The following is a 49903-nucleotide window of genomic DNA, read 5'->3' on the forward strand; positions in this document are numbered from 1 at the left end:
ATGACAGAAATGCCATCAGCACCGCCCACAACAAGGCACTGGGAATATCCAGGAACCAGAAGATCATTCCACCCAGGGCGCCCTGGGTCACCGCCACCAGCACATTGCCCTTGACCGTAGCCCTTACCACCCGATTGAACTTCAATTGCAGCCGGCGTTTCTGGTACTCGGCCAGGGGCACGGCGGTGCGGATCTTGCGCGCCAGTTCGGCGCCATCACGCAAAAAGAAGAACAGCAGGTAGAGCATGATGAAGAAGCTCACCACGAACTCGAAGGTGCCCTGACCGAAGCTGAACGCCTGGGTCGCCAGGTACTGACTGCCCTGCATCGCGCTCTTGACCGTCTTCTCCTGCAAGCCCTTGAGCTCGCCAAGGCCCAAGCGATCCAGCAGGTGCTGAAAGTAGGGTGGCAGGCTGTGCTTGAACTGGGTCAGGTAGCCGGCGATGTCCAACTGACCGCTTTCGATCTTCTTGTACAGCTCGGCCCCTTCCTGGACCAGCAACACACTGGTGATGATCACCGGCAAGATGGCGATCACCAGGCAGATCAGCAGGGTGCACAAGGCCGTGAGATTGCGCGGCCAGCCGAACTTCAATTGCAGACGGCGCTGCAAGGGAGCAAAGACGATGCCCAGGATCACCGCCCAGAACAGTGCTCCGTAGAACGGCAGCAAAATCCAGATGAACGCCACCGTCACCAGGACCAGTAACAGCAGCAGGCTTTTGTTTTGCAGGTTGTTTTGATTCATGTCCGATCCAGATCAGTCAACGCCCCATCACGGCGTCCAGAGGTTAGTCCGCAGCCGTGATGCCGAGTGCGTTTTTTCTGCATCAGACATAGATCCAGATCAATGAATGCCCGCCAGCACTGGCTTACCCTCGCGACCTTTTGCGACCGACAGCCCCATGACGCTCCTCGCCAAGCCCGAACTCCTGGCCCCCGCCGGCACCCTGAAAAACATGCGCTACGCCTTCGCCTACGGCGCCGATGCGGTGTACGCCGGCCAACCGCGCTACAGCCTGCGGGTGCGCAACAACGAATTCGACCACGCCAACCTGGCCCTCGGTATCCGCGAGGCCCAGGCCCAGGGCAAGCGTTTCTACGTGGTGGTCAACATCGCCCCGCACAACGCCAAGCTCAAGACCTTTCTCAAGGACCTGGAGCCTGTCATCGAGATGGCCCCGGATGCGCTGATCATGTCCGACCCGGGGCTGATCATGCTGGTGCGCCGGCACTTCCCGGCCATGCCGATCCACCTCTCGGTGCAGGCCAACACGGTGAACTGGGCCAGCGTCGAATTCTGGCAACTGCAAGGGCTGACCCGGATCATCCTGTCCCGGGAACTGTCCCTGGAAGAAATCGAGGAAATCCGCCAGAAAGTGCCGGCCATGGAGCTGGAAGTCTTCGTCCACGGCGCCCTGTGCATGGCCTATTCCGGACGCTGCCTGCTCTCGGGCTACATGAACAAGCGCGACGCCAACCAGGGTACCTGTACCAACGCCTGCCGCTGGAAATACAAGGCCGAAGCAGCCACCGAGAACAACCTCGGGGACATCGTCCAGACCTTCCAGCCGGAGCCGACCCTGGGCCTGGGGGCACCCACCGACCAGGTGTTCCTGCTCCAGGAAGCCAATCGCCCAGACGAGCTGATGCCGGCCTTCGAGGACGAGCACGGCACCTACATCATGAATGCCAAGGACCTGCGGGCGGTGCAGCACGTGGAGCGCCTGACCCGCATGGGCGTGCACTCGCTGAAGATCGAGGGCCGGACCAAATCCCACTTCTACTGCGCGCGCACCACCCAAGTGTACCGCCGGGCCATCGACGACGCGGCGGCCGGGCGCGAGTTCGACCGCAGCCTGATGAACGATCTGGAATCCCTGGCCCAGCGCGGCTACACCGAAGGCTTCCTGCGGCGCCATGTACATGACGAGTACCAGAACTACCAGAACGGCAGCTCGGTGTCGGAACGCCAGCAGTTCGTCGGCGAACTCACCGGCGAACGCCGTGACCGTCTGGCAGAAGTGAAGGTGAAGAACCGTTTCGCCCTGGGCGATCACATGGAACTGATGACCCCCAAGGGCAACTTCCATTTCGATCTGCACGAACTGCAGAACGCCAAGGGCCAAGCCATCGAAGTCGCCCCGGGGGATGGCCACACCGTGTACCTGCCGATCCCCGATCAGGTGGACCTGCGCTTTGGTCTGTTGATGCGCGACATCAGCGCCTGAAGCGCAGCGCTCTTGCCAGCCGCCCCGGGCGGCTGGCTGAGCACAACATCAGATCCGGAACTGCCCCACCAACCGACCCAGGCGCTGCCCCAGGTCCGCCAGGCTGCGTGACGTCTGGGCCCCGCGCTGGGTTTCATCGGCCACGCTGTCCACCGCCACGGCAATCTGATGCACGCTGCGGTTGATCTCCTCGGCCACTGCGGTCTGCTCTTCGGCGGCACTGGCAATCTGCGCGTTCATCGAATTGATGGTGCCAATCAGCTGAGCCATGGTGTCCAGCGAGGCACCGGCCTCGTTGGCTTTCACCGAGGTGCCATCGCCGGCGTCGCTGGAGCGGCGCATGGCGTCCACCGCCACCCGGGTGCCCTGCTGCAGGCGATCGATCATGCCCTGGATTTCCTGGGTGCTTTGCTGGGTACGGCTGGCCAGGGCCCGCACTTCATCGGCGACCACCGCGAAACCGCGCCCGGCCTCCCCGGCCCGGGCCGCCTCAATGGCCGCGTTCAGTGCCAGCAGGTTGGTCTGCTCGGCGATGGAGCGGATCACATCCAACACGCTGACGATCGACGTCACGTCCTGCTGCAAGCTGTCCAGGGAAGTGCCGCTGTTGCGAATATCGCTGACCAGGGCATGGATCTGCTGAATGCTGCCATCCACCACGCGCTTGGCCGCCTGGCCTTCCTCATCGGTCTGTTGCGCCGCCACCGCCGCCCCCTGGGCACTGCGCGCCACTTCCTGGGCAGCCGAAGACATTTCATTGATCGCCGTGGCCACCTGATCGGTCTCGTGACGCTGACGCTCCATGGCCTGTTCCGAACGCTGGGCCTGATCCGAAACCTGGGTCACCAGCTCGGTGAGCTGCCCGGTCATCTCGGTGATCTGGCGCACCAGACCGTGGATCTTGTCGACAAAACGGTTGAACGAACCGGCCAGTTCTCCCAGTTCGTCCTGGCTGGTGATCGCCAGACGCCGGGTCAGGTCGCCTTCGCCGGCGGCGATGTCATCCAGGTTGGCCTTCATCAGGTTCAGCGGCCGCAGCATGGTGTTGGCCACCAGCAGGCCCAGGGCCGCAATCACCAGCAGCACCACCGCGGCGATCCCGAGGATGCTCAGGACCATGCCTTCCATGCGTTGGTTGACGCTGTCCTGGACCGCCGCCACCTGGGCGTCGATGCCGTCGAGATTGACCGAGGTGCCCAGCACCATGTCCCACTTGGGCAGGTACTCGGTGTAACCCAGCTTGGGCACCAGCACGTCGCTGCCCGGCTGGGTCGAGCTGTATTGCACGTAATGGCTGCCGTCCTTGCCCACGCGCACCAGCTCGCGGTTGACATAAACGCCGTTGGGGTCGCGATTGTCCTTGAAGCTCTTGCCCACGCCGTCCGGGCTGTTGCCCTTGAACAGGCGCACGGTTTCGGAGTCGTAGCCGAAGAAGTAGCCGTCCTTGCCGTAAGTGATGTTGGACAGCAGCTTGACCACCTCGGCCCGGGCCGCCTGATCCCCGGGCGCCGCCGCGTCATACAGGGGCTTGATCGTGTTCAGGGCGACTTCGACATAGCTCTGCAGCGTGGTCTTGGCCTCGCCCAGCAAACGACTACGGGTTTCCTCAACCTCTTTCTGGGCCTGCTGGCGCAACATGAACACCGTGCTCAGGCTGATCACCAGCGCGAACAGCAGTACCGGGAGTACCGCCAGGGACAGGACTTTGGCCTTCAGGCTCAAGCGCATAGTGGGCTCACTCTTGGTTTTTTATTGGTGTGATAAGCCGTTAACGGCACACCAAAACAAAAGTTGAGCCCGACCTCACAGGAGCGGGCCTGCCGGTTAGAGGGCCGGCAGACCCTGCAGCGCCTTGAAGGACGTCTTCACCGGCAAGCCGGCTCCGGCATAGAGAGGGATGGAATCAGAGGACCATGGCCGCGACCCAGCCAAAGGCCAGCAGCGGCAGGTTGTAATGCAGGAAGGTCGGGACCACGGTGTCCCAGATGTGATGGTGCTGACCGTCGATGTTCAGCCCCGAGGTCGGGCCCAGGGTCGAATCCGAGGCCGGCGAGCCCGCGTCACCCAGCGCCCCGGCGGTGCCCACGATGCAAACGATCGCCAACGGGCTGAAACCCAGCTGCACGCACAAGGGCACGAAGATCGCGGCCAGGATCGGCACCGTGGAAAACGACGAACCGATGCCCATGGTCACCAACAGCCCCACCAGCAACATCAGCAAGGCCCCCACGCCCTTGCTGTGGCCGATCCACGCCGCCGAGGCTTGCACCAGGGAATTGACCTCGCCGGTGGCCTTCATCACTTCGGCGAACCCGGAGGCGGCGATCATGATGAAGCCGATCATGGCCATCATCTTCATGCCTTCGGTGAACAGGTCGTCAGTCTCGCGCCAGCGCACGATGCCCGACACCGAGAACATCAGGAAGCCGCACAAAGCCCCGATAATCATCGAGTCCAGCAGCAACTGGATCACGAACGCAGCGACGATCGCCGCCCCCGCCACCAGCAGGGTCCGCGGGTTGTACTGCACCGCCACCTGTTCGACTTTCTCGATCCGATCCAGGTTGTACACGCGCTTCTTGCGGTAGCTGAAGAACGCAAGCAGCAGGCCGCAGAGCATGCCCAGGGCGGGAATGCCCATGGCGTGAGTGACATTGATATGGCTGATATCCACCCCGCTGCGGGCCACGTTGGCCAGGAGGATCTCATTGAGGAAGATGTTGCCGAAGCCCACCGGCAAGAACATGTAGGGGGTGATCAGGCCGAAGGTGATGACGCAGGCGATCAACCGCCGGTCCAGTTGCAACTTGGTCAGTACATAGAGCAGCGGCGGCACCAGCAGTGGGATGAAGGCAATGTGGATCGGCAGAATGTTCTGCGAAGCAATCGCCACCACCCACAACAGGCCGATCAGCAGCCATTTGACCTGGCCGCCGCCGTGGGCGTCCTGGCGATCCACCAATATCAGGATCTTGTCCGCCAGGGCATGGGCCAGGCCGGACTTGGCGATGGCCACGGCGAAGGCGCCGAGCAAGGCGTAGGACAGGGCCACGGTGGCACCGCCACCCAAACCACTGTTGAACGCCTTGAGGGTAGCCTCGATCCCCAGGCCACCCGTCAAGCCGCCCACCAGGGCACCAATGATCAGGGCGATCACTACATGCACGCGGGACAGGCTGAGCACCAGCATCACGCCAACCGCGGCAATTACTGCGTTAATCATCGTTACCTCATTACTGCGCCGCTAAAAAAGGCGCAAAAGCCTGTGACCGACCGGAAGGCAGCGGGCTGCCGACATCGAGATGAAAGAGGTTCTTATTAGAGGGCGCGCACTTTGCAGCAGCGCAACCAGCTTGTCAAAACCCGCACCCCGCCGCCCGCAGGAGCAAGCTTGCGCGCGAAGCACCCAAGCCCCCCGTAGCCGTGGCGAGGGCGCGCGTTCCCGACGGGCTGCACCGCAGCCCCGGAGCCTCACGGCTTATTTCGAACAAGCGTTTAAAGAACGCCGTTCGTCGGCCGTTACAGTGCAAAGTCTCAGATATTTATCGAATAAAGGACGCCTCCATGTCGCTCAGACAACTTTCCATCCAATGGAAGATCACCCTGCTGGCCGGACTCTGCCTGTTGGGCATCGTGTCGCTGTTGGTGGGGCTTTCGCTGTATCGCATGGAGCACAGCTCCGAGCTGGTGAAAGCGTCGAGCATGGAGATGCTCAACGAAGCAGCCCAGGCGCGGATCGAAGCCCAGGGTGAAGTCCAGGCACTGGGCATTCGCCAACAGTTCATGGACGCCTATCAATACGGCCACGGCTTTTCCCGCCAGGTGCTGTTCCTGCGGGAACAGGCCGAGAAACGCTTCCTCGACGCCTTCGACCTGCGTGAAGACCTGACCCGCCAGGTCAAGTCGGCGCTGCAGGCCAACCCCGAGCTGCTGGGCCTGTCCCTGGTGTTCGAAGCCAACGCCCTGGATGGCAAGGACGAGTTGTTCAGCGGCCAGAGCGAATTGGGCAGCAACGAAAAAGGCCGCTTCGCCCTGTACTGGTCCCAACCCACCCCGGGCCAGCTGACCTCCATGGCGTTGCCGGAAAGCGACATGAGCGACACCCGCAGCGGACCCAGCGGCCAACCGGCCAATGCCTGGTTCACCTGCCCGCGCAGCACCCTCAAGCCCTGCGTGATCGAGCCCTACTTCTATGACATCGACGGCCAGAAGGTGCTGATGACCAGCATCGTCTTCCCGCTGCTGGTCAACGGCAAAGTCATCGCCTCGCTGTCGGTGGACATCAACCTCAACAGCCTGCAGGCCATCAGCCGCGATGCCAGCCAGAAGCTCTACGCCGGCCAGACCAGCGTCAGTATCATCAGCCCCGCAGGCCTGCTGGCCGGCTATAGCGCGGATGCCAGCAAGCTCAGCCAGCGCCTGGACAGTGTCGACAGCGTCAACGGCGCCGAACTGATCCGCCAACTGGCCGATAGCACCCAGACCCACAGCCTGCACAGCCAGCAGAAACTCAAGGTCCTGGCCCCCTTCACCCCGATCCCTGGCGGCAAGCCCTGGGGCGTGCTGCTGGATGTGCCGGAAAAGGTCCTGGTGGGTCCGGCCGAAGCCTTGAAAAGCGAACTGGACGCCAGCAACAACAGCGGCACCCTGATGGAGCTGGGCCTGGGCCTGCTGGCTGCCGTGGTGGGCCTGCTGCTGGTGTGGCTGATGGCGCGCAGCGTGACCCGGCCGATTCTCGGCGTGGCGCACATGCTCGAAGACATTGCCAGCGGTGAAGGCGACCTGACCCGGCGCCTGGCTTACAACAACAAGGACGAGCTGGGGCAACTGGCCGGCTGGTTCAACCGTTTCCTCGACAAGCTGCAGCCGATCATTGCCGAAGTGAAACGCTCGGTGCAGGACGCCCGCGGCACCGCCGACCAGTCATCGGCCATCGCCACCCAGACCAGCGCCGGCATGGAACAGCAGTATCGCCAGGTGGATCAGGTGGCCACCGCCTCCCACGAGATGAGCGCCACCGCCCAGGACGTGGCCCGCAGCGCGGCCCAGGCGGCCCAGGCGGCGCGGGATGCCGACCAGGCCACGCAACAGGGCCTGACCGTGATCGACCGCACCACCCGCAGCATCGATCAACTGGCCGCCGACATGAGCGCCGCCATGACCCAGGTCGAAGGCCTGGCCGCCAACAGCGAACAGATCGGCACGGTACTGGAAGTGATTCGTTCGATTGCCGAGCAGACCAACCTGCTGGCACTGAACGCTGCCATCGAAGCGGCCCGCGCCGGAGAGGCCGGGCGCGGTTTTGCGGTGGTCGCCGACGAGGTGCGCAACCTGGCCCAGCGCACCCAGGAATCGGTGGAAGAAACCCGCCAAGTGATCGAGCAACTGCAAACCGGCACCCGGGATGTAGTGGGGTCCATGAACAACAGCCATCGCCAGGCCCAGGGCAGCGTCGAACAAGTCGGTCAGGCGGTCACCGCCCTGCGCCAGATCGGCGATGCGGTGACGGTGATCAGCGACATGAACCTGCAGATCGCCAGCGCCGCCGAACAACAGAGCGCAGTGGCCGAAGAGATCAACAGCAACGTGGCGACCATTCGCGATGTCACCGAGTCGCTGTCGGAACAGGCCAATGAGTCGGCGCGGGTCAGCCAGTCGCTCAACAGCCTGGCCAACCAGCAACAGAGCCTGATGGACCAGTTCCGCGTCTGACCCTGTCCAAAGGCCCTTCGGGCCTTGTCGCAGCCTCGCCATGGCTCGGCAGCGGCTACACCGGCACCAAACCGGATGCTGTAGCCGCTGCCGCAGGCTGCGAACGGCACGCAGGGCCGCCAAGATCCAGAGGCCGCCAGGGTTCGGCGGTCGAGCGCCAGGCAAGTTCAGCGCTTGGGCAGCTCGACCTCCACCCGCAAGCCGCCCCACTCGCTATCCCCCAGGTTCAGGCGGCCGCCGCAGGCGTCGACTATGTCGCGCACGATGCCCAGGCCCAGTCCGTGGCCATCGGTTTGTTCATCCAGCCGTGCGCCGCGGCTGAACACCTCGTTACGCCGCGCTTCGGGAATGCCCGGGCCGTCGTCCTCCACCCGCAGGCAAAAGCCCTGCGGCCGCTCCTCGACGCTCAGGCGCACCTGGGCATCGGCCCATTTGCAGGCGTTGTCCAGCAGATTGCCCAACAGCTCCAGCAGGTCTTCCCGGTCCCAGGGCAAGCGCAGCCCCGGTGGCGCCTGGTAACTCAAGTCCAGGTGCTCGCCATGGATCATGTTCAAGGTCGCCAGCAAGCCCGGCAGTTCGGCATCGCATTCGAACAGCACCCCGGGCAGTGCATCCCCCGCCAGCCGCGCGCGGTTGAGTTCGCGATTGAGGCGTTGCTGTACTTGCTGCAATTGCTCCAGCAGCACCCTGCGCACCTCGGGGTGACCCTCGAGCTTGGGCCCCGAAGCCAGACTCAGGAGTACCGCCAGAGGGGTTTTCAAGGCGTGGCCAAGGTTGCCCAGGGCGTTGCGCGAGCGGTTCAGGCTGTCTTCGGTGTGGGCCAGCAAATGGTTGATCTGCGCCACCAGCGGCTCCAGTTCAACCGGCACCTGGGCGTCCAACTGCGAGCGCTGGCCCTGCTGCAACTGGGCGATCTGCTCCCGTGCGGTCTCCAGGGGACGCAAGGCCCGGCGCACGGTAATCCGCTGCAGCAGCAGAATCAGCAGCAACCCGGCCAGCCCCAGGCCAAGACCGACCTGACGCATGCGCTGGAAGCTCTCGCGCACCGGGGTGTAATCCTGGGCCACGCTGATGGAAATCGATTGCCCGAGGCGCTTGTAGTCGCTGCGCAGCACCAGTAGCTGCTGACCTTCCGGCCCCAGTTGCAGGTCGCTTTGCAGGCCGGCGCGCTCCAGCTGCGGCAGCTCCTGATCCCACAGGGAACGGGAACGCCAATGCACATCAGCGAAATCGATACGGAAGTAATGCCCGGAAAAGGGCCGTTGATAGGCAGGCGACAGGCGACGCTCGTCCAGTTGCAAACCTTGCGGGCCCCGGACCAGCGCCAGCAGCAGGCTTTCGCTGTCTTCCTGAAGTCCCGCCTCCAGGTAACGCTGCAGGCCCACCTCAAACAGCCAGAGGCTGGTCTGCGCCAATACCAGACCGACCACCAGCATCACCGTGATCAGGCCCAGACTCAGGCGCCGCTGGATCGACCTCACGAATCACTCCCGCCGAACAGGTAGCCCTGGCCGCGGCGGGTTTCGATCACGCTGCGCCCCAACTTGCGCCGCAGGTGATTGACGTGGACTTCAAGGACATTGGAATCGCGTTCGGTTTCACCGTCGTACAGGTGCTCGGCCAGATGGCTTTTGGACAGGATCTGCTGCGGGTGCAGCATGAAGTAGCGCAACAGACGAAATTCCGCGGCGGTCAGCAACACGTCCTGGCCATCACGGACCACGCATTGGCGGCCTTCATCCAGGTGCAGCCCGGCGGCCTGCAAGGTCTGCTGATTGGCCTGGCCGTGGGAGCGACGCAACAGCGCCTGCACCCGCAAGTGCAACTCCTCGGGGTGAAAAGGCTTGCTCAGGTAATCGTCGGCGCCAGCCTTCAGGCCCTCAATGCGCTCGGCCCAGGAGCCGCGGGCGGTGAGAATCAGCACCGGGGTCGCCAGACCACCGGCGCGCCATTGACGCAGCACCTCAAGCCCCGGGACCCCGGGCAGGCCAAGGTCGAGAATGATCAGGTCATAGGGCTCACTGGCACCCTGGTACAGGGCATCGCGGCCGTCGGCCAGCCAGTCCACCGCGTAGCCCTGGAGTTTCAAGCCCTCCAGCAGTTCATCGGCCAGGGATACGTGATCTTCCACCACAAGCAGGCGCATCAGTCGTCTTCCTCATCTTTCAACAGGCGCCCAGTGGCGGCATCCAGGTCCAGCTCACGGACCACGCCGTCCAGGGTCAACAGCTCAACCTCATAAATGTACACATCATGTTTTTCTTCCAGTTCGGCCTCCAGCAACTTGGCGCCAGGATAGCGGTCCATGGCTTGCTGCAGGAGTTGCTCCAGGGGCAGGATCACCCCCCGCTGGCGCAGGCGCAGGGCCTCGTCCTGGTCCAGGTCGCGGGCCACGGCCAGGGAGCAGAATAGCAACAGCGCCAGGGCCACCCGGCTGCCGGCGCGCATTGTCGAGTTCATTAAGTGTCCTGATGATCCTTGAGTACCTGGCCGGTCACGGCGTCCAGCTCCAGATCCCACTCCAGCCCTTGCGGGTCGCGCAGTTCAACCTGGTAGATGTACTTGCCGTACTCCTCTTCCAGCTCGGTTTCACTGATGCTCGCCCCAGGATGCCGGGACAGGGCCGTGGCATTGAGTTTTTCAAAGGACACAATGGTACCAGCGTCGCGCAGCCGCAGGGCTTCGTCCGGGCCCAAGTCGCGGGCATGGGCCAGGCTGGCGGCCAGGCTGGTGGTCAGAGCAATCAGGCTGGCGCTGAACAGCGCGGTCAGGGTTTTCATGGCAGGTCTCCAAGGTCAGTGGCCAAAGGCCGATGGCGCCGACGATACCCAAGGCAACTTAATTGAAACTGAATCGCCATCATGGGCCTGACAGAACTTTCACTCGGCCCCCGGCGCCGGGGTTCTCTATACTCGGCGGCTGATTCAAGAGTGAGCCCGGTATGACCGCCATCCATATCAAGTTTCCCGCCCTGACCCTCAAGGCCGGCCCTCGCGCCCTGGCCCGCATCCGCCGCCAAGGCCTGCACGCCGGTGAAGTCGGCACCTTGCCGGGCGCTGCCGGCGGGCCCAAGGCCTTGGGCATTCAGGGCCTGGACCTGGCGCTGTTCGGCGAATGGCTGCCCGCCGTGCCCCGCGAACGCTCGCTGATCGGTGCCTCGGTGGGTTCCTGGCGCTTCGCCAGCGCCTGCCTGCCGGACGCTGCCGAAGGCATCCGACGCCTGGGCCAGCTGTACAACGCCCAGAGTTTCGCCAAGGGCGTGACCATGGCGCAGATCAGCCACAGTTCGCAGCGCATGCTCGACGACCTGCTCGATGGCCGCGATGCGTCGATCCTCGACAACCCTCACTACCGACTGAACATCATGGTGGTCAAAAGCCACGGCCTGCTGGCAGACGATCACCGCGGGCGCCTCGGCCTGGGCCTGTCTTCGGTGATCGCCGACAACCTGCGCGGCCGCGCGCGCCTGTCCCGGCACTTCGAACGCCTGGTGCTGCATGACCCGCGCCTGGCACCGCCGCTGCACGCCCTGGAAGACTTCCCTTCGCGCTTCGTGCCCCTGGATCGCAGCAACCTGCGCCAGGCGCTGCTGGCCTCGGGCTCGATCCCCATGGTCATGCAGGGCGTGCGCGAACTGCCCGGCGCCGGGGCCGGCACCTTCCGCGACGGCGGCCTGCTGGACTACCACCTGGACCTGCCCTACAGCGGCAGCGACATCGTGCTCTACCCGCACTTCACTGACCGGGTGATTCCCGGCTGGTTCGACAAGACCCTGCCCTGGCGCCGGGCCAGCCCGCAGCGCCTGCGCGACGTCCTGCTGCTGGCGCCGTCGAAGGAATACCTGGCGCGCCTGCCCTACGGCAAGCTGCCGGACCGCAACGACTTCAAGCGCTTCATGGGCGATGACGCCGGCCGGCAGAAATACTGGCGCAGCGCCATGGACGAAAGCCGGCGCCTGGGCGACGAGTTCCTCGAACTGGCGGCGCAGAACCGCCTGGGCGAACGCCTGCAAAGCCTGTGAGGCTGCCCCAGGCCGCGCACTGACCCTTTAGTCAGGGTTTTTCCGCAGCCCGGGAGCCAAGCTGATAAACTCGCCGCCTGCCTCAACTCGCCCGCGGGCGACGCCACCTGACAGAGCTGACCGACACTGTGGAAATCTTCAAAGAATTTACCTTCGAATCCGCCCATCGCCTGCCTTTCGTGCCCGAGGGCCACAAGTGCGGCCGCCTGCATGGCCACTCGTTCAAGGTGGCAATCCACCTCAGCGGCGAGGTCGACGCGCACACCGGCTGGATTCGCGACTTCTCGGAAATCAAGGCCATCTTCAAGCCGCTCTACGAGCGCCTGGACCACAACTACCTGAACGACATCCCCGGCCTGGAAAACCCCACCAGCGAAGTCCTGGCCAAGTGGATCTGGAACGAACTCAAGCCGCTGCTGCCGGAGCTTTCGGCGATTCGCATCCACGAAACCTGCACCAGCGGCTGCATCTACCGCGGCGAGTAAGCCGAGCCATCTACAGGTCGCAAGGAAGCTGCCCATGAGCCCACGAATCTACCTCGCCGGTTTCGATGTGTTTCGCAGCGATGCCGTGGCCCATGGCCAATACCTCAAGCAACTGTGCAGCGCCCAGGGCCTGCACGGTCTGTTCCCCCTGGATAACCAGGCCCCGCAGAACCTCTCGCCAGAAGCCACCGCGCAGTGGATCTGCCAGCAGAACCTGGCCATGATCCGCGCCTGCGACGCCCTGCTGGCCAACCTCAACGACTTTCGCGGCCTGGAGCCGGATTCCGGCACCGCCTTCGAAGTGGGCGCGGCCATCGCCCTGGGCAAGCCGGTGTGGGCCTACTTCAGCGGCCCCGCGACCCTGCGCCAGCAAGTACCCCACGACGCCCAGGGCCGCGATGCCCAGGGCTTTGCGGTGGAAGATTTCAACCTGCCGCGCAACCTGATGCTGGCCTGCACCTGGAGCGGTCGTAGCACCTGTGTGGAAACAGCCATCCGTGACCTCGGGCACTGGTTGAACGCAGCCCCTGCGGCCCACTGAAGATAACCAGCAGCGTCACTTTCTGCCGAAAACGACCCCGTCGGACAAAAGCCTTGTTTTGTCGCGAAGGCCGATGTTATGTTTCTAACACGAATTACAAAAATGAAACTTCAATAACATTTCCCGCGAACGCCTTGCGAGATGGTCATGGACAAGAACAGTTTCCAAATCACCCTGGAACAGCAGTTTGCAAGCCTGACGCCCACCGGCAAGCGCATCGCCACCTACCTGTTGGCCAACCTCCAGCAGTTGCCTTTCGAAACCGCCGACAGCATCGCCCAGCAAGCCGGCACCACGGGGATTTCCGTGGGGCGCTTCCTGCGCTCGTTGGGCTACCGCAACCTCGATGACGTCAAGCAAGGCCTGCGCGGCGATGCCCCGGCCTCCTGGCTGATCACCGACCGGCTCGGCGCGTTTCGCAGCGAAGCCCATCAGGACGACGCCCTGGAGCGCTCGATGCATCGCGAGATCGAGGCCATCCAGCACGTCTACGGCCTGGCCCGCAGCCAGGTGTTCGCCGACATCGTGCGGCAGATCGTCGAGGCCGACGCGGTGTTCATCATCGGCATCCAGTCGACCCGGGGCATCCTCAACGCCTTCCACAGCCACCTGGAATACATCCGGCCCAAGGTCTACTACGTCGATGGCCTGTCGGGCATCTACGCGGAAACCCTGAACTCGGGCTTCGCCAAGCCCTACGCGATCATTTCCGACTTTCGCGCCTACTCCGCCGTCACCCAGACCTTCTGCGAAGTGGCCAACGCCAACGCCCTGCCCCTGGCCCTGGTCACCGACCTGCAATGCCCCTGGGCTCGGGACTACCCGCTGGACCTGCTGCAACTGAAAACCGATGTCGGCCAGTTCTGGGATTCCCTGGCCCCGCTGACCTGCCTGTTCAACCTGATGGTGTCCGCGGTGGCCGAGGGCTATGGCGAGCGCCTGGATGAGCGCCTGGCGAAGAACCGAGCGTTGCAGGAAGCCTTCGGCCAGTTCGAATCCTGACCTTCAAGCGTGCCCCAAGATGGAGTGAGTGAGTGAACAACAGCCCCCTTGTCGAAATCGACGCCCAGCGCCACCAACTGGAAATCGACCTGGTCTACGCCAGCGCCGACAACCTGGCCGGCCAGGTGATCTACCGCAACGCCCGCTGCCTGCTGCACAAGGACGCCGCGGCCTGCCTGTACAAGGCCAGCCAGCTGGCGCGCATGGCCGGCCTGGGCCTGCGCATCTACGACGCCTATCGCCCGGCCTACGCCCAGCAGCTGCTGTGGCAGGCCCTGCCCAACCCGGACTACGTGCGCGACCCGCGCCTGGGCTCGCACCACACCCGCGGCGTGGCCGTGGACCTGACCCTGGTGGATGAATCTGGCGAGCCCCTGGACATGGGCACCGCCTTCGATGCCATGGAGCCCAAGTCGCACCAGTTCTACAGCGACCTGCCGCCCCAGGTGCAGCGCAATCGCCTGCTGCTGCTGGGGATCATGCTCAGCGCCGGCTTCGAGGCGATCCCCACCGAGTGGTGGCACTACGAGCTGCCCAACGCCGAGGACTTCCCCCTGATCCAGGAGCACGACCAGCCCTTCGAACACTGATCTCCCGTTCCCCAACCGGCCACAACAACAGGCAGCTAACTGCCCCAAGCCGGTCGTACTGCAACACCGCTTCAGCAACAACTGCCCGGTTATAGCTTTTATAAAAAACCTGACGAACTTCCCAACATCGAATGATCAAGGAAACCGGCATGACCCCCAATCTGCGCAATAACCCTGATGTGCGTCTGTCCACCCGTGTCGCCCTGTCGCTGCTGTGCGCCGCCCTGAGCCTGGGCGCCTGGCAGGCGGCCAGCGCCGCCGCGCCCAAGGACACCCTGATGATCGGCAAGGCCGCCGACCCGCAGACCCTCGACCCGGCCGTGACCATCGACAACAACGACTGGGCCGTGACCTACCCGGCCTACCAGAAGCTGGTGACCTACAAGGTCGAGAACGGCAAGGGCAGCACCGAAGTCCAGGGCGACCTGGCCGAGAGCTGGAGCACCTCCGCCGACAACCTGACCTGGGACTTCAAGCTCAAGCCCGGCAACAAGTTCGACGACGGCAAGCCGGTGGACGCCGCGGCGGTGAAGTTCTCCTTCGAGCGCCTGATGCAGCTCAAGCAAGGCCCGTCCGGGGCCTTCCCGGATGACATGAGCGTGGCCGTGGTCGACCCGCTGACCGTGCGCTTCACCCTGAAGAAGCCTTACGCGCCCTTCCTCTACACCCTGGCCCACAACGGCGGCGGCATCATCAACCCGGACGTGGCCAACAAGGGCGAAGACGTCAACGCCTACCTGTCGACCCACACCGCCGGCTCCGGGGCCTTCCGCCTGAGCAACTGGCAGAAGGGCCAGTCGCTGACGCTGGAGCCCAACAGCTACTACGCAGGCCCCAAGCCGAGCCTGAACAAGGTGGTGATCAAGATCATCAGCGAAGCCTCGGTGCGCCGCCTGCAACTGGAGCGCGGCGACCTGGACATCATCGAGGACATGCCCGAAGACCAGCTCGGCACCCTGGCCGGCAAGTCCGGAGTGGTGATCCAGACCTTCCCCTCGCTGCGGGTCAACTACCTGTACCTGAACAACCAGCGTGCGCCCCTGGACAACGTCGAGGCGCGCCAGGCACTGGTCCAGGCCATCGACTACAAAGGCATCGTCGACGGCATCCTCAAGGGCCAGGCCAAGCTGATGAACGGGCCGATCCCCGACGGCATGTGGTCCCACGACCCGAGCCTGCCGCTGATGCAGCAGAACCTCGACGGCGCCAAGGCCAGCCTGGCCAAGGTCCCGCAGAAGATCAGCAACCTGACCTACCTGTACTCGGACAAGGACGCCAACTGGGAGTCCATCGGCCTGACCCTGCAAGCGGGCCTGGCGCCCCTGGGCATCAACCTGAAGATGGAAAAACTGGCCAACGCCACCATGCGTGAACGGGTCGGCAAAGGTGACTACGACGTGGCCATCGGCTCCTGGAGCCCGGACTTCGCCGACCCCTACATGTTCATGAACTTCTGGTTCGACTCCAGCCTGCAGGGCCTGCCGGGCAACCGCTCGTTCTACAGCAACCCCGAAGTGGACAGCCTGATCCGCGAAGCGGCGGCCACCAACGACACCGCCCAGCGCATCGAGCTGTACCAGAAGGCGCAGAAGATCGTCCTCAAGGACAACGTCTACGCCTACCTGTATCAGAAGAACTACAGCCTGCCGATGCGTGATTCGGTGAAGGGCTACGTGTTCCATCCGATGCTGGAACAGGTGTTCAACATCGCTGAAATCAGCAAGTAGGACCGCGCCTGCAGTCCCCGTCGCCGGCCCCTGAACCGGGTCGGTGCCGGGTTGCCGTGTCCCCGGCGGGGCACCGCGGTTGCCCCCGCCGTTCGTCAAGCGTTAACGAGGTTGCCTCATGGCCTTCCTGAATATGTTGCGCAAACGCCTGCTCGGCCTGTTGCTGGTCGTGGTCGGGGTTTCGCTGATTACCTTCACCATCTCGCACCTGATTCCCGGTGACCCGGCGCGGCTGATCGCCGGCGACCGGGCCAGCGATGCCATCGTGCAGAACATCCGCCACCAGTTGGGCCTGGACCTGCCGCTGTACCAGCAGTACGGGCGCTACATGCTCGACCTGCTGCACGGCGACCTGGGCACCTCGATCCGCACCAGCCGCCCGGTGCTGGAAGACCTGCAGACCTTCTTCCCGGCGACCCTGGAGCTGGCCCTGGCCGCCCTGCTGCTGTCGGTGCTGGTAGGCGTGCCGCTGGGGGTGTTGTCGGCGGTCTATCACAACCGCTTTATCGACCAGATCGCCCGCACCCTGGCGGTCACCGGGATTTCCACCCCGGCGTTCTGGCTGGGCTTGGGGCTGATCCTGCTGTTCTACGGCAACCTGGGCTGGCTGCCCGGCAGCGGGCGCCTGGACGAGGGCCTGGAGCCGCCGCCAACCATCAGCGGCTTCTACCTGATCGACTCGCTGCTGGCCGGGGATATTCCACTGTTCCTCAATGCCCTGCAGCACCTGATCCTGCCGGCGGTGACCCTGGGCTTCGTCAACCTCGGGGTGGTGGCGCGGCAGATCCGCTCGGCGATGCTCGACCAGCTCGGCGAGGACTACATCCGCACCGCCCGGGCCTACGGCCTGTCGCGCTGGGCAGTGATTTTGCGCCACGCCCTGCCCAATGCGCTGATCCCCTCGGTGACGGTGCTCGGCCTGACCCTGGGCGACCTGCTGTACGGCGCGGTGCTGACCGAGACGGTGTTCGCCTGGCCGGGCATGGGCGCCTACGTGGTGAAGTCGATCCAGGCCCTGGATTTCCCGGCGGTGATGGGCTTCGCCATCCTGGTGTCATTCATTTATGTGCTGCTGAACATGGCGATCGACCTGTTGTACCGGGTGATCGACCCGCGCATTGGCGAGGTAAATTGAGATGTCCGCTCCCTTGAACATTCCCCTGCCGCTGCCCGTGGCCCAGGCCAACGGCTGGCGCGCGCGCCTGGCCTACCTGGGCTACCGCGTGCGGCAAAGCCCGCTGACCATCGCCGGGCTGTGCATGACCCTGCTGGTGCTGCTGTGCATGGCCTTCGCCCCCTGGCTGTCGAGCCATGACCCCAACGCCCTGAACCTGGCCCAGCGCCTGGCCGCCCCCAGCGCCGCCCACTGGTTCGGCACCGACGAAGTCGGCCGCGACCTGTTCAGCCGGGTGCTCCACGGCAGCCGCCAGTCGGTGGGCGTGGGCCTGTTCGTGGCCTTCGCCTCGTGCCTGGCCGGGGGCCTCTTGGGCTGCCTGTCGGGGATCATCGGCGGGCGCTTCGACAGCCTGATCATGCGCCTGATGGACATCATGCTCTCGGTGCCGTCGCTGGTGCTGATCATGGCCCTGGCTGCCGCCCTGGGCCCGAGCCTGTTCAACGCCATGCTGGCGATCACCCTGGTGCGCATTCCGTTCTACGTGCGCCTGGCCCGGGGCCAGGCCCTGAGCATCCGCCAGATGGGCTACGTCAAGGCGGCCCAGACCTACGGCGCCGGGCGCTGGCACATCGTCAGCTGGCACGTGGGGCGCAACGCCATGCCGCCATTGCTGGTGCAACTGAGCCTGGACATCGGCAGCGCCATCCTCATGGCCTCGGCCCTGGGCTTCATTGGCCTGGGGGCGCAGCAGCCCACCGCCGAATGGGGGGCGATGGTGGCCACCGGGCGCAACTTCATCCTCGACAACTGGTGGTACTCGACCTTTCCCGGGCTGGCGATCCTGTTCACCGCCACCGGGTTCAACCTGCTGGGTGACGGCATCCGTGACCTGCTCGACCCACGGCAACAGGGGAAATGACCATGAGCTCATCCGCCGTTCTCAACATCGATAACCTGAGCCTGGAATTCCCCGCCTACCGCAGCAACGTGCAGGCCCTCAACGGCGTGTCGCTGCACGTCAACCCGGGGGAAATCGTCGGCGTGGTCGGCGAGTCCGGCTCGGGCAAATCGGTGACCGCCATGCTCAGCCTGCGCCTGCTGCCCGAGCGCAGCTACCGCATCACCTCCGGCAGCCTGTCGCTGCTGGGCCGCGACATGCTCGCCACCCCGGAAAAACAGCTGCTGCAGATCCGTGGCCGCGACGCGGCGATGATCTTCCAGGAGCCGATGACCGCCCTCAACCCGACCCGGCGCATCGGCCGGCAGATGCTCGACGTGATCATCCATCACCAGCGCCTAAGCCAGGACCAGGCCCGGGCCAAGGCCATCGCCCTGCTGCGCGACATGCACATCGCCGACCCCGAGCAGGTGCTGCAGGCCTACCCGTTCGAGCTGTCCGGCGGCATGCGCCAGCGGGTGATGATCGCCCTGGCGTTCTCCTGCGACCCGCAACTGCTGATCGCCGACGAACCGACCACCGCCCTGGACGTCACCGTGCAGCGCCAGGTGCTGCTGTTGCTGCGCGAGAAGGCCCGGCAACGGGGCACCGCGATCCTCTTGATCACCCACGACATGGCAGTGGTTTCGCAGTTCTGCGACCGGGTCTATGTGATGTACACCGGCGCCGTGGTCGAGCAAGGCAGCACCGCCCAGGTCATGCTCGACCCGCAGCATCCCTACACCCGCGGCCTGCTCAGCGGCCTGCCGGAACAGGTGGCCCCCGGCGCGCCACTGCTGACCATTCCCGGGCAGGTGCCGAACCTCGCCCACCTGCCCGCTGGCTGCACCTTCCGCGAGCGCTGCCCGCAGGCCATGGCGATATGTGCCCAACGGCCACCGCTGCATTCGATCAACGCCGGCGAGCAGCGCAAGAGCGCCTGCTGGCTGGCCGCCCCGGAGTCCGCCCAATGACCACCACCGCCTCGCAAACCGGCAACCCGCCGCTGCTGCGGCTCAACGACGTGCAAGTGCGTTTCCCCCTGAGCAATGACTGGCTGGGCCGGCCCCGGGCCTTTGCCCACGCGCTGAACGGCATCGACCTGGAACTGCGCCCCGGGGAAACCCTGGGCATCGTCGGCGAGTCCGGCTGCGGCAAGAGCACCCTGGCGCAGCTGCTGATGGGCCTGGTCCAGCCCAGCAGCGGCGACCTGCGCTGGGCCTACGCCAGCGACCGCGAACGCCACAGCCATGTGCAGATCGTGTTCCAGGACCCGCAATCGTCCCTCGACCCGCGCCTGCCGATCTGGAAGATCATCACCGAGCCGCTGTTCGCCCTGGGCAACACCCCGGCCGGGCAGATGCGCGAGATCGCCGCCAAGGTGGCGGAGCAGGTGGGCATTCGCGGCGAATACCTGGAGCGCTACCCGCACCAGTTCTCCGGCGGCCAGCGCCAGCGCATCGCCATTGCCCGGGCCCTGGCGTCGAACCCGGACATCATCGTCCTCGACGAACCGACCTCGGCCCTGGACATCTCGGTGCAGGCGCAGATCCTCAACCTGCTGGCGGACCTGCAACGCAGTCGCGGCCTGACCTTTGTGCTGATCTCCCACAACGTTTCGGTGGTGCGACACATGGCCGACCGGGTGGCAGTGATGTACCTGGGACAGATCGTCGAACTGGGCAGCGCCGAACAGGTGCTGGAGCGGCCGCGCCATCCCTACACTCAACTGCTGCTGGATGCGGTGCCACGCCTGGGCGCGCCCCTGGCGGACAGCCAGGTTTCGGCGCCCACCGAACTGCCGGGCAACCGCAAGCTGCCCAGCGGCTGCTTCTTTCTCGACCGCTGCAGCCGCCGCGGCCCAGGCTGCGAACAGCCGCAACAGCTGCTGGGCAATGCGACGCAGCAAGTGCGTTGCCATCTGCAGGATCTCGCGGGGTAATCCAAGAGCACCACGCCGCCTGCCACGGCGTGGTGCTTGCTCCCTGCGCGCCAAGGGCTTAAAACAGGCGCCTTCTCTCTGACGCCGCAGGAACCCCACCCATGGAAAGCCACTGGCTGACCCACGCCAAACGCTTGCAAGCCATCGCCTCCACCGGCCTGCACTTCTGCAAGGACGTGCACGACCGCGAGCGCTACCAGGAAGTCGCCGACATCGCCCACGACATGCTCGCGCAACTGGGCAATGTGCCCGTGGAGCGCATCACCGATCTGGTCTCGGACTTTGCCCAGCGCTACTCGACGCCGATGGTCGAAGTGCGCGGCGCGCTGATCGAGGACGGCAAGATTCTGCTAGTGCGCGAGCAGCACGACGGCCTCTGGGCCCTGCCCGGGGGTTATGCCGATGTGGGCCTGTCGGCGGCGCAGAACATCATCAAGGAAATCCACGAGGAAGCCGGGCTCCAGGTCTCGGTGCGCCAGCTGTACGGCCTGCGGCACAAGGCCAAGGGCCCCTACAAGCCGGATCACCGGGACTTCTACAAGCTGTACTTTCTCTGTGAACGGCAAGACGCCGAGGCCCCGGTGGCCGGTAGCGAAACCAGCGACGCGGCGTTCTTCGCCCCGGACCAGTTGCCGCCACTGTCCCAGGGTCGCACCGTGGAACGGGATATCCAGGAGGCTTTCGACTTCCACGAAGGCCGGCGCAGCGTGGCCCTGTTCGACTGAGCATGACGCGGTCAATGTAAAGCACCCTTGACATGAAAAATCGCCCCACCTAATGTAAAGGACACTTTACTCAAGGAGATCGCCCATGGGCACCAAACGCTATTTCGGGGAATTCAGCCTGGCCTTGCTGGCCTATATCGCCTGCGTGATTTTGAGCAGCCACTGGCTGGCTGACATGAGCCCGGGCCCGGGCAAGATCGCCCTGGCCCTGGTGCCGGTGATCCCCATGGTGGCCATGGCCCTGGCGGTGGTGCGCCAGTTGCGGCGCATGGACGAACTGGCCCGGCGCATCCAGCTCGAAGCCCTGGGGCTGTCCTTTGTCTGCACCGCGCTGATCACCTTCAGCTACGGCTTCCTGGAAACCGCCGGCCTGCCCCGGCTCTCGATGTTCTACGTGTGGCCAGTGATGGGCCTGGTCTGGGCCCTGGCCACGGTGGTCGGCTGGCGGCGCTACCGATGAACAACCAACTGCGCGAATTGCGCACCCTCAAAGGCTGGTCCCAGGCCGAGCTGGCCACCCGGCTTGAGGTGTCCCGGCAGACGGTGAATGCCATCGAGACCGGGCGCTACGACCCCAGCCTGCCCCTGGCGTTCAAGATCGCCCGGGCCTTCCAGATGCCTATCGAAAGCATCTTCAACCCCGATCAGGACTGACCCCGGCCACGAGGCAGTGCGCCCGTGCACCATTTTCGCCCCGGCGCGGCCTGCAGCCGGGGCAGGCCCGCAGGCATCGGCTATAACTGCTGGGGCACCCGCTCCGGCGACCCGTTTGGCACGGCGCCTGCAACAGCGAGGCACCACTGCGACCAGGGACAGGCCCATGACCCAGCACGAACCCGGCAATGACTACCCCTTGAGCGAAGTTCCGCAGCACGCCCGCAAGGGCCTGGCCTCCATGGCCATGGTGCTGCTGGGCTTCACCTTCTTCACCGCCACCATGTTCGCCGGCGGCAAGCTGGGGGTGGCGTTCGACTTCACCACCCTGCTGATGGTGATTGTCCTCGGCAACCTGCTGCTGGGGATCTACGCCGCGAGCCTGGGCTACATCGCCTTCAAGAGCGGGCTGAACACGGTGCTGATGGGGCGCTTGTGCTTCGGTGAACGGGGCAGCAAGCTCAGCGACCTGATCCTCGGCCTGACCCAGGTCGGCTGGTACGCCTGGGGCACCGCCACCGCGGCGGTGGTGCTGGGCAAGTATTTCCAGCTGGATCAGGGCGCGGTGCTGGGACTGATGCTGCTGTTCGGCATGGCCTTTTGCGCCACCGCCTATGTCGGTTATCGCGGCCTGGAGATCCTGTCGTGGATCGCGGTGCCGGCCATGGGTCTGCTGCTGGTGCTGTCGATGACGGTGGCGACCACCCAGGTCGGCGGTCTCGACGGCCTGCTGGCCCTCAGCCCCAGCGCCACCATGGACCTGTCCACCGCCCTGACCCTGGTGTTCGGCACCTTTGTCAGCGGTGCCACCCAGGCCACCAACTGGACCCGTTTCTCCCGCTCGGCGCGGGTGGCGGTGAGCGCCAGCCTGATCGGTTTCTTCATCGGCAACGGCCTGATGGTGCTGATCGGTGCCTACGGCGCCATCGTCTACCAGCAGCCGGACGTGGTGGAAGTCTTGCTGCTGCAAGGCTTCGCCATGGCGGCCATGGCCATGCTGCTGCTGAACATCTGGAGCACCTAGGACAACACCATCTACAACTTCGCCGTGGCCGGCTGCAACCTGCTGCGCACCCAGCGGCGCAAGACCGTGACCCTGGTGGGCGCGCTGATCGGCACCCTGCTGGCGATGCTCGGCATGTACGACTTGCTGGTGCCTTATCTGGTGCTGCTGGGCACGGTGATTCCGCCGATTGGCGGGGTGATCATGGCCGACTTCTTCTATCGCTGGCGCGGCCGCTATCCGCGTCTGGCCGACAGCCAGTTGCCGGCCTGGAACTGGCCAGGGCTGTGCGCCTATGGCCTGGGCACCCTGGCGGCTTTCTGCTCGCCCTGGGTCGCGCCGCTGGTGGGCATCGCGGCTGCCGGCCTGAGCTACATCCTGTTGAGCGCGATGCTAGGCGCACGCGTCCCCCAGGCCGCCGACATCCAGGCCTGATTTGCTCACCCGGCACCTTCCGGGTCTATCATGGCCCGGTCACGCAACACCCTGCCCCTGCCGCACCGCGCATTAACGCCTGACCGGGGGCCGTCCAACGACCGTGGGACAAGGACCTGCCCTGATCCGACGGCTGAACCACTGATTGCCCGACCCGAGGAACTGCTCCGATGCTGATCACCAACGCCCGCCTGCGCCACCGTGAAGGTCTGTACCAACTGCACCTGGAAAACGGCCGCATCGCCCGCATTGTCCTGCAAGGCGCCGACACCTCCGGCGCCGTCCCGGCCTTCGGCCCCGAACACCTGGATGCCGGCGGCAACCTGGTGGTGCCGCCCTTCGTCGAACCGCACATTCACCTGGACGCCACCCTCACCGCCGGCGAACCGCGCTGGAACATGAGCGGCACCCTGTTCGAAGGCATTGAATGCTGGGGCGAACGCAAAGCCACCATCACCGCCGAAGACACCCGCGCCCGCGCCCACAAAACCATCCGCTCCCTGGCCGCCCACGGCATCCAGCACGTGCGCACCCACGTCGACGTCACCGATCCCGACCTCACCGCCCTCAAGGCCATGCTGGAAGTGCGCGAGCAAAGCGCGCACCTGATCGACCTGCAGATCGTCGCCTTCCCTCAAGAGGGCATCGAATCGTTCCGCAATGGCCGCGAGCTGATGGAGGAAGCCATCCGCCTGGGCGCCGATGTGGTGGGCGGCATCCCCCATTTCGAATACACCCGCGACCAGGGCGTCAGCTCGGTGAAGTTCCTCATGGACCTGGCCGAACGCACAGGCTGCCTGGTGGACGTGCACTGCGACGAAACCGACGACCCGCACTCGCGCTTTCTCGAAGTGCTGGCCGAGGAAGCCCGCAGCCGCGGCATGGGTTCGCGGGTCAGCGCCAGCCACACCACCGCCATGGGTTCCTACGACAACGCCTACTGCGCCAAGCTGTTTCGCTTGCTGGGCCACTCGGGCATCAGCTTTGTCTCCTGCCCCACCGAAAGCATCCACCTGCAGGGGCGCTTCGACAGCTTCCCGAAACGCCGCGGCGTGACCCGGGTCAAGGAGCTGCTGGATGCCGGGATGAACGTCTGCTTCGGCCAGGACTCGATCGTCGATCCCTGGTACCCCCTGGGTAACGGCAACATCCTGCGGGTGCTCGAAGCCGGCCTGCACATCTGCCACATGCTCGGCTACAGCAACCTGCAAAGCGCCCTGGACCTGGTCACCGACAACAGCGCCAAGGCCCTGGCCCTGGGCGAAGGCTACGGCCTTGAGGAAGGTCGGCCGGCGAACCTGCTGATCCTCTCGGCCGACAGCGATTACGAAATGCTCCGCAGCCAAGGCCTGCCGCTGTATTCGATCCGCCACGGCAAGGTGCTGATGCAACGACAGATGGCCCAGGTGCAACTGGCCGGCGACTGACGGTGGCGATGCTTACTTGACCCGAAACGGCTGGGCCGCCATGAACGCCACCGGCAACAGCGGCAGGGCGAGGATCGTCAACACCCCGTCTGCGGTGAGGGTCACCGGCGTCAACAGCACCTGGCCGACCTTGCTCTTCTCCCGGTACGCCGAGAACTGCAAGGTGTAGGTGCTGTTCAACGGGTTGGCCTGATAGGCGCTGATATCCCGCTTGGACTTAAAGCGGCTGCCGCGAATGGCATAGCGGTGCAACAGGGCGTTCTGCGACCTCGCCACCACGAAACCCAAGGCCTTGGCTGCCTCGATCTGCTGGGCGTCGAGCTGGTCCAGCCCGGGAATTCTCAGGAGCAGGTTACCGTCCAGGTTCTGCCCCGCATTGACGAGAATCTGCGAAAACTCGGCCTGCATTTTTCCGTGCAGATCCGACTTGATGGCCTTGAGCAACTCGGGATCGACCCTCACGAAGTAGTGGTACTTCTTGCCAAGGATGACAAAGCTCTGCTCGTCCGCCGTGATGTAGAACTGGCTGACGGTTTCCGTATAGACCTCATTGCTGGCGCGGCTTTCGTACAGCTGGCTGGTCAGGCAACCGCCAAGGCTGCCAGCGACTAAAGCCCCCAGAGCCATAACCGAGCCTTTGAGCAAGGCGCGGCGGGGCATTCCTTTTTGCATGTCGAATCCTTTCCATGAATGCGGGCGGTATCGGGAGATAGGCCACGACTGCCGCCACGCTACATAAACCCCAGCCGTTTTGCACCCGGCCAGCGCCACGGCGGCGCCCTGCTCAGTCAGCCAGGGCCCACGCCGTGCCAAACAGGCTCACCCGGGTTAACACCCCATCGGTCTCTTGCAACAGCAACGGCGCGGTGCCGCCCGGCATCAGCACTTCGACCCGTCCGGCCTGAACCCAGCCCACCCGCCAGGCCGCGCAAGCCACAGCGCTGGCGCTGGTGCCGGACGACGCGGTGGGACCTTCGCCACGCTCGAAAACCCGGGCCGCGATGCGCCCTTCACCTGCGCGCATGGCCCATTGCAAGTTGACCCCGGCCGGACAGGGCTGGCCGTTGCCGATGGGCCGGGCGAACGCGATACGGGTCAGGCCCTCGAACAGCGGCGGTTCGAGCATCTGCGGGTTGCTCGGCAAAGCATCGGCCGCCTCCACCAGGGTCACGCAATGGGGATTGCCGATACGCACGAACTGGCTGTGCTGCCACTGCGCATTCAACGCTTGCAAGGGCGCGACCCGGCTCAGTTGGCAACCATTGAAGGTCAGGCTTTGCACCCCATCAGCTGCCACCGCCTCAGGTCCGAAGCACGGCTGCCCGAGATCCAGCCAGAACCCCGACACCCCCGCCACCCGCGCCGGCTCCACCGCCGTGATCACCGGCGAGTCGCCACCGCGCTGGTCATGATGCACCCGCAATAGCGTCTCGCCTTCGACCGCCATCAGCCCTTGTTCGGTGAGGGCTTGGGAAAAAATCGTCAGGCCATTGCCGCTGCGCTCGGCCAGGGTGCCGTCGGTATTAACGATCAGCAGATCGAAAGGCGCACCGGCCTGAAACGGCCCCACCAACAAGCCGTCACAGCGATGAGCCTTGGCCCCTTGCGGCCGAGCTCCCGGCGCCCAGTCACACAGCGCGGCGATGGCCTGCACAGCCCACCGCCGCCGGTCCAGGGCCGCCTGCGCCGCCGTATCGGGCAAGGCAATGCCCAGGCTGCGCAGCGCCTCGGGCGACACCACGCCATAGATATTGCCCCGGGCATCGTAGAACGCCGCCATCACACCGCCTCCAGAAAAAAACCGAGCCGCTGACATTACGGACAATCCAGCGGCTCGGCCAGGGGAACCAAGAAGCCTGGGTGGACACCGCGCGCTGCTGAAGAACAACCATCCGCCGGGCTAGCGAATGGGCAAGGCCATGGGCCGGATCGGCGCCGCGTCGGCACCCCGCAGTTTGAGTGAGGCGCCGATAAAGGCGAACTGATAGACCTTGTCCCGGGACAAGCCTTCCAGGTTCACCAGCTCCAGGATCGGCGCGCCCTGCATCGCCAGCAGGTAAGTGTGCAACGGCAGGTAATTGCCCTCGACCTCGGAAGGGAAGGTTTCGAAGCTGAGGTTGTCCGCTCCCACCACCATGGCGCCGCCCTCTTCCACCAGGAACTTCGCCGCATCCAGGCTCAGCCCCGGCGGGTTGGCCATATAGCGCTGGGCATTATCGTAGTCACGCATGCGCCCGGTGCGGATCAGCACCACGTCGCCCTTCTCCAGCGCCACCTTCTGTTTGGCCAGGGCCTGTTGCAGGTCGGCGCGGGTCACCCGGTAGCTGTCCGCCAGCTGTTCCAGCCCCTTGGCCGCAGCCACATCGATCAGCACTCCGCGGGCAATGATCGGCGGCAGTTTTTCCGCCCCGGTGACGTTCCAGCCCCGGTCCCCCAGATGCTGATCGGCGCGGTAGCCGTTCCAGATCTTGCCGTTGAGGCCAAAGTGGTTGAGGGCGTCGATATGGGTGCCCATATGGGCGTACATCGATACCGCCGAACCGCTGTAACTGACGTGCTGGTTCATCGGTTCGCCGACCTGCATCGGATCGGCGACCACATTGCCGTGGGGCGTATGGGTCATCCACATCTGATAGGGCGGATCTCCAGCAGCCTGCCAGCTGGGCATGCCGACAAAATAATCCACGGCCAGGTCGTAGGCCTGCTCGCCGCTGACCCGGGCCATGATCGCCGCCCGGGACTCGGGGGTGATCAGGTTCAAGCGACCGATCTCATCCTTGGGCCCCCAAGGGCTGATCCCCACCTCGGCCCGGGCCGCAGTGGCGGCACTGCAACTACCGCTGAAAAGGGCCAGGGCGAGCACCCCAGGAAGGATTTTGGACATTGCGTGATGAGCCATGACAACACTCCTGTGAAATGAAGTGCCCATGGTATTGAGGGATCAATCAGAGATAATCAGCCGATTCGTGGATAGATATTCAACCCAGGGGAAACAATATGGACGTACTGATGGCCATGCGCACCTTTCGCCGGGTGGTGGAACGGGCCAGCTTCAGCCAGGCCGCCGCCGACCTCGGGCAATCCACCGCCGCCGTCAGCAAGCAGGTGCGGCAACTGGAAGAGCGCCTGGGCAGCCTGCTGATCCTGCGCACCACCCGACGGATGAGCCTCTCGGAAGCCGGGCAGAGTTACTTCAATGAATGCTGTCATCTGCTCGATGAGCTGGACGCCCTGGAGCGCGCCACCCAGGCCGGCAGCCACGAACCCGGTGGCCGCCTGCGGATCAATGCGCCGCTGTCCTTCGGGCTCAAGGTGCTGTCGCCGATCCTGGTGGCCTTCATGCAGCGCTACCCGCAATTGCAGGTGGACCTGACCCTCAACGATCAGGTGCTGGATGTGGTGGGCGAAGGCTTCGACGTGTCCCTGCGGATTCGCCGGCAACTGGAGGATTCGACCTTGATCGCGCGTCACCTGGGTCAGGTTGAGCAGGTGATCTGTGCCGCGCCGGCCTATCTCCAGGCCCAGGGCACGCCCAGCGCCATTGCCGACCTGCATCGCCACCGCTGCCTGGCCTACCGGCTGGCGGAGCACCCCGGGCGCTGGCAACTGGAGGGCCCGGAAGGCCAGACCCGGCTGGAGCTGCCGGTGCACTTTGCCGTGGACAACAGCCTGCTGCTCGGCGACATGCTGGTGGCCGGTCTGGGCATCGGCGCCCTGCCCGGCTTTGTCGCCCAACCGCTCCTGGACAGCGGCCAACTGCTGCGCGTGTTACCGGAACAACGCCTGCCCAGCCGCCAGATCTACGCGCTGTACCCCAGCCAGCGCCACCTGTCACAGAAAGTCCGGGTGTTCATCGATTTTCTGCTGGAGGCGCTGCAGACCCCTTGAGCCTCAACCGTCGGTGGGCACCTGGAGCCCGACCTTGACCCGGTTCATCGCCACCAGGGTCTTGAAGCGCTTGACGTTGTCATTGCCAAAGAACAGTTCGCGGGTCAGCTGGGTGTACTGGGCCATGTTGCGCACGCAGAAAATCAGCACGAAGTCGCATTCACCGGCCACGTAGTAGCACTGCTGGACCTGGGGACAGGCCTGGAAACTGCGCTTGAGCGCATCGATCTGGTCGATGCGCTCACTTTCCACTTCCACCTCGACGATGATGCTCAGCTCATGGCCGAGGGCATCCGGGGCGACTTGCGCGGTATAGCGCTCGATCACACCCTCGTCCATCAGGCGCTTGAGCCGCCGATTGACCGCCGCCGTGGACAGGTTGACCCGCAGGCCCAGTTCGCTTTGCGCGGTACTGGCATCGCGTTGCAGCTCGGCGAGCAGCTTCAGGTCATAGGCATCGAGACTGGTGTTCATGAACGGCGCAACTCCGGAAAACAACGGCGCACAGTGGAATGATTTTGTGCAAAAGCCGCCGATTATGCGCAATAGATGCGCCCCCTGCGCACTAATATTTCCGCCAACAGCAGCGGCCGTGGAATGCCTCAAGCATTGCCGAGGCGGCGACGAATGTTCCGTTCGTGGCCCCGGTTGGGTTTTTCTGCAACCTTCAACCGTTAGTTTTGTCACAATCCCCCCGGCCACCCTCGAAGCCTTCTGAAGGCGCCACCGATACCAGGCTGCATGAACAAGGGATCGGTGCGACAGCACAACCGGTCAGCCAGCGTTGCCCCCCTCGCTGGCACCTGACCGCCAAGGATTTTTATGACTGCCAGCAACACTCACCTGCAGGCCACCCCCGGCCGCCTCGAACAGATGTCCACGCGCATCGCCTTTTTCATCGCCGGTTTCGGCATCGCCGCCTGGGCCCCGCTGGTGCCCTATGCCAAGGCCCGGGCCGGGCTCGACGAAGGCACCCTGGGCCTGCTGCTGTTGTGCCTGGGGGTGGGTTCGATCCTGGCGATGCCGATTGCCGGGGCCCTGGCCGGGCGCTTCGGCTGCCGCCGGGTGATGGCCGGTGGCACCTTGCTGATCTGCCTGGCCCTGCCGCTGCTGGCGACCCTGAGCTCGATCCCGCTGCTAATGGCGGCGCTGTTCATGTTCGGCGCCGGCCTGGGTGGCGTGGACTCCACGGTCAACCTGCAAGCGGTGATCGTCGAACGGGCCAGCGGCAAGACCATGATGTCGGGCTTTCACGGGCTGTTCAGCCTGGGCGGGATCGTCGGTGCCGCGGGGGTCAGCGCCTTGCTCGGCCTCGGCCTGTCGCCGCTGGGCGCGACCCTGGTGGTGATCGTCCTGACGCTGCTGGCGCTGCTCAAGGCCGCGCCGCACATGCTGCCCTACGGCAGCCAGAGCTCGGGCCCGGCCTTTGCCGTGCCCCATGGCGTGGTGCTGTTCATCGGCTGCCTGTGCTTCGTGGTGTTCCTCGCCGAGGGCGCGGTGCTGGACTGGAGCGCCGTGTTTCTCACCGCCGAGCGCGACCTGGATGCAGCCTACGCCGGCCTGGGTTACGCCGCCTTTGCCCTGACCATGACCCTGGGCCGCCTGACCGGCGATGCCATCGTCCATCGCCTGGGTGCGCGCCGGGTGATCGTCATCGGCGGCAGCACCGCCGCCGCCGGCCTGCTGCTGGCGACCCTGGCCCCGGCCTGGGAAGCGGCGCTGCTGGGCTATGCCCTGGTGGGCGCGGGTTGCTCGAACATCGTGCCGGTGCTCTACAGCGCCGTGGGCAAACAGCAGGTCATGCCGGAGAGCATCGCCGTACCGGCCATCACCACCCTGGGCTATGCCGGCATCCTTGCCGGCCCCGCGGTGATCGGTTTCGTTGCCCATGGCAGCAGCCTGAGCATGGCGTTCGGCCTGATCGCCGTGCTGCTGTTGGCAGTGGCCGCCAGCGGCAAGGTGCTCAAGGTCTGACGCCACACCCCAGCGCCCGCCAACGGCGCTGATCCCCTTGCTTGACCGCCCCCGTACAGTGCCCGGCGCTAGCGGCTGTACCAGCGGGGTGATTCGACGAACAGGTGGGTCTGCCCAGCCACCAGCCAATCCCCCAAACACAGTTGCAGATGGGCCAGGCAATGCATCATCAGGCAGATCTCGTGATACGGAATCACCACCAACCGCAGGCTCAGCCCCATGAGTTTGCCCTGTACCGCACAATCATCCGGGAAACTCCTTTTGTTTTTATATCGAACATTTATCCAATATAATGAACATCGCATTTTCTCTGCGTCAAGGGAAACAAGGATGATTTAACAGACAAATGAACGACAAAACGAACGAAGCAAGCACCCTTTCACCCATTGGCCAGCTGGCCATAGCCATCAAGCGCGAACGTCTGAACGCCGGTTTTTCCGTCTCGGAACTGGCCAAGCGGGCGGCCGTGGCCAAGTCCACCCTGTCCCAGCTGGAAGCCGGAATGGGCAACCCGAGCATCGAGACCCTGTGGGCCCTGGCCCAGGCCATGGGCCTGCAGGTCACACGTTTTTTCGAACAGCCGGCGGATCAGTTGAAGGTCATCCGTGCCCATGAAGGCACCACCGCCCACGCCGAGGACGCCCATTATGCGGCGACCTTGCTAGACCACTGCCCACCCGGAGCGCAGCGCGATCTGTACCGCCTCAACGTCCAGCCCGGCCAGCCGCGGCAATCCAAGGCGCATTTGCCGGGCACCGTGGAACACCTGGTGATTGCCCGTGGACGGGCCTTGGCCGGGCCGGCGGACAACCCGATCAGCCTGAATGCCGGCGACTACCTCCGCTACAGCGCCGACCAGCCGCATGTGTTTGAAGCTCTGGAAGCCGACACCACGGCAATCCTGGTGATCGAACACCGCTAGCCGCCCGGGCATTTATCTGCAACGCCAAGTCTGGAATCATGGCCCCCCGCCTCAACAGGAGTGAGCACCGATGCCGCATTTCTCCCGCGCCCCCCTTCTCGGCCTGCTGCTGGCCAGCCTCGCGGCCCAGGCCGCGCCGAAGCAGGACCAGGAGCCGCACGTCTACTACAGCATGGTGCCCGGCCAGTTCATGCTGATCGGCAAGGAGCCGGACGGCGGCCCGACCTACTCCGGCACCGCGGTGATCCGCTATGAAAACCAGGCCCTGACCCTGGTCAAGACCATCAACGGCAAGACCACCACCGCCATCGGCAAGGTGGAGCGGGCCACCATGGCCGAGGCCGATGTGTTGCGCTTCAGCGAGCCCGGGCACAGCGCCACCTGCCTGGTCCGTGGCGACCTGGACAACTACTCGCGCTTGAGCTGCTACTGGACCCGGGATGGCGTGGACCACAAGGAACCTGGGCTGGAGGCCTATTTCCCCACCGAAACCTGGCCCGGCCACCAGGACTGAAACCTGCCACCGGCCATACCCGCGCTCCGGTGCTCAACCCTTTATCGAGCCCACGCCATGATCCAACTCGTCGAGTACCGCAACACCCAGCACCGCCAGCCGGTGATCGAACTGTGGGAGCGTGTCTTCGGTTACGACACCGCCCACAACGCCCCGGAGCTGGCCATCGACCGCAAGCTCGCCGTGGATGACGGGCTGTTCTTCGTCGCACTGGCCGAAGCTCAGGTCATCGGCACTTTAATGGCCGGCTACGACGGCCACCGTGGCTGGCTGTACTCCCTGGCGGTGGACCCGCAACAGCGCCGGCTCGGCACCGGCCGGGCCCTGGTGCGCCATGGCGAGCAGGCCCTGGGCGCCCGCGGCTGCCTGAAGATCAACCTGCAGATCCTCAGCAGCAACGCCGCGGTGCAGGGCTTCTACCAGGCCCTGGGGTATCAGGTTGAACCCCGGGTCAGCATGGGCAAGGTGATCACCGCCAACGTCCCCGAGCACCTGCGCGGCTGACGGCAGCCGCGCCGCCTTCACCAGTTGTGCAGGTTGCTGCGCGGTGGCGCCAGCAGTTGCTGGGCCAGGCTGATGGCCGCCAGCGGCGAGGCACTGTGCAGCAGTGGGTAGCCCCAGAACTGCTCATAGGTCCTGGCAAAAGCCTCGACCTGCGCCTGGTTCTCCGGCTGCGGGGCGATGACGATCATCGCCTTGATCCAGCGGCGGATCGCCGCCTTGTTGCACTTGGTCCACATCGAGCCCTGCTTGAGCAACGCCTTGCCCTGAGCGCTGTTGCGCTGCTCGGGCTCAGGTATCAGATCGCTCATCAGGACAAAAGCCTGGGCACGCTGCGTCAGCGCCTCCAGCTGCTGGTAAGGGTCGACTACCGGCTGTCCTGCGCCTTCGGCGCGACGCATCCAGACCAGGGGAAAATGCTGATGATCGAAGTACATGGGAACACCTCCAGAAGCTGACAAACAAGAATGCTTATCATCTTCCCGAGAACCACTGTCCGCATCAGCCGAGATCGACAAGTTATTGATCAATCCAGCCAGATATTGCCACTGCCACAGGCGGCACTCTGACCTGGCGGCCACCGCGATCTTGAATTTGACCAGGCATCGCCAGGCAAGGCCCTGCGGGCCTTTTCGCAGCCTCGCGGGCTCGGCAGCGGCTACAGGGCGTGGTTTTCCAGGGCTTGCCGACGCTCGGCAAAAAACCGCCCCGGCGGCTGGCCCACGGTTTTCTTGAACATGCGGATAAAGGCGCTGGCGCTGTCATAGCCCAGGGTCAGCGCCACACACTCCACCGAGTCGCCCCGGCCCAATTGCTTGAGCCCCAGGAGGATGTGCAACTGGCGCTGCCAGCGACCGAAACTCAGGCCGGTCTCGGCCACGATCAAGCGGCTCAGGCTGCGTTCGCTGAGGCCGATCTGCTCGCCCCATTGCCCAAGGCTCAGGCGCCGCTGCGGCTGTTCAAGGATCTGCTGGGCCAGACGCCGCAGCTGTGCGTGCCGGGGCATGGGCAGGTGGATCTGCTCACGGGGCGCGACCGCCAGCTCATCCAGGGTCACCGCGACCAGGCGCCCGGCAGCGCCGTCCTGGTCATACAGGAACGGCAGTTGCGCACAGCGCTTGAGCAACTCCTGCAACAGCGGCGACATCACCAGGGTGCAGCAGGCCTGCGGCAACGACCGGGCGTGCTCGGGCTCGACCAACAGGCAATAACCCTGGGCGTTCTCCAGCCCCTGGACCCGATGCTCGATCGCGCTGGGAATCCACACCGCGCACTGCGGCGGCGCCAGCCACAGGCCCTCGGCGCTCTCGCAACTGAGCACACCGCCCGCGGGAAACAGCAACTGGGCCTTGCGATGGCTGTGCCACGGCCGTTCCCAGCGCTCTTCTTGCATCGAGATGCGCAGGGCACATACCGGACGTGCAATCGCGTCCGGGTCCTGGTCCTGCTGTTTCAAGACGGGCATCCACCTTCCTCCACACTCCCGGGGCATGCCGGCCATCGGCACGATGCCGGCGCCTGCCCTGCAAGGTCGAGGATTGTGCCGGGCCCACGGGGCTGAGCCAAGCCACTGGCCACACCGGCCAGCGGCTCTGGACGCCGGGGCATTGGCGCTATTGATGAGGGCCTGCGGCCACCGCCTCCAGCAGCCAGGCCTTGAAGGCGCTCATGGCCGGGGTTTGCGCCCGCGACTGCAAGCGCGTCAGCCAATAGCTGCCGGTGACGATACCGATGTCGAACGGCTGCACCACCGCCCCGCTGGCCAGTTGCCGCTCGAACATCAGCGGCGGCGCCAGGGCCACCCCCAGTCCTTGCAGCGCCGCTTCGAGCATGCCCAGGGAGGAGTCGAAGACAATGCTCTGGGGCAAGGGGCTGCCGCCGCCCAGTCCCGCCTCCTGGAACCATTGCGGCCATTCATCGGTGCGATAGGAGCGCAACAGGGTCTGGCCCAGCAGGTCCGCCGGGCTGTGCAACTGGTGGGCGATCTGCGGTATGCACAAGACCGACAGCGGCGCCTGCAACAGCTCCAGGGCCTCGATGCCGTGCCAGGCTCCCGTGCCAAAACGGATGGCGTAGTCCAGGCCTTCGGCGGCCACGTCGACACGGTTGTTGTTGGTGCTCAGGCGCAGGTCGACAAAGGGATAGCGCGCCTGGAAATCCCCCAGGCGCGGCAACAGCCAGCCCACGGCAAAGGTGCCTACGGCCCCCACCGTCAGCACTTCGCGGTAGTGCCCACCCTCGAAACGCCCAAGGGTCTGGGCGATGCGGTCGAAGCACTCACGCAGCACCGGCAGCAGGGTCTCGCCTTCGCTGGTCAGCATCAGCCCCCGGGGCAAGCGCTTGAACAGGGTGACGTTGAGCTGGGCCTCCAGGCTCTTGACCTGATGGCTGACCGCCGCCTGGGTCACACAGAGTTCGATGGCGGCGCGGGTGAAACTCAAATGACGGGCCGAGGCTTCGAAAGCCCGCAGCGCGTTCAAGGGCAGGTGTGGACGGAGCATGGGCATTCCCTAGTTTTTCTAATGGCTCCTGCGAAATATCGTCGTTTGCCGATCCTGCGCAGACTGCCTACATTGGCCTCGCTCGCGCAGCGCTGACCACGTCCTCCCTTCCCGGAAAGACTCCGCAAGCACTGCGCCTCCGGGGTTCGGGCAAAGAACCCCGAAGCCGGAAAGCCGCTGGGAATAGGCGGCAAAAAAAATCAGAACCCATGGAAAACAGCCCATCATGCGCCATAAAACCTCAACCGGATTAGGCATCATCAGCGCCTGCGTATTGCTCCTCGGCAGCGTCGACGCCCTGGCCGAGCCCCCCCAGGACAGCCGTCTGAAAACCACCGTGGATGCCACCATCCGTCCGCTGATGCAACAGCAGGGCATTCCCGGCATGGCAGTGGCGATCATCGCCAACGGCAAGCGACATTACTTTAATTACGGCCTTGCCTCCAAGGACAATCAACAGCCGGTGGACAACGACACCCTGTTCGAAGTGGGTTCGGTGAGCAAGACCTTCAGCGCGACCCTGGCCGGCTACGCCCAGGCCAGCGGCAAGCTGGCCCTCGAGGACCACGCCAGCCAGTACTGGCCGGCCCTGCGCGGCAGTGCCTTCGACGGCATCAGCCTGTTGCAGTTGGGCACCTACAGTGCCGGTGGCCTGCCGCTGCAGTTCCCCGACGACGTCCAGGGCGAGGACAAGACCCTGGATTACTACAACACCTGGAAGCCCACCTTCAGCCCGGGCACCCAGCGTCTGTATTCCAACCCCAGCATCGGCCTGTTCGGCTACCTCGCCGCCCGCAGCCTGGGCCAACCGTACGCTCAACTGCTGGAAAAGAGCCTGTTCCCCAAACTGGGGCTCAAGCACAGCTACCTCCAGGTGCCCAAGGACCAGCAGGCCCACTACGCCCAGGGCTATGACAAGCAGAACAAGCCGATCCGGGTCAGCCCCGGCCCCCTGGATGCCGAGGCCTACGGGGTCAAGACCAGTGCCCCGGACCTGCTGCAGTTCGTTGCCGATAACCTGCAACCCCAGCCGTTGGACGACACGCTGCAAAAAGCCATCGCCAGCACCCAGAGCGGCTATTACCGGGTCGGCGACATGACCCAGGGCCTGGGCTGGGAGCGCTACGCCTACCCGGTGCCCCTGGCACGGCTGCTGGCAGGCAACTCGACGCCAATGGCCCTCGAACCGCATCCGGTGCACTGGCTGACTCCGGCCCAACCGCCCAAGGCCGACGCCTTGTACAACAAGACCGGTTCCACCAGCGGCTTCGGCGCCTACGTGCTGTTTGTCCCGAGCCAACAGATTGGCATTGTCCTGCTGGCCAACAAGAACTACCCCAACGAGGAACGGATCAAGGCCGCCCATGCGCTGCTCAGCGCCCTGGAGGCGGCAAAGTAACCGAGCTGTACAACAGCGTGTCCCCTGGGGCGCCCAATAAAAAACGCCACCGGCCTTCAACGCCAGGTGGCGTTTTTCTTGTTGCTTGGGCCATGGCGCCTAGACTCAGGAAATCCCCTTCGACCCTTGACCTCAGCCAGCTCGGTTCCCTGGAGGGCGACAAGGACCGCAGGGCCCGGATCGAGCCTGATTCAGGAGTGAGGCTGAACCTTCTGCCAGGCTTTCCGGTCGATAACTGCAACCTGGACCCGCGCCGCCGCTTGCACACCGCGGGGTGTCCGGGAACCACAGCCGCCGGAGAAATGCCCCGTGATATCGACCCTGCAAATCGCCAGAATCAAAGCCTGGGGCGCCCATGGCTTCACCGCCACCGGAGTGGTCAGCGCCCTGCTCGCCACCCTGGCACTGTTTGAAAACCAGCCCAAGGCCTGCCTGTTGTGGCTGGGGGTGGCGCTGCTGGTGGATGGCGTCGACGGCTCCCTGGCGCGCAAGGTCAACACCCGCTCGGTGCTGCCCAACATCGACGGTTCGGTGCTCGACCTGGTGATCGACTACCTGACCTACGTGTTCATCCCGGCGTTGTTCATCTACCGCTACATTCCTCTGCCGGAGTACAGCGCACTGCTGGCCACCTCGCTGATCCTGCTGTCGTCGCTGCTGTGCTTCTGCAACGTCAACATGAAGAGCCACGACAACTACTTCCAGGGTTTTCCCGCCGCCTGGAACGTGGTCGCCCTGTGCTTCTACCTGATCGAGCCCGGCCCCTGGCTGAGCTTGCTGAGCATCTTCGCCCTGGCCCTGCTGACCGCCACTCGGGTGCAGTTCCTGCATCCGTTCCGGGTACGCAAGTGGATGGGGCTGAACATCATCGTGACCTTCGTCTGGCTGCTCAGTGGCGCGCTGCTGATCCTCAGCCACCCCTTGCACAGCCCGTCGATCATGGGCCTGTGGCTGGCGGCTTCAGCCTATTTCCTGGGGATCTGCCTGTGGCGCTCGGCCCAGGAGTGGATGAAGGGCAGCCACCAGCCATAGACGGCGGCGGCCTGCATCACAGCGGCGGGTCGTTGCCGATCGCGGCACTCAAGGCCTGGGCCAGGGCCGCCACCGAGTAGGGTTTCTGCAGGAACACGAACTCCCGGGTCTGGCCCTGGGCCAGGGCCGGGCTGTAGCCGCTGGTGAGGATCACCGGCAGCCCGGGGTAATCGCTGCGGATGCGGGTGGCCAGCTCGATGCCGCTCATGCCGGGCATCACCACATCGGAAAACACCGCCTGGAACACCCCCGGCTCCTGGCTCAGGCGACGCAGTGCCTCGATAGCGCTGGTGGCCCATTCGGTCTGGTAGCCCAGCTCGTTCAAGGCCTGGGCCAGCAGCACGCCCACTTCGGGATTGTCTTCGACCACCAGCAGCGTGGCCCCCTGGCCATCCACCTGCAGCGGCCCCGGACAAGGGGCCGCTACCGGGCTGACCACAGCTTCAGAGCGCGGCAGGTACAAGGTAAAGCGCGTGCCCTGCCCCGGCTGACTGTGGACCACCAGGCCACCGCCAGACTGCTTGGCAAAACCGAACACCTGGGACAGGCCCAGCCCAGTGCCCTTGCCCACCTCCTTGGTGGTGAAGAAGGGCTCGAAGATCCGCTCGATCTGCTGCGGGTCGATGCCGGCACCGGTGTCGGTCAGGGACACCGCGACAAAGTCGCCGTTCTGGGCGCCCTGGCTGGCGCTGGCGGGAATCTGCGCCACCCGCTCCACGGCAATCACCAGCAGGCCCTCGCCCTGCATGGCGTCCCGGGCATTGACCGCCATGTTGATCAGCGCGGTATCGAACTGGCCGGCGTCGGCATGGATGCAGCACGCTTGCTGCGGCAGTTCGATACGCAGTTCGATGCAGGCGCCGATCAGCGGATTGATCATCTGTGCCAGCAGTTGCACGCTGACGCCGACGTCGAAGGTTTCCGGGCGCAGGTTCTGCTGGCGGGCATAGGCCAGGAGCTGGGCGGTGAGCTTGCTGGCGCGGTCCACGGTGTCGGAAATCGCATCGATGTACAGCTGCCGGCGCTCCTCGCTGAGATTGCGCCGCAGCAGGTCAGTGGACGAGCGGATCACCGTCAGCAGGTTATTGAAGTCGTGGGCGACCCCACCCGTCAGTTGCCCCACCGCCTCCATCTTCTGTGCCTGACGCAAGATGTCTTCGGTCTTGCGCAGCGCCTGCGCGGCTTCACGCTCGGCCTGAATGTCACGCCCCACGGCATGCAGGTGCTGGGGGTCGGGCACGGCACTCCAGGACACCCAGCGATAGCTGCCGTCCTTGTGCCGAAAGCGGTTTTCCACCCGTGAAAAACTCTGACCCAGCGCCAGTTCGGTGCAGGCGTTGACCGCCGCCACACTGTCCTGGGGGTGGATGAAATCGTAGAAGCTGCTGCCTTCGAGTTCGTGCCGCTGCCAGCCCAGCAGTCGGGTCCAGGCCGGGTTCACGGCAACGATGCGCCCGTTGAAATCCGCCACCAGCATCAGGTCGGTGGACAGTTGCCAGATCCGGTCGCGCTCCTGGGTGCGCGCCTGGACCCGCTGTTCCAGGGACTCGTTGAGGCGGCGCAACTGCTCCTCGGCCTCGCGGGTGGCGGTGATGTCCCGGGAGATGCAGAGGATCTTCTCCGGCTGACCGGCCTCATCGAGCATCGGCGTGACCTGCACATCCCACCACTTGGCGTTGCCGGCCAGGGTGTTGGCGGCGCCCTGGAACCGCGCCGATTCCCCGGCCTGGGCAGCGGCGATGGCGGCCTGGGCGTCAAGGTTGCCCTGGCCCTGCCAGAAGTCCGGCCAGGGGCAGCCGGCAATGGCATTGAAGTCGCTGACCTCCATGACCCGCAGGCCACCCTCGCTCATGAACGACAACTGACCATCGAGGTCCAGCACCTTGATGCAGTCATTGCTGCTGGCCAGCACCCGGGTATTGAGCTCGCGGGTCTCGCGCAGGCGCGACTCGGTGAGCCGGGCGTGCAGCCCCAGGCGCACCCGCGCGGTGGTTTCCACGGTGTGACACAGCACCCCCAGCACCTGCTCCTGGCGCTCGTCGAATATCGGGCTCATGGAAAACGACCACCAGGTCAGTTCCTCTCCGGGATAGCGCTGCATGTTCACCGGCAGGTCTTCATGACGGCAGGACTGGCCGCGGAACGCCTGCTCGACCATGGGTTGCACATCCGGCCAGGCATCGGCCCAGAGCGTCTCGATGGTCTGCCCCAGGGCATGGGCCAGGCGCGGCCCCAGTACCGTACGATAGGCATCATTGAAGAAGAACTGCTTCTGCGGCCCCCATAGCAGGTACAGGCTCTCAGGGGATTCGAGCACCAGGCTCAAGGTGCTGTGCAGCAGGCTGGGCCAGTGCTCCCGAGGGCCCACCGAAGTCTGCGACCAGTCGAACTGGCGGATGGCGGCACCGGTCTCGCCGCCGCGCCAGGTCTGGGGGGCGGCACCATCAGCAGAGGAAATAGTCATGGACTGCATCACACAAGGGGAAAAGGGGCTGCGCCGCCCATCAAGGGCCTGCGCAGGATAACTGACCCCTGGAATCCACGGAAGTTAGCAGGTGACGGCGAGCATGGCCCGGCTGTGGGCCTCAGAAGGCCAGCTTGTAGCCGATGGAGAACAGCATGACCGCCAGGCATGGGCGCAGGATCTCGTCGGAGATCCGCCCGGTCATGTGGCTGCCGATCCAGATCCCCGGCAGTGAGCCCATCAACAGGAACCCCAGCAGGTGCCAGTCCATGTTGCCCATGCTGGCATGACCCAGGCCGGCCACCAGGGTCAGGGGCACGGCGTGGGCGATTTCGGTGCCCACCAGGCGCTTGGTGGCCAGGAACGGATAGAGGATGAACAGCGCCACAGTGCCCAGGGCGCCGGCGCCGATGGAGGTCAGCGCGACCATGGTGCCGAGGATCAGCCCGGTGACCACGGTCAGGCCGTTAAGGCCGCGGGGGCTTGGCTGATAGTCGCTGCCGTGGCGCTGGGCGAAGGCCATGAGCTTCTTCTTGAAGACGATGGCCAGGGCCGTGAGCAGCAGGACGAAGCCCAGCCCTTGCTTGATCACCGAGTTCAAGGCTTGGGGATCGGAGTCCAGGTTGTTCAAGAACCCTAGGGTCGCCAGTACCGCCGGCACGCTGCCCAGGGTCAGCCAGCCGGTGATGCGCCAGTCGATATTGCGGTTCTTCTGATGCACCAGCACCCCACCGGACTTGGTGATGGCGGCGTACAGCAAGTCAGTGCCCACGGCGGTGGCCGGGTTGATGCCGAACCAGAGCAGGATCGGGGTCATCAGCGAGCCGCCGCCCACCCCCGTCATGCCCACGATGAATCCCACTACCAGGCCTGCGATGACAAAACCGAAATTACCCACATCCATCAATAAAACCCTACAAATCACACGGCCAGGTAAAAAACTGGCGGCAGCATAGCGGCTAAAGCTTATGTCCATTTATATGAATAAAATCTAACGTTATAACCAGGGCCATTTTTTCCATGCGCCAGACGCATCGAGTGCCCGCCGCCCTTGCATCCGCCACATGCCCATCCAGCCCTCCCTGAACCGCCGGTGACATACACCGCAACCTGCGCATCCGGTATTCTGCTGGGCGCTCGCCGGGGCAAGCGATCCTGAGCTCACTCAGGTCCCGCCCCTTTCGTTTTCCAAGGAAGGCCCATGACACCCGACTCGACCCTCTACCAGATCGAGCAACAGCGCATCCGTTTCAGACGCCTGAACCTGCACCAGCAAGCCCCCGGACCCAGCATGCCGCAGCGTGGCAACTGGGGCCTGGCGTTGTCCGGGGGCGGCATCCGCAGCGCCACCTTCTGCCTCGGCGTTCTGCAAGCCATGGCCCGGGCGCCGGCACCGGCGACGGCCTCCACGGCCCCACTCCAGCCCGCGCCTGAAACCGCCACCGAGCACAGTCTGCTGTCACGCATCGACTACCTGTCCACGGTCAGTGGCGGCGGCTATATCGGCAGCTTCTTCTCCAGCCTGTTCCTTCCCGGACGCCTGCGCGAGCCCGATCCCCAGGACCCGGTGGGCCAGGCCGCCCGCGATGCCTACCAGGCGCTGCGCTTCGAGCCGCCGGGACGTATCAGCACCGGCGTCGACTACGCCCAGCAGCCCGTGGGCCAGGGCCCGGGTGCCTGGCTGCGGGAAAACGGTCGCTACCTGACGCCCACCGGCTCCGGCGACATGCTCTATGCCCTGGCCATGACCTGGCGCAACTGGCTGTCGCTGCACGCCATGATCGGCATGCCGATCCTGTTGATGCTCAGCCTGCTGACCCTGTTCCAGGTGCTGAGTCAGGCCAGCCTGCTGCTGTGGCCGCTGATGGCCGCCCTGCTGTTCGCCCTGCCCTGCGCCGTGGCGTACTGGCTGGTGATCCCCCAAGGCGATCTGGACCAGCCGCCAAACCTTGGCAACCCGGCCTTGCGCTTCATGCTGGCGATCGTCACCGGCCTGTGGATCGGCGGCGCCCTGGCCTATGACGTGGCCCAATGGCAGGTGGTGGGCACCCTGGCCCTTGGGGCCGCCCTGGTCGGCAGCAACGCGCTGCTGATCACCCATCGGCTGGTCCGCCGGCTGGCGGATCACCGAGACCCGGCCAAGGACAGCACCTGCAACAACTGCGTGCGCAACTACCGGGTGCAGATCACCCGCGCCCTGGGGCGAGCCATGGCGGCAGTGGCCATTCTGGCTTTCCTGGCCCTGCTGGTGACCGGTGCCGAAGCCTTGTATCGCTACCTGCTGGACTATCAGGCCCTGGCCACGCCCCTGCTGCTGGCGCTGCTGATGTGGCTGGTGCGCCGCCTGGTGCTGCTCAAGGATGAAAAGCCGCTGCCCGGCTGGATGCGCAAACTGCCCCTGGATGTCCTGGCGCTGGTTGCCGGATGCCTGCTGATGAGCCTGCTGTGCCTGTGCTGGGCGCTGCTGGTGCAGTGGGTCGCCCATGACGCTGGCGCCATCAGCTACAGCGCTGCCGCTGCCTGGCGCCTGCTGGCCCTGAGCCTGGTGACCGCCTTGCTGGTCTGCGTCAGCGGGCGCTTCATCGGCTTTCTCAACACCTCGTCGCTCCAGGCCTTCTACAGCGCCCGGCTGACCCGCGCCTACCTCGGCGCGTCCAATGGCCGGCGCTTCAACGGCCCGCCACAGCAGCGCCGCACCTACCTCAGCGTGGCCGAGCCGATGTCCAGCGACGACCTGTCGCTGCAGCAGTACTACGCCACCCCCAGTGCCGGGCCGGTGCACCTGATCAACGTCACCATGAACCTGACGGTGGACCCCGCCGAGCAACTGGTGCAGCGCGACCGCAAGGGCAAGCCTTTGTGCATCGCGCCGAACTGGGCCCCCTCAACCGAAGGCAGCGTCGCCAGCGACGGTCCGGCGGAACGCTACACCCTCGATGGCAAGCCCTACCGCCGTGACCTGAGCCAGGGCCCGGCCTCGGAAATCATGAGCCCCCTGAGCCTGGGCCAGTGGATCGGCGTCTCCGGCGCCGCCTTCAGCACCGGCCTGGGGCGAGCCAACAGCCTGGGCATGTCGCTGATCCTGGGGCTGGCCAACATACGCCTGGGCATCTGGTGGCCCAGCCACTTCCTCGATCCCGGGCAACAGCACTGGAAGCCCCGTGACCTGAAGCCCTGGACCTACTTCGGCACCCAGGCCTACCTGTTCTATGAGCTGACCTCGCGGTTTCATGGACATCGACGCGACTACCAGTACCTGTCCGACGGCGGGCATTTCGAAAACACCGCCACCTACGAGTTGCTGCGTGAGGGGCGCGGCGTGGAACTGATCGTCACCTGCGACAGCGGCTGCGACCCGGATTACCAGTTCGACGACCTGGCCAATCTGGTGCGCCTGGCGCGCATCGACCAGGCCCTGGAAATCCGCGAAGACCCGGGGGTACTGGCCCATCCCCAACTCAAGGGGCTGTTCGGCAGTCTGGAAGAGTTTCGCCAGCCACCGGGCGCCGACAGTCACAAGTGCGCCTTGCTGCTGAACGTCTACGCCCATAGCCCCGACACCCAGGCGGACATCGCGGCCACGCCCCACTGCCGGATCCTGGTGCTCAAGCCGCGGCTGATCGCCGGGCTGACAGCGGACGTCGTCAACTACGCCCGGGCCAACCCGGGCTTTCCCAACCAGAGCACGGTGGATCAGTTCTTCGACGAGGCGCAGTTCGAGAGTTATCGCCAGCTGGGGCTGCATATCGGCCAGCAGCTGTTTGGCCGCAGTGGCCAGTCCAACGAAATGGCCGAGGCCTTGTGGCGCTACCTGGATGATCCGCAGCCTTGAGGAAGGGCCAGCGGATCAACCTGAACCTCAGCGCGGCTGGTGCACCTTGACCGCTTCCAGCCACTGCGCCTCCAGGCGCTCCTGCTGCGGGTCGATGCCCTGCTCGGCCAGCAACGCCAGATGGCGCTCCACTTCACCCAGCATCTGTCCGTGGGCACTGGAGTTGGCGTCCAGCTGATGCATCTGGGTCAACCCCAGGTGATAGAAACGCAGCAGCTTGAGGGCCGCCGGATCGCCCGCCGCCACCCCGGCGGTGACCTGATGCATGACATTGGTCACCCGCATCAGGCTGCGCTTGAGGCGCCAGCCATAGACCGCCGAGGCCATCCACGGCTGGGTCCAGAACACCGTGCGCAACAGCACGGCGCTGATCACCAGCCCGGTGAACACGCCGCCGGCATTCCACACCAGGTTATCGCCGCCGGGCTGGCCGAACACCGCCACCGCAGCGCTGGAAAACAGCATGGCCAGGGCGATGAACACCAGGGCGATGATCAGGGTGCTGCGGCGGGTTTGCCGGCGATAGAGTTCAGGGTCCTGCGGGGTGATGACGAACATGGGGGCGATGGGCTCCGGAAGCAGTAGGGAATTGAGCAGGCGGGCATTATCACCGCTGGGACCGGGAGCGGTGGCTTAAATCGTCGGCGCAGGGCAGAAATACTGCATAACCCTGATCCAGGTCGCGGTATTGCGCCCTCCCCCGCCTCAACGCCGACGCCCACGCAATGAACGCCTCAGGCGGCGCCAGCCCAGCACCACACCGCTGACGCTGATCAGCAAGCCTGCGGCGCTGAACAGGATCATCCACAGGTCCCACAAGGGGCGGTTGGCCAGCAGCGGCAGCCAGTCCCAGCTGTGCAGCAGGCCGAACAGCCAGCGCGAGGCGCGGCGCGGCTGGTCCAGTTGCCCGACGATGGCGCCGGTGTGCAGGTCCAGGTGCAGCCAGGTCTGGGCCGGGTCGTCGAAGCGCACCCGCAGCACCGGCAGGCGCTGCTGCAAGTGGCCCATCATGCTGTGGGGCTCGCGGGCGTAGTAATAGAAATCGTAGGCAGCCAATTGCTGGACAACCATCGGCCGCTCGGGGCGAATGGCCCAGGCCGCCTGGCGCAAGGTGTCGGGGTTGAACTGGCGCAGCACCTGCTGATCGTCCATGGCCAGAATCCGCGTGCGTCCGGCACCGTCGTAGCCGATCACATAACCCTTGCCGCCGATCATCCGCCACTCCAGCTCCCGGGCCTGCAGGCCGTCATCGGCAAAGCGCTGCAGGGCCTGGGCCGCGCTCAGGGGAAAGGCCGCAGCGTGCAGCGGTGTGCCTTGATAGGCCGCCACCGACAGGGGCTGGGAGCTGCTGAAGATTTTCCACGGGTTCATCGACATCAGGCCGCTGAAGATCCAGGTAATCAGCAGCACGCCGAACAGCATGCCGCCCACATGATGCCAGCGGGCAAAGCCCTGGTACGGCGAGTGCGAACCATTGCGATAGGTGCGTTTGAAGCGCCAGCGCAGCACGCCCACCGCCAGGCCGAGCACGGCCATCAGGGTCGCGGCCAGGGACAGGTAAGTGACGATCGGCCCCCAGGCGCCATCGATGCCGATGCCCCGCAGCGGGTACAGCCAGTGCAGCCAGGCACCAATCCAGTTCCAGCCACGCTCGGTGGCCGTGGCATCGCGCACCACCTCGCCCGTCGTGCCGGAGACATACAGCAGACGTCGTTCGGCATCGGCGGTGGCCACCCGCAGCAAGGGTCGGTCGGCGTCCAGGGCCCGGGATTGACTCCACATGTCGCCATTCACTGTCCCGCGATCACGCACCGCCACACCGGGGGCAAACTGCCGGGCCGCGGCCAGGGCCTCGACCCGGTCAGTGGGCAGCGCTTGCAGGCCGCTATCGGCCTCGATCGCTACCTTGCGCGGTCCTGGGTATTCGAGGATATAGCGCGGGGCGCCGGCCACCGTGGTCAAGCGAATGCTTGACGGCGCCAGTTCGGGATCGGCAGCGTGCAGCACCTGCTTCAGGTCAATGGGTGCATCGCCCAGTTGCAACACAGGCAAGCGTGACCAGTGTTCGGCGGGGGTCAGTTTGGGGTAGCCGACATACAGCATCACCACCCCGGAGATAAACCACAGGGCCATGAACAGGCAGGCAACAATGCCCAGCCAGCGGTGCCAGAGGTACAGGTAACGCTTCATCACAGGCTGCTCGCAAATGCGCGGGGCGCCATCGGGCGCCCCGCTGTCTCAGGTTAAAAGCGCGTTTGCAGCGCCAGCTCGAAGGTCCGCGGCGCCCCCAGGTACAGCTGGGTTTGCCCCGTGGTGCGGGCGTAGACCTGATCGGTCAGGTTGCGCACCCGGCCGGTGATCCGCGTATCGGCATTGAGCTGGTAGCCGACAAAGGCGCCGAAGATCGTGTAGGCCGGCGCATAGCGGGTGTTGGCCGCATTGGCATACATCGACGACACGTAGCGCGCATCGCCGCCCACCTGCCAGGACGGGGCAATGTCGTAGCTCAGCCACAGGTTGCCTACCTTGTCCGGGGTATTGGTGGGGCTGTTGCCCTTGCGCGACACCGGCCGGCCGCCGACGTTTTCATAGAACTCGTCGTACTGGGCGTCGACATAAGCGAAGTTGCCTTCGGCCAACAGCTTGGGCGTGACCCGCAACGAGCCCGCCAGCTCCACCCCGCGGGACGATTGCTGGCCCACCGGCTGGCTGCTGCCGGGGTTGCTCGGATCGGCGGTGGACAGGTTCTTGCGCTCGATGCGGTAGGCGGCCAGGGTCGCCGAACCACGGCCGTCGAGGAAATCGAACTTGCTGCCGATCTCCCACTGATTGCCGGTACTGAGGTCGAAGTCGCGCACCTGACCGTAGCTGGCGGTGGTCAGGATGCCTGCCGGTGGATCGGCAGCGGTGCTGTATTGCACGTAGACGTTGGCCGCCGGGGTCAACTCATAGACCAGCCCCAGGCGCCCGGTGGTGGGCCGGTATTTACGCTGGAAGAACGCCGGATTCGCCTCGGTGACGGCGCGGTAATTGGTCACTTGCAGGTCGATCTGATCGTGGCGCAGGCCGCTGAGCAGGGACAGGCGATCGGTCAGTTGCAGGCGGTTTTCCAGGAACAGGGCCCAGGTATCCACCTGGTTGCGGCGGTTCTTCTCGAAGCCGCGCTGCATGCCCGGCAGGTCCCAGAAGCTGCCCGGATCGAAAGCGTCCGGATCGACCCCAGGCAGCGAGCCCGACACCGAGCGCGGGTAGTTGCTCATCACGTTGTGGCTGTAATCGATACCCGCCGACCACTGGCTGTCGAGGCCGAACAGACTGTTGTGATGCAGCAGTTCGAAACGGTTGCCGTTGAGTTCCTGGGCGTGGCGCTGGAGCAGGATGCCAGAGCGCACCACCTGGCTGTTGTCACTGTTGTAGGCGTAGTTTTCCAGGTTGCGGTATTCGCGATCGGCGTTGTAGTGGTACAGGGTGTTGCGCACGGAAGTGCGGTCATTGACCTGATAGTCGATGATCGAACGCAGCCATTGCACCCGCTGTTCATAACGACCATCGCTGACGTTGTAGTTCTCGAAGCGCCGGCTCTTGTCCACCTCCATCTTGCCCCCCAGCGGGCTCAACGCCGGCGTGCCCCAGTAAGGGCTGTCGACGCTTTCGTTCTGGTACTCGTAGGCCAGGGTGTGGGACAGCTGGTCGTTGAAATCCGTCAACAGGGAAAACGCCGTGGTCCAGGCATCGCGCTGCTCGCGGTCGACATAACCGTTGCTGGTGGTGTGGCTGACATCGAAACGCGCGTAGTGGCGCGGCCCGGCGCCGTCGTTCAGCGCATGGTTGAAACCCAAGGAGGTTTCTCGGCTGTCGAAGGAGCCATAGCTGACCCGCCCTTCATTGAACGACTCGGTGCGCGAAGGCAGCTTGGTGATGTAGTTGATGGAACCGCCCACCGCGCCAGTGCCGTAGAGAAAGCTCGACGGCCCGCCGACCGCCTCGACCCGGTCGTAGATCCAGCTGTCCACGGGACGGGCGGCGATGGAGTCGTATTGCACGCTGATGCCGTTGAACAACTGAGTGATCTGCGGCCCGGAGAAACCGCGATAGGAAACGAAACCCGGAATGCCCGGCGATGACGCCGCGTTCATCCCCGGCACGCTGGCCAGTATGTCCTGGGTGTTGGCGGCGCCGCGCTGCTCGATCTGCTGGCGGTTGACCACATTGACCGACGCCGGGGTTTCCCGCGGGGTCAGGCCCAGGCGCGAGCCGGTGGTGGTCTGGGTATCCAGTTGCAGACCAGTGGCTTGCACTTCATCGGCGCTGATGCGCGTCTGCGGCAATTGCAGCGTGCCCTCGGCCAGGGCATTGAACGACAGGGCACAGCACAGCGCCGCACAACTGGGGGAGCGATACAGGAACTTCATGGACTCGGACTCGAAAAAAATCATCAAACACCCCGGCCGCCGTCGCCATCGCGACCGCAGACTTAAGTACCGGGAGATGAAAAACACGCGACGCCAGGGCAATCGCGAAGCAGCGCTAGGCGCTCAGTGGGGGAGCCCGAGGATTGAGTGACGGCCAGGAGTAACGCGGCGGCGCCTTGCTGCCCCGCTCGACCTTGACCCGCGCCGAGTGCCGTACCAGCAGCAGCCAGGCCAGACAGAACAGCAGCCCCAGGCCCAGGCTCACCGCCGAGCACAGGGGGCAGACAAAAGCCCCCATGGTGCTGGGGCCAGTCTTGTCGCTGGAGCTGTCATCCAGAGTTGATGCAGATTCGCCCAGGGCGTGACAGAACTGCCCACCCACGCCGGTGATTTCCAGTGCAGCCATCTGTCCATGACCCAGACCGCAGACGAACACGTTGAACAGCACGCAGAAATACAGCGTCCAGGCAATGTGAGGGCGATGTGCGGAAGAATGGGTCATGGCGGCAAGGTTAACAGTGAAAAACGCACTGGAAAATCACCTATGCATGGCGAGCAAAACTCATGGGGCCGCCTGCGGTGAGGTTGTGGCGAGCTTTATAGCCGACTCGCGAAGAGCGAAGGATCGGACCAGAACTAAAGTCGCCAGGTGAGCCCGTGCCTGGGCGGAACAATGCTGCCCGTGCCCATGATGGCTTTTAGCCTTGATGCGCAAGAAGTTGCGCACTCGAATGTGAGTAAGCCTGTGGGCACATCGCTGTAAGCATGACGGTCAGGGCTCTACAGAGGAGTGCGCAAGAAGTTGCGCAGTACTGCGCAACTTCTTGCGCACTTTCTATAGGAATTCAGGCTGGAAACAGCCTGTTGAACCTTGGATTTCCATCAAGTAATTGATTGGCAAGGGGTATTGGCAGGTTGGCATGACTCTTGAGATGTCCCTGGAGCCCGGCGGCCATTCAGGCCTCCGGTTTTCCGTATGTCCAAGCAAGGAGAGCAACAATGGCAACCCCAGCGTACATGTCCGTCACCGGGACCAAACAAGGTCTGATCACCGCCGGTGCCTTCACCGCTGACTCCGTTGGCAACACCTACCAGGAAGGTCACGAAGATCAGGTCATGGTCCAGGGCTTCAGTCATGAAGTGATCATCCCCCGCGATCCGCAGTCCGGTCAGCCCACCGGCCAGCGGGTACACAAACCGGTGAAGATCACCAAGGTCTTCGACAAGGCTTCACCGCTGCTGCTCGCGGCCCTGACCTCCGGTGAGCGTCTGAGCAAGATCGAAATCCAGTGGTTCCGCACCTCCGCCGCCGGCACCCAGGAGCATTACTTCACCACCACCCTGGAAGACGCGATCATCGTCGACATCAAGGACTACATGCACAACTGCCAGGACCCGTCGAACGCGCACTTCACCCACCTGGAGGACGTCGAGTTCACCTACCGCAAGATCACCTGGACCCATGAAGTGTCGGGCACTTCGGGCTCCGATGACTGGCGTACCCCGGTCGCCGGCTAAACCCAGCAACACCTTGCCACCCCATCGGTCAGCCGCACCGACCGATGGGCTTTGCGCTCCCAGGCACGCCTGAGGAGGCACACCGGTCATCCGTTGGATAGGACGAGTCTCGGGAAAACCGAGCACCGACTGCACACTCCCTGATCGCTCGTGCTGTCAGGGGGGATGAGCACTTCACGAAGTGGAGATGGGTGTCATGCGTCAAAGGGATTTGCAGTTCACGTTTTCCGTGCTGACCGCACAGGTGGCGTTCGAGGTCGTCGAGTTCATCCTGGAAGAAGCCTTGTCCGAGCCTTTTCGCCTGACGCTCGAACTGGCCAGCGACAACGGTGCCATCGACTTCGGCCAGATCCTCGACCAGCCGGCCTTGCTGACGATCTGGCAAGGCGGCCTGCAG

47 protein-coding genes and 1 pseudogene are annotated in these 49903 nt (G+C 64.8%); 27 read left to right on the plus strand and 21 right to left on the minus strand.

The genetic code is table 11. The features are described from left to right. On the minus strand, positions 1-748 hold a 748-nt coding region (locus J5M73_RS29345; protein WP_207816794.1), incomplete at its 3' end, for an AI-2E family transporter. 157 nt (positions 749-905) lie between these two features. On the opposite strand from J5M73_RS29345, the gene yegQ reads away from it, so the two are divergent. Next, positions 906-2231, plus strand: a complete 1326-nt coding sequence (yegQ, locus tag J5M73_RS29350; RefSeq protein ID WP_102864635.1) for a tRNA 5-hydroxyuridine modification protein YegQ — start codon at positions 906-908, stop codon at positions 2229-2231. A 48-nt stretch (positions 2232-2279) separates the two neighbouring features. Here yegQ and J5M73_RS29355 read toward each other — a convergent pair whose 3' ends face one another. Both J5M73_RS29355 and J5M73_RS29360 read right to left on the minus strand, forming a co-directional pair. Then, on the minus strand, positions 2280-3959 hold the full coding sequence (locus J5M73_RS29355) for a methyl-accepting chemotaxis protein (protein WP_102864634.1): 1680 nt from the start codon (positions 3957-3959) through the stop codon (positions 2280-2282). Between the two features lie 175 nt (positions 3960-4134). Further along, positions 4135-5451 carry a Na+/H+ antiporter NhaC family protein gene (locus J5M73_RS29360; RefSeq protein ID WP_180988622.1) on the minus strand — a complete coding sequence of 439 codons (1317 nt, stop codon included), beginning with the start codon at positions 5449-5451 and terminating at the stop codon, positions 4135-4137. Between the two features lie 344 nt (positions 5452-5795). Between J5M73_RS29360 and J5M73_RS29365 the strand changes: the two genes are divergently transcribed. Beyond that, positions 5796-7943 (plus strand): methyl-accepting chemotaxis protein, encoded by a 2148-nt coding sequence (locus tag J5M73_RS29365; RefSeq protein WP_102864632.1) that lies wholly within the window; start codon positions 5796-5798, stop codon positions 7941-7943. A 167-nt stretch (positions 7944-8110) separates the two neighbouring features. On the opposite strand, the gene J5M73_RS29370 is transcribed toward J5M73_RS29365, so the two are convergent. The 4 genes from J5M73_RS29370 to J5M73_RS29385 are packed head-to-tail and all read right to left on the minus strand — an operon-like array spanning position 8111 to position 10723. Further along, entirely contained in the window at positions 8111-9424 is a 1314-nt protein-coding gene (locus tag J5M73_RS29370; RefSeq protein ID WP_102864631.1) for a sensor histidine kinase, read from the minus strand. Continuing rightward, positions 9421-10089 carry a response regulator transcription factor gene (locus J5M73_RS29375; RefSeq protein ID WP_102864630.1) on the minus strand — a complete coding sequence of 223 codons (669 nt, stop codon included), beginning with the start codon at positions 10087-10089 and terminating at the stop codon, positions 9421-9423. The genes J5M73_RS29370 and J5M73_RS29375 overlap by 4 nt, the downstream gene beginning before the upstream one ends. Further along, the gene (locus J5M73_RS29380; protein WP_102864629.1) at positions 10089-10403 is read right to left on the minus strand and encodes a PepSY domain-containing protein; all 315 of its coding nucleotides are present in this window, start codon (positions 10401-10403) and stop codon (positions 10089-10091) included. Before J5M73_RS29380 ends, J5M73_RS29375 begins: the two co-directional genes overlap by 1 nt. Beyond that, positions 10403-10723 carry a PepSY domain-containing protein gene (locus J5M73_RS29385; RefSeq protein WP_102864628.1) on the minus strand — a complete coding sequence of 107 codons (321 nt, stop codon included), beginning with the start codon at positions 10721-10723 and terminating at the stop codon, positions 10403-10405. The genes J5M73_RS29380 and J5M73_RS29385 overlap by 1 nt, the downstream gene beginning before the upstream one ends. A 161-nt stretch (positions 10724-10884) precedes the next feature. Between J5M73_RS29385 and J5M73_RS29390 the strand changes: the two genes are divergently transcribed. From J5M73_RS29390 to codA, 15 genes and pseudogenes are all read left to right on the plus strand, one after another. Then, positions 10885-11964 (plus strand): hypothetical protein, encoded by a 1080-nt coding sequence (locus J5M73_RS29390; protein WP_102864627.1) that lies wholly within the window; start codon positions 10885-10887, stop codon positions 11962-11964. A 128-nt stretch (positions 11965-12092) separates the two neighbouring features. Next, entirely contained in the window at positions 12093-12449 is a 357-nt protein-coding gene (gene queD, locus J5M73_RS29395; protein ID WP_011062303.1) for a 6-carboxytetrahydropterin synthase QueD, read from the plus strand. Positions 12450-12483: 34 nt separating this feature from the next. After that, positions 12484-12990 (plus strand): nucleoside 2-deoxyribosyltransferase, encoded by a 507-nt coding sequence (locus tag J5M73_RS29400; protein WP_102864626.1) that lies wholly within the window; start codon positions 12484-12486, stop codon positions 12988-12990. Positions 12991-13131: 141 nt separating this feature from the next. Next, entirely contained in the window at positions 13132-13992 is an 861-nt protein-coding gene (locus tag J5M73_RS29405) for a MurR/RpiR family transcriptional regulator (protein WP_102864625.1), read from the plus strand. A gap of 32 nt (positions 13993-14024) precedes the next feature. Then, positions 14025-14582 (plus strand): D-alanyl-D-alanine dipeptidase, encoded by a 558-nt coding sequence (ddpX, locus tag J5M73_RS29410; protein WP_102864624.1) that lies wholly within the window; start codon positions 14025-14027, stop codon positions 14580-14582. Between the two features lie 149 nt (positions 14583-14731). After that, a complete protein-coding gene (locus J5M73_RS29415) occupies positions 14732-16309 on the plus strand; it encodes an ABC transporter substrate-binding protein (protein WP_102864623.1) in 1578 nt (525 codons plus the stop codon). Between the two features lie 118 nt (positions 16310-16427). Then, positions 16428-17444 (plus strand): ABC transporter permease, encoded by a 1017-nt coding sequence (locus tag J5M73_RS29420; protein ID WP_207166262.1) that lies wholly within the window; start codon positions 16428-16430, stop codon positions 17442-17444. A 1-nt stretch (position 17445) separates the two neighbouring features. Further along, the gene (gene ddpC, locus J5M73_RS29425) at positions 17446-18345 is read left to right on the plus strand and encodes a D,D-dipeptide ABC transporter permease (protein WP_102864622.1); all 900 of its coding nucleotides are present in this window, start codon (positions 17446-17448) and stop codon (positions 18343-18345) included. Beyond that, entirely contained in the window at positions 18342-19337 is a 996-nt protein-coding gene (locus tag J5M73_RS29430; protein ID WP_060840222.1) for an ABC transporter ATP-binding protein, read from the plus strand. The genes ddpC and J5M73_RS29430 overlap by 4 nt, the downstream gene beginning before the upstream one ends. Continuing rightward, positions 19334-20305: an oligopeptide/dipeptide ABC transporter ATP-binding protein gene (locus tag J5M73_RS29435; protein WP_102864621.1), complete on the plus strand. Its 972-nt coding sequence runs from the start codon at positions 19334-19336 to the stop codon at positions 20303-20305. The genes J5M73_RS29430 and J5M73_RS29435 overlap by 4 nt, the downstream gene beginning before the upstream one ends. Positions 20306-20406: 101 nt before the next feature. Further along, a complete protein-coding gene (locus J5M73_RS29440; RefSeq protein ID WP_060844153.1) occupies positions 20407-21030 on the plus strand; it encodes an NUDIX hydrolase in 624 nt (207 codons plus the stop codon). Positions 21031-21115: 85 nt separating this feature from the next. Then, positions 21116-21490 (plus strand): hypothetical protein, encoded by a 375-nt coding sequence (locus J5M73_RS29445; protein WP_102864620.1) that lies wholly within the window; start codon positions 21116-21118, stop codon positions 21488-21490. Continuing rightward, a complete protein-coding gene (locus tag J5M73_RS29450; protein WP_060840226.1) occupies positions 21487-21684 on the plus strand; it encodes a helix-turn-helix transcriptional regulator in 198 nt (65 codons plus the stop codon). The genes J5M73_RS29445 and J5M73_RS29450 overlap by 4 nt, the downstream gene beginning before the upstream one ends. A gap of 166 nt (positions 21685-21850) precedes the next feature. Beyond that, a pseudogene (codB, locus tag J5M73_RS29455) lies at positions 21851-23122 on the plus strand (cytosine permease). 170 nt (positions 23123-23292) lie between these two features. Then, complete coding sequence (codA, locus tag J5M73_RS29460; protein ID WP_102864619.1) at positions 23293-24549, plus strand: cytosine deaminase; 1257 nt, start codon at positions 23293-23295, stop codon at positions 24547-24549. 12 nt (positions 24550-24561) lie between these two features. Here codA and J5M73_RS29465 read toward each other — a convergent pair whose 3' ends face one another. From J5M73_RS29465 to J5M73_RS29475, 3 genes are all read right to left on the minus strand, one after another. Continuing rightward, the gene (locus tag J5M73_RS29465; protein WP_102864618.1) at positions 24562-25221 is read right to left on the minus strand and encodes a hypothetical protein; all 660 of its coding nucleotides are present in this window, start codon (positions 25219-25221) and stop codon (positions 24562-24564) included. A 112-nt stretch (positions 25222-25333) separates the two neighbouring features. Beyond that, positions 25334-26329: a diaminopimelate epimerase gene (locus J5M73_RS29470; protein ID WP_102864617.1), complete on the minus strand. Its 996-nt coding sequence runs from the start codon at positions 26327-26329 to the stop codon at positions 25334-25336. A 120-nt stretch (positions 26330-26449) separates the two neighbouring features. Beyond that, positions 26450-27448 carry a cyclase family protein gene (locus J5M73_RS29475; protein ID WP_102864616.1) on the minus strand — a complete coding sequence of 333 codons (999 nt, stop codon included), beginning with the start codon at positions 27446-27448 and terminating at the stop codon, positions 26450-26452. A gap of 98 nt (positions 27449-27546) precedes the next feature. Here J5M73_RS29475 and J5M73_RS29480 point away from each other — a divergent pair, with 98 nt between their 5' ends. After that, the gene (locus J5M73_RS29480; protein ID WP_102864615.1) at positions 27547-28437 is read left to right on the plus strand and encodes a LysR family transcriptional regulator; all 891 of its coding nucleotides are present in this window, start codon (positions 27547-27549) and stop codon (positions 28435-28437) included. Between the two features lie 3 nt (positions 28438-28440). Here J5M73_RS29480 and J5M73_RS29485 read toward each other — a convergent pair whose 3' ends face one another. Next, complete coding sequence (locus J5M73_RS29485; protein WP_102864614.1) at positions 28441-28911, minus strand: Lrp/AsnC family transcriptional regulator; 471 nt, start codon at positions 28909-28911, stop codon at positions 28441-28443. Between the two features lie 348 nt (positions 28912-29259). On the opposite strand from J5M73_RS29485, the gene J5M73_RS29490 reads away from it, so the two are divergent. Then, positions 29260-30411, plus strand: coding sequence for an MFS transporter (locus J5M73_RS29490; protein WP_102864613.1), 1152 nt, complete (start codon positions 29260-29262; stop codon positions 30409-30411). Between the two features lie 68 nt (positions 30412-30479). On the opposite strand, the gene J5M73_RS29495 is transcribed toward J5M73_RS29490, so the two are convergent. Next, the gene (locus tag J5M73_RS29495; RefSeq protein WP_162884076.1) at positions 30480-30632 is read right to left on the minus strand and encodes a hypothetical protein; all 153 of its coding nucleotides are present in this window, start codon (positions 30630-30632) and stop codon (positions 30480-30482) included. A 125-nt stretch (positions 30633-30757) separates the two neighbouring features. Here J5M73_RS29495 and J5M73_RS29500 point away from each other — a divergent pair, with 125 nt between their 5' ends. The 3 genes from J5M73_RS29500 (at position 30758) to J5M73_RS29510 (ending at position 32351) form a co-directional block, all read left to right on the plus strand. Then, entirely contained in the window at positions 30758-31333 is a 576-nt protein-coding gene (locus J5M73_RS29500) for an XRE family transcriptional regulator (protein WP_102864612.1), read from the plus strand. 70 nt (positions 31334-31403) lie between these two features. After that, positions 31404-31847 (plus strand): hypothetical protein, encoded by a 444-nt coding sequence (locus tag J5M73_RS29505; RefSeq protein ID WP_060840237.1) that lies wholly within the window; start codon positions 31404-31406, stop codon positions 31845-31847. 57 nt (positions 31848-31904) lie between these two features. After that, on the plus strand, positions 31905-32351 hold the full coding sequence (locus J5M73_RS29510) for a GNAT family acetyltransferase (protein ID WP_102864611.1): 447 nt from the start codon (positions 31905-31907) through the stop codon (positions 32349-32351). 17 nt (positions 32352-32368) lie between these two features. On the opposite strand, the gene J5M73_RS29515 is transcribed toward J5M73_RS29510, so the two are convergent. From J5M73_RS29515 to J5M73_RS29525, 3 genes are all read right to left on the minus strand, one after another. After that, positions 32369-32785, minus strand: a complete 417-nt coding sequence (locus tag J5M73_RS29515) for a hypothetical protein (protein WP_102864610.1) — start codon at positions 32783-32785, stop codon at positions 32369-32371. Positions 32786-33006: 221 nt separating this feature from the next. Next, on the minus strand, positions 33007-33813 hold the full coding sequence (locus J5M73_RS29520; RefSeq protein ID WP_102864609.1) for a helix-turn-helix transcriptional regulator: 807 nt from the start codon (positions 33811-33813) through the stop codon (positions 33007-33009). Between the two features lie 148 nt (positions 33814-33961). After that, on the minus strand, positions 33962-34849 hold the full coding sequence (locus tag J5M73_RS29525; protein WP_102864608.1) for a LysR substrate-binding domain-containing protein: 888 nt from the start codon (positions 34847-34849) through the stop codon (positions 33962-33964). Positions 34850-35075: 226 nt separating this feature from the next. Between J5M73_RS29525 and ampC the strand changes: the two genes are divergently transcribed. Both ampC and pcsA read left to right on the plus strand, forming a co-directional pair. After that, positions 35076-36248 (plus strand): class C beta-lactamase, encoded by a 1173-nt coding sequence (ampC, locus tag J5M73_RS29530; protein WP_102864607.1) that lies wholly within the window; start codon positions 35076-35078, stop codon positions 36246-36248. A 309-nt stretch (positions 36249-36557) separates the two neighbouring features. Next, entirely contained in the window at positions 36558-37280 is a 723-nt protein-coding gene (pcsA, locus tag J5M73_RS29535) for a phosphatidylcholine synthase (protein ID WP_102864606.1), read from the plus strand. A gap of 16 nt (positions 37281-37296) precedes the next feature. On the opposite strand, the gene J5M73_RS29540 is transcribed toward pcsA, so the two are convergent. Further along, a complete protein-coding gene (locus J5M73_RS29540; RefSeq protein WP_102864962.1) occupies positions 37297-39744 on the minus strand; it encodes a PAS domain-containing sensor histidine kinase in 2448 nt (815 codons plus the stop codon). Between the two features lie 121 nt (positions 39745-39865). Continuing rightward, complete coding sequence (locus J5M73_RS29545) at positions 39866-40648, minus strand: sulfite exporter TauE/SafE family protein (protein ID WP_102864605.1); 783 nt, start codon at positions 40646-40648, stop codon at positions 39866-39868. Positions 40649-40945: 297 nt separating this feature from the next. Here J5M73_RS29545 and J5M73_RS29550 point away from each other — a divergent pair, with 297 nt between their 5' ends. After that, the gene (locus J5M73_RS29550; protein WP_102864604.1) at positions 40946-43576 is read left to right on the plus strand and encodes a hypothetical protein; all 2631 of its coding nucleotides are present in this window, start codon (positions 40946-40948) and stop codon (positions 43574-43576) included. A gap of 27 nt (positions 43577-43603) precedes the next feature. On the opposite strand, the gene J5M73_RS29555 is transcribed toward J5M73_RS29550, so the two are convergent. The 4 genes from J5M73_RS29555 to J5M73_RS29570 form a co-directional block, all read right to left on the minus strand. Next, positions 43604-44134 (minus strand): DUF3087 domain-containing protein, encoded by a 531-nt coding sequence (locus tag J5M73_RS29555; RefSeq protein ID WP_102864603.1) that lies wholly within the window; start codon positions 44132-44134, stop codon positions 43604-43606. Between the two features lie 147 nt (positions 44135-44281). Continuing rightward, complete coding sequence (locus tag J5M73_RS29560) at positions 44282-45766, minus strand: PepSY-associated TM helix domain-containing protein (RefSeq protein ID WP_102864602.1); 1485 nt, start codon at positions 45764-45766, stop codon at positions 44282-44284. Between the two features lie 53 nt (positions 45767-45819). Beyond that, positions 45820-47988 carry a TonB-dependent receptor gene (locus J5M73_RS29565; protein WP_102864961.1) on the minus strand — a complete coding sequence of 723 codons (2169 nt, stop codon included), beginning with the start codon at positions 47986-47988 and terminating at the stop codon, positions 45820-45822. 115 nt (positions 47989-48103) lie between these two features. Then, positions 48104-48490, minus strand: coding sequence for a DUF2946 domain-containing protein (locus tag J5M73_RS29570; protein ID WP_102864601.1), 387 nt, complete (start codon positions 48488-48490; stop codon positions 48104-48106). Positions 48491-48987: 497 nt separating this feature from the next. Here J5M73_RS29570 and J5M73_RS29575 point away from each other — a divergent pair, with 497 nt between their 5' ends. After that, positions 48988-49506, plus strand: coding sequence for an Hcp family type VI secretion system effector (locus J5M73_RS29575; RefSeq protein WP_025129830.1), 519 nt, complete (start codon positions 48988-48990; stop codon positions 49504-49506). A gap of 196 nt (positions 49507-49702) precedes the next feature. Next, a partial coding sequence (locus J5M73_RS29580; RefSeq protein ID WP_207816795.1) for a hypothetical protein occupies positions 49703-49903 on the plus strand: 201 nt, incomplete at its 3' end.

This window comes from Pseudomonas sp. 50_B (genome assembly GCF_017491625.1).
In the GTDB taxonomy this organism is placed as follows: domain Bacteria; phylum Pseudomonadota; class Gammaproteobacteria; order Pseudomonadales; family Pseudomonadaceae; genus Aquipseudomonas; species Aquipseudomonas danubii.

Coding starts and splice junctions, on each gene's coding strand:
- yegQ (WP_102864635.1), top strand. CDS start 906: ATGACGCTCCTCGCCAAGCCCGAACTCCTGGCCCCCGCCGGCACCCTG.
- J5M73_RS29355 (WP_102864634.1), bottom strand. CDS start 3,959: ATGCGCTTGAGCCTGAAGGCCAAAGTCCTGTCCCTGGCGGTACTCCCG.
- J5M73_RS29365 (WP_102864632.1), top strand. CDS start 5,796: ATGTCGCTCAGACAACTTTCCATCCAATGGAAGATCACCCTGCTGGCC.
- J5M73_RS29375 (WP_102864630.1), bottom strand. CDS start 10,089: ATGCGCCTGCTTGTGGTGGAAGATCACGTATCCCTGGCCGATGAACTG.
- J5M73_RS29380 (WP_102864629.1), bottom strand. CDS start 10,403: ATGAACTCGACAATGCGCGCCGGCAGCCGGGTGGCCCTGGCGCTGTTG.
- J5M73_RS29385 (WP_102864628.1), bottom strand. CDS start 10,723: ATGAAAACCCTGACCGCGCTGTTCAGCGCCAGCCTGATTGCTCTGACC.
- J5M73_RS29390 (WP_102864627.1), top strand. CDS start 10,885: ATGACCGCCATCCATATCAAGTTTCCCGCCCTGACCCTCAAGGCCGGC.
- J5M73_RS29400 (WP_102864626.1), top strand. CDS start 12,484: ATGAGCCCACGAATCTACCTCGCCGGTTTCGATGTGTTTCGCAGCGAT.
- J5M73_RS29405 (WP_102864625.1), top strand. CDS start 13,132: ATGGTCATGGACAAGAACAGTTTCCAAATCACCCTGGAACAGCAGTTT.
- J5M73_RS29415 (WP_102864623.1), top strand. CDS start 14,732: ATGACCCCCAATCTGCGCAATAACCCTGATGTGCGTCTGTCCACCCGT.
- J5M73_RS29420 (WP_207166262.1), top strand. CDS start 16,428: ATGGCCTTCCTGAATATGTTGCGCAAACGCCTGCTCGGCCTGTTGCTG.
- ddpC (WP_102864622.1), top strand. CDS start 17,446: ATGTCCGCTCCCTTGAACATTCCCCTGCCGCTGCCCGTGGCCCAGGCC.
- J5M73_RS29430 (WP_060840222.1), top strand. CDS start 18,342: ATGACCATGAGCTCATCCGCCGTTCTCAACATCGATAACCTGAGCCTG.
- J5M73_RS29435 (WP_102864621.1), top strand. CDS start 19,334: ATGACCACCACCGCCTCGCAAACCGGCAACCCGCCGCTGCTGCGGCTC.
- J5M73_RS29440 (WP_060844153.1), top strand. CDS start 20,407: ATGGAAAGCCACTGGCTGACCCACGCCAAACGCTTGCAAGCCATCGCC.
- J5M73_RS29445 (WP_102864620.1), top strand. CDS start 21,116: ATGGGCACCAAACGCTATTTCGGGGAATTCAGCCTGGCCTTGCTGGCC.
- J5M73_RS29450 (WP_060840226.1), top strand. CDS start 21,487: ATGAACAACCAACTGCGCGAATTGCGCACCCTCAAAGGCTGGTCCCAG.
- codA (WP_102864619.1), top strand. CDS start 23,293: ATGCTGATCACCAACGCCCGCCTGCGCCACCGTGAAGGTCTGTACCAA.
- J5M73_RS29465 (WP_102864618.1), bottom strand. CDS start 25,221: ATGCAAAAAGGAATGCCCCGCCGCGCCTTGCTCAAAGGCTCGGTTATG.
- J5M73_RS29470 (WP_102864617.1), bottom strand. CDS start 26,329: ATGGCGGCGTTCTACGATGCCCGGGGCAATATCTATGGCGTGGTGTCG.
- J5M73_RS29475 (WP_102864616.1), bottom strand. CDS start 27,448: ATGGCTCATCACGCAATGTCCAAAATCCTTCCTGGGGTGCTCGCCCTG.
- J5M73_RS29480 (WP_102864615.1), top strand. CDS start 27,547: ATGGACGTACTGATGGCCATGCGCACCTTTCGCCGGGTGGTGGAACGG.
- J5M73_RS29485 (WP_102864614.1), bottom strand. CDS start 28,911: ATGAACACCAGTCTCGATGCCTATGACCTGAAGCTGCTCGCCGAGCTG.
- J5M73_RS29490 (WP_102864613.1), top strand. CDS start 29,260: ATGACTGCCAGCAACACTCACCTGCAGGCCACCCCCGGCCGCCTCGAA.
- J5M73_RS29495 (WP_162884076.1), bottom strand. CDS start 30,632: ATGGGGCTGAGCCTGCGGTTGGTGGTGATTCCGTATCACGAGATCTGC.
- J5M73_RS29500 (WP_102864612.1), top strand. CDS start 30,758: ATGAACGACAAAACGAACGAAGCAAGCACCCTTTCACCCATTGGCCAG.
- J5M73_RS29505 (WP_060840237.1), top strand. CDS start 31,404: ATGCCGCATTTCTCCCGCGCCCCCCTTCTCGGCCTGCTGCTGGCCAGC.
- J5M73_RS29510 (WP_102864611.1), top strand. CDS start 31,905: ATGATCCAACTCGTCGAGTACCGCAACACCCAGCACCGCCAGCCGGTG.
- J5M73_RS29515 (WP_102864610.1), bottom strand. CDS start 32,785: ATGTACTTCGATCATCAGCATTTTCCCCTGGTCTGGATGCGTCGCGCC.
- J5M73_RS29520 (WP_102864609.1), bottom strand. CDS start 33,813: ATGCCCGTCTTGAAACAGCAGGACCAGGACCCGGACGCGATTGCACGT.
- J5M73_RS29525 (WP_102864608.1), bottom strand. CDS start 34,849: ATGCTCCGTCCACACCTGCCCTTGAACGCGCTGCGGGCTTTCGAAGCC.
- ampC (WP_102864607.1), top strand. CDS start 35,076: ATGCGCCATAAAACCTCAACCGGATTAGGCATCATCAGCGCCTGCGTA.
- J5M73_RS29540 (WP_102864962.1), bottom strand. CDS start 39,744: ATGACTATTTCCTCTGCTGATGGTGCCGCCCCCCAGACCTGGCGCGGC.
- J5M73_RS29545 (WP_102864605.1), bottom strand. CDS start 40,648: ATGGATGTGGGTAATTTCGGTTTTGTCATCGCAGGCCTGGTAGTGGGA.
- J5M73_RS29550 (WP_102864604.1), top strand. CDS start 40,946: ATGACACCCGACTCGACCCTCTACCAGATCGAGCAACAGCGCATCCGT.
- J5M73_RS29555 (WP_102864603.1), bottom strand. CDS start 44,134: ATGTTCGTCATCACCCCGCAGGACCCTGAACTCTATCGCCGGCAAACC.
- J5M73_RS29560 (WP_102864602.1), bottom strand. CDS start 45,766: ATGAAGCGTTACCTGTACCTCTGGCACCGCTGGCTGGGCATTGTTGCC.
- J5M73_RS29565 (WP_102864961.1), bottom strand. CDS start 47,988: ATGAAGTTCCTGTATCGCTCCCCCAGTTGTGCGGCGCTGTGCTGTGCC.
- J5M73_RS29570 (WP_102864601.1), bottom strand. CDS start 48,490: ATGACCCATTCTTCCGCACATCGCCCTCACATTGCCTGGACGCTGTAT.
- J5M73_RS29575 (WP_025129830.1), top strand. CDS start 48,988: ATGGCAACCCCAGCGTACATGTCCGTCACCGGGACCAAACAAGGTCTG.